The sequence below is a fragment of the Streptomyces sp. NPDC093225 genome (assembly GCF_044753805.1).
In the GTDB taxonomy this organism is placed as follows: Bacteria; Actinomycetota; Actinomycetes; order Streptomycetales; family Streptomycetaceae; genus Streptomyces.
In genome coordinates, this window is sequence record NZ_JBIVNX010000061.1 from 1 (window position 1) to 40,430 (window position 40,430).

At 75.3% G+C, this 40,430-nt stretch carries 32 protein-coding genes and 1 pseudogene; 26 read left to right on the top strand and 7 right to left on the bottom strand.

Annotated features, from left to right (window positions below):
• The first annotated feature begins 113 nt into the window (after positions 1-113).
• Genes mtnA through ACIQCH_RS33895 form a run of 7 tightly spaced genes read left to right on the top strand, consistent with a single transcriptional unit; the run spans position 114 to position 7,897 of the window.
• Positions 114-1,853 (top strand): S-methyl-5-thioribose-1-phosphate isomerase, encoded by a 1,740-nt coding sequence (mtnA, locus tag ACIQCH_RS33865; RefSeq protein WP_402587371.1) that lies wholly within the window; start codon positions 114-116, stop codon positions 1,851-1,853.
• A complete protein-coding gene (locus tag ACIQCH_RS33870) occupies positions 1,850-2,428 on the top strand; it encodes a 1,2-dihydroxy-3-keto-5-methylthiopentene dioxygenase (protein WP_402587373.1) in 579 nt (192 codons plus the stop codon). The genes mtnA and ACIQCH_RS33870 overlap by 4 nt, the downstream gene beginning before the upstream one ends.
• A complete protein-coding gene (gene mtnC / locus ACIQCH_RS33875; RefSeq protein ID WP_402587375.1) occupies positions 2,425-3,153 on the top strand; it encodes an acireductone synthase in 729 nt (242 codons plus the stop codon). The genes ACIQCH_RS33870 and mtnC overlap by 4 nt, the downstream gene beginning before the upstream one ends.
• Positions 3,150-3,974, top strand: coding sequence for an S-methyl-5'-thioadenosine phosphorylase (locus ACIQCH_RS33880; protein ID WP_402587377.1), 825 nt, complete (start codon positions 3,150-3,152; stop codon positions 3,972-3,974). The genes mtnC and ACIQCH_RS33880 overlap by 4 nt, the downstream gene beginning before the upstream one ends.
• Positions 3,971-5,569: an amino acid adenylation domain-containing protein gene (locus ACIQCH_RS33885; protein ID WP_402587379.1), complete on the top strand. Its 1,599-nt coding sequence runs from the start codon at positions 3,971-3,973 to the stop codon at positions 5,567-5,569. The genes ACIQCH_RS33880 and ACIQCH_RS33885 overlap by 4 nt, the downstream gene beginning before the upstream one ends.
• Positions 5,562-6,293, top strand: coding sequence for an alpha/beta fold hydrolase (locus ACIQCH_RS33890; RefSeq protein ID WP_402587381.1), 732 nt, complete (start codon positions 5,562-5,564; stop codon positions 6,291-6,293). The genes ACIQCH_RS33885 and ACIQCH_RS33890 overlap by 8 nt, the downstream gene beginning before the upstream one ends.
• Entirely contained in the window at positions 6,290-7,897 is a 1,608-nt protein-coding gene (locus tag ACIQCH_RS33895; protein ID WP_402587383.1) for a condensation domain-containing protein, read from the top strand. The genes ACIQCH_RS33890 and ACIQCH_RS33895 overlap by 4 nt, the downstream gene beginning before the upstream one ends.
• 25 nt (positions 7,898-7,922) lie before the next feature.
• Here ACIQCH_RS33895 and ACIQCH_RS33900 read toward each other — a convergent pair whose 3' ends face one another.
• The gene (locus ACIQCH_RS33900; protein WP_402587385.1) at positions 7,923-9,158 is read right to left on the bottom strand and encodes an ATP-grasp domain-containing protein; all 1,236 of its coding nucleotides are present in this window, start codon (positions 9,156-9,158) and stop codon (positions 7,923-7,925) included.
• A gap of 219 nt (positions 9,159-9,377) precedes the next feature.
• Between ACIQCH_RS33900 and ACIQCH_RS33905 the strand changes: the two genes are divergently transcribed.
• From ACIQCH_RS33905 to ACIQCH_RS33955, 11 genes are all read left to right on the top strand, one after another.
• Positions 9,378-10,172 (top strand): class I SAM-dependent methyltransferase, encoded by a 795-nt coding sequence (locus ACIQCH_RS33905; RefSeq protein ID WP_402587387.1) that lies wholly within the window; start codon positions 9,378-9,380, stop codon positions 10,170-10,172.
• Complete coding sequence (locus tag ACIQCH_RS33910) at positions 10,169-11,410, top strand: hypothetical protein (protein WP_402587389.1); 1,242 nt, start codon at positions 10,169-10,171, stop codon at positions 11,408-11,410. The genes ACIQCH_RS33905 and ACIQCH_RS33910 overlap by 4 nt, the downstream gene beginning before the upstream one ends.
• A 74-nt stretch (positions 11,411-11,484) precedes the next feature.
• On the top strand, positions 11,485-12,294 hold the full coding sequence (locus ACIQCH_RS33915; RefSeq protein ID WP_402587391.1) for a cupin domain-containing protein: 810 nt from the start codon (positions 11,485-11,487) through the stop codon (positions 12,292-12,294).
• Between the two features lie 112 nt (positions 12,295-12,406).
• Positions 12,407-12,592: a tautomerase family protein gene (locus tag ACIQCH_RS33920; protein ID WP_030192335.1), complete on the top strand. Its 186-nt coding sequence runs from the start codon at positions 12,407-12,409 to the stop codon at positions 12,590-12,592.
• Between the two features lie 49 nt (positions 12,593-12,641).
• Complete coding sequence (locus tag ACIQCH_RS33925) at positions 12,642-13,433, top strand: cupin domain-containing protein (protein WP_402587393.1); 792 nt, start codon at positions 12,642-12,644, stop codon at positions 13,431-13,433.
• Between the two features lie 7 nt (positions 13,434-13,440).
• Complete coding sequence (gene asnB / locus ACIQCH_RS33930) at positions 13,441-15,267, top strand: asparagine synthase (glutamine-hydrolyzing) (protein ID WP_402587395.1); 1,827 nt, start codon at positions 13,441-13,443, stop codon at positions 15,265-15,267.
• The gene (locus ACIQCH_RS33935) at positions 15,264-16,313 is read left to right on the top strand and encodes a PrpF domain-containing protein (RefSeq protein ID WP_402587397.1); all 1,050 of its coding nucleotides are present in this window, start codon (positions 15,264-15,266) and stop codon (positions 16,311-16,313) included. The genes asnB and ACIQCH_RS33935 overlap by 4 nt, the downstream gene beginning before the upstream one ends.
• Before the next feature lie 59 nt (positions 16,314-16,372).
• Positions 16,373-17,524 carry an acyl-CoA dehydrogenase family protein gene (locus tag ACIQCH_RS33940; protein ID WP_402587399.1) on the top strand — a complete coding sequence of 384 codons (1,152 nt, stop codon included), beginning with the start codon at positions 16,373-16,375 and terminating at the stop codon, positions 17,522-17,524.
• Entirely contained in the window at positions 17,512-18,942 is a 1,431-nt protein-coding gene (locus ACIQCH_RS33945; protein ID WP_402587401.1) for a dihydroorotase family protein, read from the top strand. The genes ACIQCH_RS33940 and ACIQCH_RS33945 overlap by 13 nt, the downstream gene beginning before the upstream one ends.
• Positions 18,939-19,463, top strand: coding sequence for a flavin reductase family protein (locus ACIQCH_RS33950; RefSeq protein ID WP_402587403.1), 525 nt, complete (start codon positions 18,939-18,941; stop codon positions 19,461-19,463). Before ACIQCH_RS33945 ends, ACIQCH_RS33950 begins: the two co-directional genes overlap by 4 nt.
• 76 nt (positions 19,464-19,539) lie before the next feature.
• On the top strand, positions 19,540-20,814 hold the full coding sequence (locus tag ACIQCH_RS33955; RefSeq protein ID WP_402587405.1) for an NAD(P)/FAD-dependent oxidoreductase: 1,275 nt from the start codon (positions 19,540-19,542) through the stop codon (positions 20,812-20,814).
• 145 nt (positions 20,815-20,959) lie between these two features.
• Here ACIQCH_RS33955 and ACIQCH_RS33960 read toward each other — a convergent pair whose 3' ends face one another.
• Entirely contained in the window at positions 20,960-21,334 is a 375-nt protein-coding gene (locus ACIQCH_RS33960; RefSeq protein WP_402587407.1) for a hypothetical protein, read from the bottom strand.
• A 206-nt stretch (positions 21,335-21,540) separates the two neighbouring features.
• On the opposite strand from ACIQCH_RS33960, the gene ACIQCH_RS33965 reads away from it, so the two are divergent.
• The gene (locus ACIQCH_RS33965) at positions 21,541-22,284 is read left to right on the top strand and encodes a PaaI family thioesterase (protein WP_402587408.1); all 744 of its coding nucleotides are present in this window, start codon (positions 21,541-21,543) and stop codon (positions 22,282-22,284) included.
• A gap of 59 nt (positions 22,285-22,343) precedes the next feature.
• Here the strand turns inward: ACIQCH_RS33965 and ACIQCH_RS33970 are convergent, their stop codons facing one another.
• Both ACIQCH_RS33970 and ACIQCH_RS33975 read right to left on the bottom strand, forming a co-directional pair.
• Positions 22,344-22,787 (bottom strand): peptidase inhibitor family I36 protein, encoded by a 444-nt coding sequence (locus ACIQCH_RS33970; RefSeq protein WP_402587410.1) that lies wholly within the window; start codon positions 22,785-22,787, stop codon positions 22,344-22,346.
• 115 nt (positions 22,788-22,902) lie between these two features.
• The gene (locus tag ACIQCH_RS33975) at positions 22,903-24,177 is read right to left on the bottom strand and encodes a PucR family transcriptional regulator (RefSeq protein WP_402587412.1); all 1,275 of its coding nucleotides are present in this window, start codon (positions 24,175-24,177) and stop codon (positions 22,903-22,905) included.
• Positions 24,178-24,578: 401 nt separating this feature from the next.
• Between ACIQCH_RS33975 and ACIQCH_RS33980 the strand changes: the two genes are divergently transcribed.
• The 7 genes from ACIQCH_RS33980 to ACIQCH_RS34010 all read left to right on the top strand — a co-directional run bounded on the left by ACIQCH_RS33980 (position 24,579) and on the right by ACIQCH_RS34010 (position 36,708).
• A complete protein-coding gene (locus tag ACIQCH_RS33980; RefSeq protein ID WP_402587414.1) occupies positions 24,579-25,925 on the top strand; it encodes a lipase family protein in 1,347 nt (448 codons plus the stop codon).
• 218 nt (positions 25,926-26,143) lie between these two features.
• The gene (locus ACIQCH_RS33985; RefSeq protein ID WP_402587416.1) at positions 26,144-26,683 is read left to right on the top strand and encodes an EF-hand domain-containing protein; all 540 of its coding nucleotides are present in this window, start codon (positions 26,144-26,146) and stop codon (positions 26,681-26,683) included.
• A gap of 162 nt (positions 26,684-26,845) precedes the next feature.
• Positions 26,846-28,525, top strand: a complete 1,680-nt coding sequence (locus ACIQCH_RS33990) for an NAD(P)/FAD-dependent oxidoreductase (RefSeq protein ID WP_402587418.1) — start codon at positions 26,846-26,848, stop codon at positions 28,523-28,525.
• Between the two features lie 252 nt (positions 28,526-28,777).
• The gene (locus tag ACIQCH_RS33995; RefSeq protein WP_402587420.1) at positions 28,778-32,836 is read left to right on the top strand and encodes a Pls/PosA family non-ribosomal peptide synthetase; all 4,059 of its coding nucleotides are present in this window, start codon (positions 28,778-28,780) and stop codon (positions 32,834-32,836) included.
• 38 nt (positions 32,837-32,874) lie between these two features.
• Positions 32,875-34,305: a M1 family metallopeptidase gene (locus ACIQCH_RS34000; protein WP_402587422.1), complete on the top strand. Its 1,431-nt coding sequence runs from the start codon at positions 32,875-32,877 to the stop codon at positions 34,303-34,305.
• 104 nt (positions 34,306-34,409) lie between these two features.
• Complete coding sequence (locus ACIQCH_RS34005; protein ID WP_402587424.1) at positions 34,410-34,736, top strand: hypothetical protein; 327 nt, start codon at positions 34,410-34,412, stop codon at positions 34,734-34,736.
• Between the two features lie 40 nt (positions 34,737-34,776).
• On the top strand, positions 34,777-36,708 hold the full coding sequence (locus ACIQCH_RS34010) for a Dyp-type peroxidase (RefSeq protein WP_402587426.1): 1,932 nt from the start codon (positions 34,777-34,779) through the stop codon (positions 36,706-36,708).
• Positions 36,709-36,822: 114 nt separating this feature from the next.
• Here the strand turns inward: ACIQCH_RS34010 and ACIQCH_RS34015 are convergent.
• The 3 genes and pseudogenes from ACIQCH_RS34015 to ACIQCH_RS34025 form a co-directional block, all read right to left on the bottom strand.
• A pseudogene (locus ACIQCH_RS34015) lies at positions 36,823-38,083 on the bottom strand (MFS transporter).
• Positions 38,080-39,288 (bottom strand): PLP-dependent cysteine synthase family protein, encoded by a 1,209-nt coding sequence (locus ACIQCH_RS34020; protein ID WP_402587428.1) that lies wholly within the window; start codon positions 39,286-39,288, stop codon positions 38,080-38,082. The pseudogene ACIQCH_RS34015 and the gene ACIQCH_RS34020 overlap by 4 nt, the downstream one beginning before the upstream one ends.
• A gap of 163 nt (positions 39,289-39,451) precedes the next feature.
• Positions 39,452-39,964: a hypothetical protein gene (locus tag ACIQCH_RS34025; protein ID WP_402587430.1), complete on the bottom strand. Its 513-nt coding sequence runs from the start codon at positions 39,962-39,964 to the stop codon at positions 39,452-39,454.
• Positions 39,965-40,430 lie beyond the last annotated feature (466 nt).

Sequence of the window (40,430 nt, forward strand, 5' to 3'; positions counted from 1 at the left end):
GCCCAGACCGCGGCCTACGGCCACTTCGGCCGCGAGCTGCCGGACTTCACCTGGGAGCGCACCGACCGCGTCGACGCCCTGCGCGCGGCAGCCGGCGCGCGATGAAGGCGTCCGTGACGGAGGCGTCCATCCGCTGGGAGGACGGCGCGATCCTCACCACGGACCAGCGCGCCCTGCCCCACGAGCACCGGCCGCTGCGCCTGAGCACCGTGGACGAGGTGATCGAGGCCGTCCGGAGCCTGGCCGTCCGCGGCGCGCCGGCCATCGGACTGGTGGGGGCCCTGGGCGTGGCCCTGTCCGCACACGCCCACGCCCACCGGCACGGTGACGGTGGTGACGGCGTCGACGAGCCGGCCGTACGGGCCGACGCCGAACGCCTGGCGAACGCCCGGCCCACCGCGGTCAATCTCGCCTGGGCCGTACACCGGGTCCTCGGCCACCTGTCCGAGGGTCCGCGCGCCGTGCTCGACGCGGCGCTGGAGATGATCTCCGAAGACGTGGCGGTCAACCGGGCCATGGTGGCCCGGGCGGCGGAGCTCGTCGAGTCCCTGACGCCGGACCGACCCCTGCGGATCCTGACGCACTGCAACACCGGCCGGTTCGCCACGGGTGCCGTGGGCACCGCCCTCGGCACCATCGTCGAACTCGCCGCCCGGGGCCGCGTCCTCGAGGTGCTCGCCGACGAGACGCGCCCCCTGCTCCAGGGGTCCCGGCTCACGGCGTGGGAGTTGGGGGAGGCCGGTGTCCCGTACCGGCTGTGCGTGGACGCGGCGGCCGCCGCGGCGATGGCCCAGGGCCTGGTCGACTGCGTGCTGGTCGGCGCGGACCGCATCGCCGCCAACGGCGACACCGCCAACAAGATCGGTACGTACGGTCTGGCCGTGGCCGCGGCCCGCCACGGCATCCCCTTCGTCGTCGTGGCCCCCGAGGCCACGAGGGACCCCGAACTCGCCGACGGCGGCGGCATCGTGATCGAGGAGCGGCCGCCGGCGGAGGTCACGTCCCTGGCCGGCCGTGCCACGGCCCCCGCGGACGCCGGGGCCTACAACCCCGCCTTCGACGTCACGCCCGCCGAACTGATCACCGCCGTCGTCACCGAGCGCGAGGTGTTCCGGCCGGGTGCCGCCGACACCGTGCCCGGGGACGGGGCCCTGGCCCGCGAGCTGGCCTCGTTCTCCCGCGTCCTGTACGAACGGGGCTGGATGCCGGGCACCTCCGGCAACCTGTCCGTCCGCACCCCCCGGGAGCCCGGCTCCGCCCGGGACCGGGCCCTCGTCACCGCCAGCGGCCTGGACAAGGGCGGGCTGACGGAGCGGGACATGGTTCCGATCGACGCCGGGACGGGCGCCGCGCTGGTCCCCGGTCCCCTGCGCGCCTCGGCGGAGGCCGCGATCCACGCCGCCGTCTACCGCGCCACCGACGCCGGCGCCGTGATCCACGTGCACTCGCCGTACGCCACCGCGGCGGCCGTCCTCGCCGGCGTGCCGGAGCGGGGCCCGGCCGAGCACGGCCCGGACGGGCACGGCCCGGCCGAGCTCGTCCTGGAGCGGTACGAACTGCTCAAGGGCCTCGGCCTCGCCGATCCGAGCCGCACGACGCTCCCGGTCTTCGCCAACGACCCCGACGTCTCCCGCATCGCCGCCCACGTCCACGACCACCTCGTCGACCGGCCGGGCGCCGCACCGGCGCTCCTCATCACCGACCACGGCATCACGGTCTGGGGCCGCGACCTGGCCCAGGCCCGCAACCGCCTGGAGTGCGTCGAGGCGATCTGTCAGCTGCACCTGCTCGTCGGCCCCACACCCCCGGCCCGCCGCACCACCGCCACCCACCCCACTGGAGCGACCTCATGACCCTGCTCGTCGTCATGCCGGACGACGACCCGGCCGACGTAGTCCTGCGCAGCCGCGACGCCGGGCTGATCCGAACCGAACTGGCCGCCCTGGGCATCGGTTTCGACCGCTGGCCCGTGCGCGGCGCCGTCACCCCGACGAGCACCGCCGACGAGGTCCTGGCGCTCTACCGCGGCGAGGTCGACGCCCTCTCGGCGCGCTCGGGGATGAAGGTCGTGGACGTGGCGCAGCTGCTGCCCGAGCCCGGCGCCGCCTGGGCCGAGCGCGCGGCCGCCGCACGCACGACCTTCCTCGCCGAGCACCGCCACGCCGAGGACGAGGTGCGGTTCTTCGCCCACGGGCGGGGCTGCTTCTACCTCCACGTGGGGGAGCGCGTGCACGCGGTGGTGTGCGAGGCCGGTGACCTGCTGTCGGTCCCGGCCGGCACCCGCCACTGGTTCGACATGGGACGGGCACCGGAGTTCTGCGCCGTCCGCTTCTTCCAGGAGGCCGACGGCTGGGTGGGCGACTTCACCGGCGATCCCCTCGCCGCCGCCTTCCCCGACCTCGACGCGCTGCTGGCGGGGGAGCGGTGACCGCCGTCGCGGCGGTGGTGCTCGACATCGAGGGCACGGTCGGCTCCGCCTCGCACGTGCGCGACGTGCTCTTCCCGTTCGCCCGCGAGCGGTTCCACCGGTGGTTCGCCGCACACCGCGGCACCCCCGAATGGTCCGCCGTGCTCACGGCGACGGGGTTCCCGCCCGACCCGGGCGACCCCGGACCGGCCGAGTCCGCGGCGGTCGCCCGCCTCGAATCCTGGACGGACGCCGACGTGAAGGCGCCGGCGCTCAAGACGCTCCAGGGGCTGATCTGGGCCGAGGGGTACGCCACCGGCGCGCTGACCGGGCACGTGTACCCCGAGGTGCCCGGGGCCCTGCGGCGCTGGCACGCGGCGGGCCTGCCCGTGCACATCTACTCGTCCGGATCGGTCGCGGCACAGCGCGACTGGTTCGCGCACACCGCCCACGGCGATCTGACCGGGCTGCTGTCCGGCCACTTCGACCTCGACACCGCCGGCGGCAAACGGGACCCCGACTCCTACCGGGCCATCGCCCGCGCGCTCGGCATCCCACCGGAGTCGCTCCTCTTCCTCAGCGACACGGAGGAGGAGCTCGGGGCCGCCGCGGCCGCGCGCTGGCGCACGGTCGGGGTCCGGCGCCCCGGCGATCCCGCGGGGCCGGAGGTCCCGGGGCACACCACGATCGACTCGCTGACCCACCCGGCACTCGGCGAGACCTGGCAGAAGGCAGGGACGGCATGAACGCGCAACAACCGCCGGTGGCGGAGATCGGGATCATCGGCGGCAGCGGCTTCTACCACCTGCTGGACGACGCCGAACAGCAGCACGTGCCGACGCCGTACGGCGACCCCTCCGACGCCGTCTCGGTGGGAACCGTCGCCGGACGCCGCGTGGCGTTCCTCCCGCGGCACGGCAGCGGGCACGCCCTGCCGCCGCACCGCATCAACTACCGGGCGAACCTGTGGGCCCTGCGGGCGCTCGGCGTGCGCCAGGTGCTCGCCCCCTGCGCCGTCGGGTCACTCAAGCGGGACCTCGGCCCGGGCAGCATCGTCCTGCCGGACCAGCTGGTCGACCGGACGAGCGGCCGGATCCAGACGTACTACGACCAGGGCGCCGTGCACGTCTCGTTCGCCGACCCCTACTGCGGGGACGGCCGTTCCGCCGTCCTGAAGGCCGCCGCCGACACCGGCGACGCGGTGCACGACGGCGGGACCATGGTGGTGATCGAGGGGCCCCGCTTCTCGACCCGGGCGGAGTCGCAGTGGTACGCCTCGGCCGGCTGGTCGCTGGTCAACATGACGGGTCATTCCGAGGCCGTGCTCGCCCGCGAACTGGCGCTCTGCTACACCTCCGTGGCACTGGTGACCGACCTCGACGCGGGGATCGACGCCTCCGAGAGCGTGGCGCAGGAGGCGGTCTTCGACGTGTTCGCGCGCAACTCCGAACGGCTGCGCCACCTGATGCTCCGCACCGTGGCCCACCTGCCCGAGCAGCGCTCCTGCCCGTGCGCCCGCACGCTCGACGGCATGCACCTGCCCGTCTCCGCCGCGGACCGGGGGTGACCGTGGAAACCGCCACCACCGACATCGACACCGCCACTGCCGCCACGCCCGGCGCCGGCGCGCCCCGCTCCCTCGTCGACGTGTTCACCGCCAGCGCCACCGCCGCCCCCGACCGGCTCGCCGTGTCGGACGAGACGGGCCGCGCCGACTACCGGACCCTCGACGGGTGGAGCCGGCGCATCGCCCACGCGCTGCACGCCGCCGGAGTGCGCCCCGGAGACGCGGTCGCCCTGCGCATGGAGGCGGGCCGCGCCGTCGTGGCGTCCCTCCTCGGCATCCTGCGCGCGGGAGCCGCGTACGTCCCCCTCGACCTGCGCAACCCGGCCGAGCGCAACGCCTTCATCGTCGCCGACAGCGGGGTCCGCCACCTCGTCGGCGAGCGCGACCCGGACTGGGGCGCGGACCTGACGTGCATCACGGCGGCGACCGTCGACGCCCTGGCCGACGGCCCGGCGCCGACCGGGCCCGAGTCCCTTCCCGCACCGTCGGGCGAGGACCTGGCCTACGTCATCTACACCTCCGGCACCACGGGGCGGCCGAAGGGGGTTCCGGTGCGCCACGGCAGCGTCGTCGCGCTGCTGGCCGCCACCGGGGACCTCTTCGCGTTCGAACGGGACGACCGCTGGCTGCTGTTCCACTCCCTCGCCTTCGACTTCTCCGTGTGGGAGGTCTGGGGCCCGCTGTCCACGGGCGCGGCACTGGTGGTGCCGCCGCAGTGGGTCACCCGGGCACCGGAGGACCTCATCGGTCTGCTCGCGGACGAGCGGATCTCGGTGCTCAACCAGACCCCGACCGCCTTCACCATGCTGGCGCGGGCCCGGGAGAACGCCGACCGCCCGCTGCCCGACCTGCGCTACATCGTCTTCGGCGGCGAGAAGCTCGCTCCGCCGGTGCTGCGCGCCTGGGCGGGATCGGTGGGGCTCGACCGCCCCCGACTGGTGAACATGTACGGCATCACCGAGGTGACGGTCCACGCGACGTTCCACCAGGTCACCCAGCGCGATCTCGACGGCACGCAGTCGGTCGTCGGCGTCCCCCTCGACGGCTTCGCGGTCCGGATCGCCGGCCCCGACGGCACCGAGGTGACCGAGCCCGGCGTACCGGGCGAACTCTGGCTGTCCGGGCCCCAGGTGACGGCCGGCTACCTCAACCGCCCCGAACTGAACGAGGACCGCTTCCCCGTCCTCCCCGCGGGTCCCGACGGGGTCCGCCACTATCGCTCCGGAGACCTCGTCAGCCGCGACGACGAGGGCGCGCTCGTCTACCACGGGCGGGCGGACCTCCAGGTCAAGTTGCGCGGCCACCGCGTGGAACTCGGCGACATCGAGGCGGCGGTGCGCTCCCACGAGTCCGTGCTCGACGCCGTCGCCTGGCCGCGCGATTCGGCGGACGGCGGGCAGCGGCTGTTCTGCGTGGTCCTGGGCAAGGAGGGAGCCGAACCCGACGTCCGCGCGCTGCGCCGGCACGTCGCGGCGAAGCTGCCCTCCTACATGCACCCGGCCCGCTACCAGGTGGTCCACGAGCTGCCCCGCACGGTCAACGGGAAGACCGACCGCGCCGCCCTGATGAAGACCTGGAGCGAGAACCGTGACTGAGCCGGCACCGGCCCCCGTCGGGCCCTACCTGCGGGACGTCGAGCACGTCGCCCTGCTGGACCACGACCTCGTCCCCGGACGGCCCGGCGTCCGGGGAGCGGGCGCGCCCCTCCTGCTGCTGCACGGGCTGGAGGACGACCGGACCCAGCTGCGCTTCCTGAGCGACGCGCTGTGCCCCGAGGGCGAGTTCGCCCTGCTGCCCACCTTGCGCGACCACCCGCCGAGCCCCGCGCCGGCCTGGGGCTACTCCCCGCTCGACTACGCAGCCGACGTGCACCGCATCACCGACCGGCTCACCGCGCCGGCCCACGTCATCGGCTATTCGTACGGGGCCCTGGTCGCCCTCGTGCACGCCGTCGCGCTGGGACCCACCCGGGTCCGCAGCGTGGTCCTGCTCGACCAGTCCCTGGAGCGGCGGCCGGCCCGGATCGAGGGCGGCGAATGGGCCGAGTCGAGCTTCCTGAAGTGGGAGTACGACTACACGCACCTCATCGGGATGCTCACGGCGGCCGGCATCCCCGTGCTCCTGGTGATCCCCGGCGAGAGCCACGTGATCCCGCCGGCCGAGCGGGCCGCCCTGCTCGCACGCCGGGACCCGGGCTTCTCCTGCGTCGTCATGCCCGGTGTGCACGCCGACGTGGTGCGCCCGGACGGCCCGGTCACCTCGATCATCGAAGAGTTCTACGCCCGGTACTGCCCCGTCCCGCCGAAGGAGAACGCATGACCCGCGATGCCGGTGACGACCAGACGATCCGCGTCAGGGTCCTGGACATCCACCGCTCCGTCCTGGAGGACGAGTCGGTCCTCGCGGAGGACAACTTCTACGACATGGGCGGGGACAGCCTGCTGTCCCTGCAGGTGCTGGGCCGGATCGAGCGGGAACTGGGAGTGAAGGTCCCCCCGCGCACGTTCTTCACGGCCGAGTCCATCGCCGACGTGGCCGACCTGGTGGCGGCCGCGGCCGAGAACGCCGCGGGCGACGACGCACCCCGGCCCGCGGGCGACCACGCCGGCCGGGCCTCCATGGCCCAGGAGTGGGCCCTGCTGTCGTCGCTGCGCGACCCGCAGGCGCCGATCCTCCAGTTCCACGCCGTCTTCCGGGTCTCGGGCCCGTTCGACACGCAGCGGCTGGAGGCGGCCCTGAACCGCGTCGCCGAGCGCCACGGGTCCCTGCGCACCTCCTTCACGGCGGCCGACGGCGTCGCCCGGCAGGCCGTCGACCCGGGGGCCCGTGCGGACCTGGCGGTCATGGACTACCGCGGCGTGCCGGACGCCGAGGTGGACGAGTTCCTGCGCGGGTTCGTACGGGAGCCCTTCGACCGCTCCCGCGCCCCGCTGTGGCGGACCCTCGTGGTGCGCCGCGACGAGGCGGAGGCCCTGCTGGTGTTCGTCTTCGACCACATGATCGCGGACGGGTGGTCGCTCGACACCTTCGTCGAGGACCTCTCGGCGGCCTACCGGGGCGCCGAACTCCCGGACCGTGCGGGGCAGTCCGGCGCGTACGCGGACTGGGCCGCCGGACAGTGGGAGAGCTGGCAGGACGGCAGGGCCGAGGAACTGGCGGACTACTGGCGGAGCCAGCTGTCCGCGGATCCCGCCGAGTTCGCCCTGCGGCTGCCCGGCTACCGGGGCACCGAGGGGCTGTCGAAGCCCGCGTCGCTGGTGTGGGACCTGGACCCGGCGACGGCCCGCGGGCTGCGCACGGCCTGCCAGGACCTGCGGGCCACGCCGTACTGCGTCTCGATGTCCGTGGTGAAGGCACTCGTCGCGCTGGCGACCGGGCAGGGGCGCGTGACGCTGCTGACCACGAACGCCAACCGGCTGGACGGCGCGTACCAGAGCACGGTCGGCTGGTTCGCCAACGGCGTCTTCCCGACCACCGACGTGGAACTCTCCGGTACGTTCCGGGACCTCGTCTCCGCCGTGCGCGCCAGCATCCTGGGCGCCACCGCGCACGGCGACATGCCCGCCATGTTCGTCCGCCGCCGGATCTGGCCGGAGCTGCCCGCGGGCTTCCGCAAGGACCCCGGCGTGTACTTCATGTACAACGACGTGTGGGGCGGCGGCCTGGGCTTCGGCGAGGGCGTCACGGTCTCGACGCACCACCTCACCGAGGACGCGGACTCGCCGGGCCTGCACATGTGGCTGCTGCGCGAGGGCGAGGGCCTGCGCCTGCAGGCCCTGCACTACGAGTCGGAGTACGCCCCCGAGTACGTCAAGGGGTTCGCCGGCTGCCTGGTGAAGGCGCTGGACCTGCTCACCGGGCAGCCGGACCGGCCGATGTCCGAGCTGCTGGACCCCGCGGAGTTCGCCGCCGTACGCGGCTGACCCCGCGGCGGTCACCCCGTGACGGTCACCCCGCGGCGGGCGGCTCCAGCTCGACCCGGCCGGCGAACCAGGCGGCCAGGTCCCGCATCCGAGCCGCCACCTCGCGGTCGTCCGCACCCCGGACGACCGCGAGACCGGCCCGCAGGTGCGAGGCGTCCGTGACGTCCGGCATGACCTGGCCCGGCGCGATGTCGAAGGTCGCCCGGACGACGCCCGGCCGCGCGAGCACCTCGTCGAGCGTCGGCATGGCGCGCACCCGGCCCGCCGGGCCCGGCAGGTTCATCCCGCCGAAGACCGCGTCGCCGTGGTGCTCGGGCAGGTCGCCGATCGCGGTGGGCCGGTCGAGCACGGCGCGCGCCCACTCGTCGCGCAGGTTGACGCCGAACGCCAGCTCCACGACGTCGTCGGTGCGGCCCCCGCCCACGCGGGCCGCGCACTCGCCGAACAGGATCCGCCCGCCCGGCTCCTGGAACACCTCCAGGTGGAAGGGGCCGTCGACGTATCCGAGGGACGCGAACGAGTCCTCGGCGAGGGAGTGGATTCCTGCGTACAGCTCCGGATATTCGGCGGGCGGCAATGCGATGTGGGCGACCAGTCCGCCCTCGTGCACCTCGATCAGATTCTGCAGGTAGCGGGAAACTGAAAGGACCTTTATCTTACCGTCGCGGACGATTCCGTCGACCTGGAACTCAATACCGTCGATGAACTCCTCGAGGAGCCACGGACCCTTTCCGCCGGTGGCCGCCCGGTCCACGTATTCCCGGGCGGAATTCCCGTCGCGGAGCACGTAGGTGTGCCGCGCGCCGCCGCCGTCGAGGGGCTTCAGCACGCTCGGGAACGCCACGTCCCGCACGTCCAGGGCGCCGAGGTCCGCGACCACGGTGCACGCGGCGGTCGGCACCCCGGCCTCCCGGACCAGGTGCTTCTGCAGGTACTTGTCGCGCATCGCCAGGGTGTCCCGGGCCGTGGCCCGCGGCCGGCCCGCGAGCTCGGCCAGCACGGCCGCCGGGACCAGGCAGAACTCCAGGACGCTGCAGATCACGTCGTAGTCCTCGAGGGCGCGGGCGGACCGGGCCAGGCCCGCGAGGACCCCCTCGACGTTCGACGGCTGGGGCACCACGACGGCGGCCGCGCCGGCGGCGCGGGCCGCCTCCGCGTCCGCCGGGGCCACCACGCAGGTCACCCGGGCTCCGGCCCGGCCCAGCGCGGCGACCGCGCGGGGCATCCAACCGATGTGGAGCACGGCAGGTCCGGTCTGCATACAGTTCTCCCGTAAATATGTCTCTGGTTATTCGCGCAAAATCACAAAAGGGCGCGGGATGATCCGCCGCGAACCTAATCGCGCATACCCCGAGGCGTCCACGTGACGTAGATCACCGAAATACCCTGGTGCACCTCGACGGCTTCCGGGTACGGTCTGGACCGGTGATCATTCCCTGATTTCCAGCACCTGGGCTCGACCTTGCAAACGGAGGACCGCGTGTCCAATGAATTCAACCCGGACTTCGGACTGACCGCCGAGGACTACGGTCGGCACCGCGCCGGTTTCCCTCCGGAGGTCATCCGCCGGCTGGCGGGGAGCGGCGTCGAGGCGAACGGACGCGACGTCCTGGACCTGGGCACCGGCACCGGGAGCCTCGCCCGGCTCTTCGCCCAGGCGGGCGCTCGGGTCACCGGCATCGACCCGGCCGCGGCCCTGCTCGACCAGGCCCGGGCCCTCGACACGGCGGCCGGCGTCGAGATCGCCTACCACGTGGCCACCGCCGAGGCGACGGGACTCCCCGACGCGTCGTTCGACGTCGTGGCGGCCGGGCAGTGCTGGCACTGGTTCGACGCCCCGAAGGCGGCGGCCGAGGTCCGGCGCCTGCTCCGGCCGGGCGGCCACGTCGTCATCACCCACTTCGACTGGCTCCCGCTGCCCGGCAACATGGTCGCGGCGACCGAGGACCTCATCGTGAAGTACAACCCGGCCTGGTCCATGGGCGGCGGCACGGGCCTCTACCCGCGCTGGCTGACCGACCTGGCAGCGGCGGGCTTCCGGGCCATCGAGACCTTCTCCTTCGACCTGGACGTGCCCTACACGCCGGAGGCCTGGACCGGGCGGATCCGGGCCAGCGCGGGCGTCGGCGCGAGCCTCCCCCCGGAGGAGGTCGCCGCGTTCTCCGCCGAGCTCACCGGCATCCTGCGCGACCGCTTCCCCGGCGACGTCCTGCAGGTCCCGCACCGTGCCTGGTCGGCCGTCGCCGTCGCGCCCGCGCCGGACGGGCCCCGATGACCACCACCGTCGAGCGGCGGCCGCCGTCGGAGCCGGCCGCCGTAGGCCCGACCCTCGGTGAGCTGATCGGTGCGTTCCGGCCGGCGGGGCCGCCCGACGCGGAGACCCGGGAGCGCCGTCAGCGGCTCGCGGACTTCGTCCGCGAGATCGAGCCCCGTGTCCACCGCGCGCCGGCCGGCGACCGCGAGGCCGTCCGCGCCCTGCTCGGCTGGGACGACGCCGCCCTGCACCGCTTCGTCGACTCGCCCATGGTGGTGCACAGTTCGACGCACGTGAGCATGAACGCCTTCGCCCCCATGGTGGCGTTCCCCTGGTTCTGCCTGCGCCTGCTGACCCGCGCCACCGGCGACGCGAACGGCGGCGGGGGGACCCACCTGCGCACCCAGCTCACGCACAACAACCTGAGCGACAACCGCTGGAAGCCGCACGTGTGGTGGCGCCTGGACCGCCGCGGCCGCCTGGTGCGCACCCCCCTCTTCAGCGGCCAGCCGAAGTACCGCCACCAGGTGCTGATGGCCCTCGACGTCCCGGACGTGCCGGACGAGGACCTCGCCCCGACCGACGCGCACGCCCTGCGCCTGGCCCGGCACGCCACCACCTTCGCGTACTTCGCGATGATGTACCGGATGGGCCTGGAGCGGGCGGCCGGCCTGCACGTCGCGGACGGCACCGTCGAGATCCCCGTCGACGTCATGAACGCATTCTCGCTGCGCGAGGACGCGTTCCCCCGCTGGCACCGCGCCCTCTACGGGCAGGGGTTCCACCTCCGCCGCATCGGCGCGGACCGCCGGCTGCACCCGCTGTCCGCCGAGGAAGCGGCGGCGCTGGGCCCCGGCGACCCGCTGCGGCCCCTGACCACACTCATCTGCCCCAACCACGTCAACGTGGGCCACGCCCACCGCATGGGGATCTCCGCGGCCATCGGCGCCGACCGGATGGCCTCGTACGAGGAGGAGATGACGGGGGTGCTCGGCCGCTTCCTCGCCGAACTCGGCGAGTCGCACACCCCCCCGCAGTTCCTCGGCGTGGCCGGCCTCGACCTCGGCCGGCTCCTGCCGCTCCCGGAGCAGCTCGAGGCCGAACTCGCCGCCGAGGGCGGCAGGCCGTCCCTCCCCCTGTACGCGGCCGTCCACGGCGAGCGGCTCGTCCCCTCGCTCGACGTCGCGCTCGACCACCCCACCGGCGGGCTCGCGTCGATCGTCACCCGACACGTACCGGCGCCCGCGGCCCGGCCGTGAGCCGCCCCGGGCGGACACCGCCCGGCCGCCCGCGCCCCCGCCCCGTCCCGCCCCGACCTCTGGAGAGGAACCTGATGTCACAGCACACCGATTTCGGCGTGGTCATCCGACGCAAGGAGCTCGAGTTCACCGCCGAGGAGGGCTGCCTGGTCAGCCGGCCCGTGGGCCCGCACGTGGGTGCCGAGTTCGTCTCGGTCGACATCGTCCGCATCCCGCGGGGCGCGAGCTGGAAGCCCGCCCCGTACGCCGTCCAGGAAGTCACGGCCATCGTCTTCGACGGCCACGGCACCGCGCAGATCGACGGGGAGAGCGCCGAGGTCCGCAAGGGCTCCACCGCGTACGCGCCGGCCGGCCGCTCCGTCGCCTTCACCGCCGCCGCCGACGGGGACGCCGACGAGATGACCGTGTACTTCTGGCGGGCCCCGCTGCCGGAGGGCACCCCCCGGGGCTCCGCGCCCCTGCTCTTCAACACGGTGTACGACGAGTCCGCCGCCATCCGCAAGTTCGCCGGCACCGGTGAGATCGCCCCGGTGGACCAGGAGCGCCGGGCGTTCATGAACTTCCCGCACTGGCCCGGCAACGGCTGCGCCCACCTGTGCATCAACAGCGGCATGGCGGCCCCGGGCAACACCTTCAACATCCACGGCCACCCGGGTGCCGAGGACGCGCTCTTCGCCCTCGACGGCAGGGGCCAGTTCTTCCTGGGCGACACCTGGCTCGACATGGAGCCCGGCGACGGCGTCTACGCCCGCTCCGGGGTGCTGCACGGGACGCGCAACCCCGCCGGCCCGGACGCGGCCGACCTGTTCGTCTCCGTGGGCGGTCCCGTCCCGTACGACCCCGCCCTCTACCGGGCCGCCGGGCTGTCGCCCGAGGTCGTCTGACGCTCCGGCGGCCCCCGCCCCTCCCGCCCCTCCCGCGCCGCGCCCGGCGCCACCGCGCCCGTCCGCTCCGGCGGGGTCCCGCACATGCCAACGTCACAAGGAAGGCTCCGTCATGCCCGTCATCACCGTCGACTGGTGGAGTGGGAACGACCACGAGCGGCGCAGCGCCCTCATCGGTGAGATCACGGCGACGGTCTCCCGCATCGCCCACTGCCCGGCCGAAGCCGTCACCGTGATCGTCCGCGACGTGGAGCGGACCCACTGGGGCAAGGGCGGCCGGCCCGCCTCCGACGGCTGACCCGACCGCCGCCCACGTCCCCCGCACAACCCCGGAAAGGTGTGACCCCATGACTGTCGCAGCAGTGCCCGGAGCCATCGTCCGAGCGGACGAGCTGCGGTTCCGCGTCCAGGACGGGTGCGAGGTGGCCACCGCGGTGGGCCCCGCGCTCGGCGCGCACCTCGTCCGCCTCGACGTCGTCCGCGTCCCCGCCGGTACGACCTGGCGCCCCGCGGACTCGCCGGAGGAGGAGAACGTGGTCGTCGTCTTCGACGGCCGGGGCACCGCCACCTCCGGTGCCGAACGGGCCCCGGTGGAGCGGGCCGGCACCGTGTACGCGCCCACCGGCGACGCCTACGCGCTGTCCGCGGGAGACGGCGGACTCGTCGCCTACGTGTGGCGCAGCCGCCTGCTGGACGGGCGTCGCCCGGGGTCCGCCCCGCGCCGGTTCAGCTCGCTGTGGAACCAGGAGACCCAGCTGCGCGGCTTCTCCGGCACCGGCGAAGTCGCCGCCTCCGACCGGACCGCGACGATGAACTTCCTCTTCTGGCCCGGCACCGGCACCCCCCAGCTGTGCCTGCACTGCGGGGTGATGAACCCGGGCGAGTACTTCAACGTGCACGTCCACCCCGAGAGCGAGGAGGCCTTCATCGTCATCGAGGGCACCGGCCAGCTGTACCTGGCGGACCGCTGGTACGACGCCGCGCCCGGCGACGTGCTGTACGCCGCGCCCGGTGTGCCGCACGGCACCCGGCACGACGGGCAGGACCCGGACGGGCCCCGGTTCGCCACCTGCGGGGGTCCGACCCCCTTCGACCCCGTGCTCTACCAGCGGGCCGGTGTCTCGACCGAGGTGAAGTGAGGCCCGCATGTGCAGAATCTTCGGGCACTTCGACGCCCAGATCACCCCGCACGAGTTGCGGACGGTGGCCGCCGTGCAGCGGCACGGCGGACCGGACGCGCAGACGTTCGCCGCCGGCCCGGGCTGGGCCCTGGGCAACAACCGCCTGGCCGTGATGGACCCGTCCGGCGGCTCGCAGCCGTACCGGCTGGGCGAGCACGTCACCATCGTGTTCAACGGCGAGATCTACAACCACGCCGAACTGCGCACCCGCCTCACCGCGCTCGGCCACCGGTTCACCGACACCTGCGACGGATCCGTGCTGCCCGCGCTGTACGCGGAGTTCGGTCGCGACTTCACCGAGCACCTGGACGGCATGTACTCCGTCGCCGTGGTGGACCTGCGTGCCGAGCCCACCCTGCTGCTCGCCGGCGACGAGTCGGGCATGAAGCCCCTCTACTACCACTGGGACGAGCGGACCCGCCAGTTGCGCTTCGCCTCCGAGCTGCCCGCCCTGCTGGCCTTCCCCGGGGTGCCGGCCGCGGTCTGGGAGCCGGGCCTGGACGAGTACCTGTCCACGAAGACGCCGTTCGGCGAGCAGACGATGTTCGAGGGCATCCGGGTCCTGCCGCCCGCCACCACCCTGACCGTCAACCGCTCCCAAGGGCTGCGGTCGGTCCGCCGCCGCCCGCCCGCCGGGGCCGAGTGTCCCTCCGGGCCCGCGGAGGCCGCGGACCGCGTGCGCGAGCTGCTGCGCACCGAGACGGCCCGGCTGGTCCGGGCCGATGTACCGGTGTCGGTGATCACCAGTGGTGGCCTCGACTCCAGCCTGGTGTCGGCCCTGGCCGCCCGGGCCGTCCCGGACCTGCACAGCTTCAACATCGCCTACACGGGGGAGTGGCCCCACGACGAGCGCCACTTCGCCCGGGAGGCGGCCCTGCGCAACGGCACCCGCCACCACCAGGTGGAGATCGACCCGGCCGACTTCCCGGACCTGCTCCCGCAGGTCGTGTGGCACCTCGGTCAGCCGAACGCCGACCCGATCACGCTCTCCACGTACGCGCTGTTCGGCGCGGTGCGGGACGCCGGCTTCCGCGTGGCGCTCACCGGTGACGCCGCCGACGAGCTCTTCGGCGGCTACGACCGGATCCGCACGGCCGTGGAGGCACCCGCGGGCAGCGACTGGGTGTCCGCCTACGTCGATTCGCTGGCGGCCGTGCCGCGCGCGCTGCGCCGGAGCCTGTACGCCCCCGCGTACCGCGACCTCGTGCGGGCCCGGGGATCCGCGGCGGACCGCATCGCCCGCGACCTCGCCGCGTCGCGGACGCCCCGGCTGGAGACGATCACGGAGTTCGAGACCGGCTCCCGCATGCCCGCGTACCACCTGCGACGCGTCGACCACCTCAGCATGGCCGCCTCGGTGGAGGTCCGGCTGCCCTTCTGCCAGCCCTCCCTCGTGCGGTACGCCAAGGCCCTGCCCGACGAGCTGAAGGTGTCCGGCGGCCGCGGGAAGCGGACGCTGTACGGGGCGGCGTCGGGCCTGCTGCCCGACTCGGTGCTCTCGCGCCCGAAGCAGCCCTTCACCCTGCCGGTCGCCGCGATGCTGGTCCCCGGAACCGCGCTGTACGGCTACGCCCGGGACCTCCTGGCCCCGGCGCGGCTGCGACGGCGGGGGATGCTCGACCCGGTGGCGGTGGACGGGCTGTTCGCCGAGCAGGCGACCCGGCCCTCGGAGCGGGCCGCGCTCGCGCTGTGGTCCCTGCTCGTCCACGAGCTGTGGCTGGAGCAGTTCATGCCTGCGCTCGGGTCGGCGGCCGGCCCGGCGGCCCTCGCGGACCGGGAGCGCGCGGCGTGAACGGGTACGTCGCGGAGGTGACCGGTGCGCCGTGTCCGACGCTGGTCCTCGAGGTCGACGGGATCGCGGACGCGGAGCACGTGCTGCGCCCGCTCCTGACCGAGGTCCGCCGCCGGCTCGTCCGGCAGGGACACGCGGACGTCCTCAAGATCGCGCTCGTCTCGGCGTCGCAGCACCCCCTGTTCGACCTGGACTACCGGTTCGTGCAGTGCCTGCCGGAGGCCCTCGACGCCTTCGACTTCCGGGGCAGCTGCGGCCATTCGATCCTCGCCACGGTGCTGGTCGCCGGCGAGCTGCGGCTGGTGCCGCGGCTCGCCCCGGGCGACCGGGTGCGGCTGCGCGTCCTCAACAACGGGGACCACATCGTGTGCGAGGTCGACGGGTCCCGGCGCCTCAGCGGCGACTTCACCCTGCACTTCGTCCAGCCGCAGGGCACCCGCCTGAGCCGGCTGCTGATGACGGGCCGGCCCGTGGACGTGGTGTCCACGCCCGCCGGGACGTACGAGGTGTCGCTGGCCTCCCTGGGGAACCCGTACGTCTTCGTCGACGCGCGGGACCTGGGGATCGGGTCGCAGGCCGCGCTGTTCGGGGCCGGCGCCGCGGTCTTCGACGAGATGCAGCAGATCCGGCGGGCCGCCGCGACGCTCCTGGGGATGCCGGCCGACAGCGTGTTCCCGAAGGTCGCCGCGGTCGCCTCCTACCAGGGCGACCGGCTTAGCGTCCGTTCCATCTCGGTTCCCACCTGGCACCCGACACTGGCACTGACGGGCACCATCTGCCTGGCGGCGGCCGCGAGCCGGCCGGGCACGGTCCCGGCCCGCTTCCTCGACGGCCGGGCGGGCGGGACCACGCGCGTCGAGATCGACACGGCGGGCGGGTCCACGGCCGCACTCGTCAAGGTCGAGCGGGAACCGGCCGACGCGCTCCTGCAATGGGTGAGCGTCAGCAGGAAGCAGGCCCGGCTGCTGTCGGGCCCCCTCGACCTCGACACCGTCCGGCCCTACGCGGCCCGCGCGGGCGCCGAGCCCCTCCCCCTGACGGCGTGACCGGCCCGTCGGCCGCCGCTGCGGCGCCCCACCCGATCCACCCCGAACGAGGACAACAGATGACCGCTCCCGCCCCGTCGAACCCCGCCACCCGGGCACCGCTGCCGGAGTTCCTGGACGCCGCCACCCGCTCCCGGCTCGCCGCCTCCGCGGCGGCCGCCGACCGCAGCGGCCGGCCCGACCTGGACGCCGTGGCACTGCTGCGCCGCACCGGCCTGCTCGGCCTCGCCGTCCCGTACGCGTACGGCGGCGCCGGCGCCGACCCCGTGGAGCTCAACCACCACGTGGCAGAGGTCGCCGCCGTCAACGGGTCCGCCGCGATCATGCTCTTCCAGCACTACGCGGTGAGCAGCCGCATCGTGGAACAGGGCACTCCGGCCCAGCTCGCGGAACTGCTCCCCAAGCTGGCCTCCGGCGAGTGGCTGGCGGCCTCCGCGTGGAGCGAGACGGGTGCCGGCGCCGACAAGCGGAACCTTTCCACGACGGGCCGCCGGACCGAGGGCGGCGGCTGGGTGCTCGACGGCGCCAAGTCGTTCACCACCAGCGCGGGCCTGGCCGACGTCTACCTCGTGCTCGTCCGGACCGGGCAGGCGCCGGACGCCGGGGCGGCCGGGACCGGCTACGGGGCCGCGGGGCAGACCTTCTTCCTCGTCCGCGGCGACAACCCGGGCCTGGTCCCGGACACGTCCCTGCCGCTCGCCGGCATGCGCGGGTCCGCGACGGGCTTCGTCTCGCTGCGGGACTGCCGGGTGGCCGACACCGACCGGCTCGGCCCGGCCGGCGAGGCCGCCTCGATCATCGCCCGGGTCAGGGAGAGCGGCGCGACTCTGGGCGCCGTGGCCCTCGGCCTGGCCCGGGCCGCCCTGGACTGCGCGCACGACCACGCCGTCGCCCGCGGCCTGCTGGCGCACCAGGCGGTCCGGCACCGGCTGGTGGACCTCGCCACCGAGGTCGAGGCGGCGCGCGCCGTCGTCGAGCGGGCCGGGCGGCGGGACTCCGCCGACCCGGGGACCACCACCCTCCACTCCAAACTCTGCGCCACGGCAGCGGCCGACCGGGTCATGACCGGGGTCGAGCAGATCCTCTCCTCCGCCGGCTACGCCGAGGCACACCCCCTCAACCGCTACCGGCGGGACGCGCGCGCCGTCGCGCTGATGGGTCCGACCAACGATCTCTGCAGGGAGCTGGTGAGCACGTCATGGACGCGTTGAACACCGCGCACGCCGCCGCCGCACGTACCGCGGACCTGGTCGTCGAGGGCGGCCGGCTGGTCACCCCCGAGGGGGTCCGCGAGGGCACCGTCGTCATCAGGGAGGGCCGGGTCGACGCCCTCCTCGCGGCGGGGGAGCCGGCCCCGGCCGGACCCCGGCTCGACGCAGCGGGCCGCTACGTCCTGCCCGGGCTGATCGACTCGCACGTGCACTTCCGCACCCCGGGCCTGGAGTACAAGGAGGACTGGGAGCACGGCAGCCGGGCCGCGATCGCGGGCGGCGTGACCACCGTACTCGACATGCCCAACACCCGCCCGGCGGCGCTCGACGAGGCAGCGGTGCGCGACAAGGCCCGCATCGTCGAAGGCCGTTCGTGGGTGGACCACCGGTTCCACATCGGCGCCGACCCGGACCGCCCCGAACTGCTCGCCTCGCTCGACCCGGACGTGGCCACCTCCGCCAAGGTGTTCATGGCGGGCCACCACACGGCCCCGGTCGTCTTCCGCGAGGACCGGCAGCTGGCGGCGGCCTTCGAGGCGGCCGCCCTGGGCGACGTCCAGCTCGTCCTGCACGCCGAGGCGCAGCACGTCTTCGACCTGCTCGACGGCTGGCGCGGCGAACCCCGCTCGTACGCCGGCTACGAGCCGCACCGCCCGCGCACGGGCGCCATCGTCGCGGTCGCCCGCGTCATCGACCTGGTGCGCACCCACGGCACCCGCGCCCACGTCCTGCACGCCTCCACCGCGGAGGAGGTGGACATGCTCACCGCGGCGGCGGCCGAGGGGCTGCCCGTCACCTTCGAAGTCACCGGCCACCACCTGTCGTTCACCGACGCCGACACCTGCCGCCGCGGACCGCGTACCCGGCTGTCGCCGGCGATCCGGGCCCAGCGGGACCAGGACCGGCTGTGGGAGGCGGTGCTCGCCGGCCAGGCCGCCACGGCGGGCAGCGACCACGCCCCGCACACCGTGGCGGAGAAGAACCGCCCGCCGGCCGAGGCGCCGCCGGGGCTCCCCGGCGTCCAGGAACTCGCCGGCGCCCTCTGGACGGGCCTGATGGCCCGCGGCGCCGAGGTCGACGCCGACGGCGCGGCCCGGCACCTCGCGCGACTCATGGGGTCGGGCCCGGCCGACCTGTTCCGGCTGCCGGGGAAGGGACGGCTGGCCGTGGGCGCCGACGCCGACCTGGCCCTGCTGGACCCCGACCACCGCTGGCAGTTGGCCGCGGACACGATCGAGGCGAAGTGCGGCTGGTCCGCCTACGAGGGCTGGGTGTTCACCGGCCGCGTCACGACGACCGTCAAGGCCGGCCGCCCGGTGTGGGACGCGGGCAGCGGGTTCGCCGGCACCCCGACGGGACGCCTGCTGCCGCCCGCCCCGGCCGCCGCCGGGCGGTCCCTGTCCGCGGCGGGCCGGTGACCTCCCCCGCCCTGCTCGGGCCGTCGGCCGTCGGCGCCGAGGAGTTCCGCGCCGCCATGGCCGCCCTCGCGGCCCCGGTCTGCGTGATCACCTGCTACGACCGCGACGGCGGGACCCGCGGACTGACGGCCTCCGCCGTCTGCGCGCTCTCCCTCGACCCGCCGCTGCTCCTCGTCGCCGTCGACCGGCGTTCGAGCACGCACGACGCCCTGGTCGCGGCCCCGGCCTTCGCCGTCAACCTGCTCGGCCCGGGGGACGAGGAGCTGGCGCGGCGCTGCGCGGGCCCCGCCGCCACCCGGTTCGCGGGGGTGCCCACGGTCCCGGGTCCGGCCCCCGGCCTGGCGGTCGCGGCGCTACGCCTCACGTGCCGCAACCACGGCCTGCGGGACGGCGGCGACCACACCATCCTGATGGGAGAGGTCGTCGCGGCCGACGGCGACCCGGGACGCGCGGGCGGACTGGTCTGGCACCAACGGGGCTTCGCCCACGCCCGGCCCGCCGACCGGGGCCCGCACACTTGACAGTCGGTCATGTTCCTGACACTTGTGGGCGCTGCAGCAACCCTCACGGCAGCACCCCGAAGGGAGCGACCAGCGCATGATCAGGTCTCGGAGCGCAGGACACGGCGCGGGAGACGACTACGACGTCGTCATCAGCGGAGCCAGCCTCGCGGGCAGCGCGGCGGCGGTCCTGCTCGCGCGCCGCGGCGTCCGCGTCGCACTGCTGGAGCGCCGCTCGGACCCCGAGGCGTACAAGGTGCTGTGCACCCACTCCCTCACCGCCAACGCCTACCCGGTGCTGGCGGAACTCGGCCTCGTGCCCGCCCTTGAGAAGGCCGGTGCCGTCCGCAACGACGCCCGCTGGTACACCCGTTGGGGATGGATCGAGCCGCGGGCCGCACCGGGCGGCCCCGACCTGCCGTACGCCTACAACGTGCGGCGCAGCACCCTCGACCCGATGATCCGGGACCGGGCCGCGCAGACCCCCGGCGTCGACCTGCTCCTCGGGCACAAGGTGACCGGGCTGATCCAGGAGGCCGGGCGGACCGTGGGCGTGCGCGCGTCGACACCGCAGGGCGAGCGGGAGCTCCGGGCCCGCCTGGTGGTGGGCGCCGACGGCAAGGACTCGGCCGTGGCCGGGTTCGCCGGGCTGCCGGCCCGGCGGTACGAGAACGCGCGGTTCGGCTACCTCGCGCACTTCCGCGACCTGCCGCTGCACGGCGGGATCGGCCAGACCTGGTTCCTCGAGCCCGACATGGCGTACGCCTTCCCCAACGACGACGGGGTGACGGTCCTCGCGGTGCTCCCGTCCAAGGAGCGGCTGCCGGAGTTCAAGGAGGACCTGGAGGGCAGCTTCCGCGCGTTCGTCCGCGCCCTGCCCGAGGCGCCGCCCATCGACTCCGCCGAGCGCGTCTCGAAGATCATCGGGGCGGTCGACTACCCGCTGCTCAGCCGTCGGCCGACCGCACCGGGCGTCGCGCTCATCGGTGACGCCGCCCTGACCGGCGACCCCCTGTGGGGGGTGGGGTGCGGGTGGGCCCTGCAGTCCGCGCAGTGGCTGGCGGAGGCGGTCGCTGCCGCCGCGGCCGGGCGGGCCGACCTCGACCGGTCGCTCGCGGTGTACGCCCGTACGCACCGGCGCCGGCTGCGCGGCCACCAGTACCTGGCCGCCGACTACGCCACCGCCCGTCCGTTCAACCCCATGGAGCGGCTGGTGTTCTCGGCCGCGGCGCGGGACGCCTCGGTGGCGCGGCACATGCACCTCTTCGCCTCCCGCCTCATCGGACCGCTGCGCTTCCTGAACCCCCTGGCGCTGGCCAAGGCCGCGGCCGTCAACATCAGGCACCGGGGCCCGGCCGCACCCGGGGCCTGAGCCCGCCGGCGCCGGGGCGGCGCGGCCGACGCGGCCCGCGCCCCGGCCGGACGCCCGGTCCGGAACACCGGTTCCGGGGACCGGGGACCGGGGACAGGGGGCCGGGGGCGAAGGGCCGGGACCAGGGGCCGGGCCGGCGGCCGGGTCAGAGCGGGACGAGGACGTCCTCGTGCGCGCCGTCGAGGACGAAGCCGTTGTCGAAGCGGACGCGGGCGGTGACGCGGGCGCCACGCGCCCGGAACGCCCTCCACTCCGGTTCCAGTGCCCCGATCTCCTCTTCGAGTCGCGTCCTGCTCGCTTCGGGCATGGTGTGGCCGAAGGCCTCGAGGAGCGAGGTGAGCCGCTGGTACTCCCCGACCCCATGGCTCTCGGGCAGCCGGCCGTCGACCCGCTCGACGGTCCCCTCGGTGCCGGCCGCCAGGGACAGGAACCCGACGACGGCCCCCGAGCCGCCCGCGACGGCGTCGGCCAGGCCGATGTCCTCCGCCAGCTTCACGCGCTGGCCCTGCGTCAAACCCATCGGTCCTTCGTCGTCCCTCGCTCGCCACGGCCCCGGCCCGTGCGGCCGCGGTGGCCCCATTATTCCGCCGCGCCGCACACCGGACGGCCGCGGGCCGGCGACCGCCCGACCCCGCGCGGCACGCCCCCCGGCCGACAGCCCGCGCCGCGTCCGGTCCGGCAGGCCTCCCCGCACGGCGCGGGCGGCCGTGTGATGGGGTGGCGGGCATGACCGACTTCGAGACCATCACGATCCCCGAGCACCTGCACGGCTACACCGGAGTGGCGTTCGGCGGCTACGTGGCGGGCGTACTGGCCGGGCGGGCGACCGCACGGGACGTACGGGTGGACTTCCGGCGGCCCGTACCGACCGGGCTGCCCGTGCGACTCGCCCCGACCCCCGAGGGCGGGTGCGCCCTGACCGACGGCGACCTCCTGCTGGCCGCCGCCGTCCCCACCGGATCCGCCGGGCCGGCCGGGTCCGCCCCCGAGGTGCCGGAGGCGCCGTCCTGGGCCGAGGCCGAGGCGGCCGCCGAGGCCTACCGGGCGGCCCCGCCGGACGGCCAGACCGACTGCTTCGGCTGCGGCCTGGACCGCACCCCGGCGACCGGGCTGCGCCAGCACTGCGGTGCGGTGCCGGGACGGGACCTGGTCGCCACCGCCTGGACCCCGGGAGCCGCCCTCGCCGACCCGGACGGGCTGCTGCCGCCCGAGCTGGTGTGGGGCGCGCTGGACTGCCCCGGCAACGCCGCCGGGCGCCTGCTCGACGGCCGCCCGGCCGGTGCGGTCACGGCCGCGCTCGGCGCGCGGCTGCTGCGGCCGGTCCGGGCCGGTGAGCGGCTGGTCTCCTACGCGTGGCTGCTGTCCTCGGCGGAACGCAAGTACGGCGTGGGCACGGCCGTCGCCACCGCCGAGGGCGAACTCTGCGCCACCGCCGAGGCGCTGTGGGTGGTCCCGCGCGCGGCGGTCTAGGGGCCTGTCCTTCGGATCACGCCGGGCTCGCGGGGCCTGAGCGCCGGCGCGCGGTGCGGTCAGCCCACTCGGCAGGTCGTGAACCGGTTCGACCGGACGTGCCCGAAGGACGCCGGGAGCCTCTCGACGCCACGACCCGGCCGGACGGTCAGCGCCCGCCCCTTGTAGTGCGGCTGGTCGAAGACCACCACGCAGCGGCCCCACCGCCCGTCGGAGGTCCGCCACGTGCCGGAGCCGTTCCACACCGACAGCCCGTCGTTGAACCCGACGTACGCCGTCGTCTCCGGGTACGCCGGCATGTCCACGTTGACCAGGCTCACCACTCCGGTGTAGCCGGGCGAGGTCCATCCGCACACCCAGCCGGGGGAGCAGCGCTCCGCGACCGGGGGCGCCGGGGGAGACCCCGCCGGAGCCGCCGGAGCGAACGCGAGGACCGCCGCCGCGACCAGCACGCCGGCCAGGCCCCCGCGCAGGCCGGCCCGTCCGACACCTGCGTACCGCATGACCCCATCGAACCGCCGATCGGCGGAGATCGCACGGTCGCACGGCACGGCACGGCACGGCCCGGCCGGCGGGGGAGGCGTGCCCGCGTCCGCCGCGCGGTGTGCCGCGCAGGCGTCAGCCGGTCTCGGGTTCGGCCCGCCGTACGGCGTCGTGGGCGGCCAGCGCGGCGTGCAGCGTCAGCAGGTCGGCGCCCCGGGCCGCGTCCAGCCCCGTGAGCTCGGTGGCCTTGCGCAGGCGGTAGTCCACCGTGTTGGGGTGGACCTGGAGCCGGGCGGCGGCCCGCCGCCGGTCGAGGCCGCACGCGAGGAAGGTGCGCAGCGTGTCGAGCAGCTCCGGGCGCCCGGTCAGCGGGCCGAGCAGCGCGGCGAGCCCGTCCCGGGCCGGGCTCGGGCGGCTCAGCTGGTACTCCAGCAGCACGTCGTCGAGCAGGTACAGCCCGGGCCCCCGGCCGGACGCCTCCGCCACCCGCCGCACCTCGCCGACCAGCCGGGCGGCCTCCGCGACGCCCTCCGGCGCGGCCGTGGCCGCCGCCACCTGCAGCTCGGCGCCGCAGATCAGACCGAGCTGCTCCACGACCCGGGTGAGCCGCTCCCGGTCCGCCGCACCGAAGTCGCCGGCCGGCGTCCCGTACGGGATCAGGACCAGCCCGCCGTCGCCGGACAGCACGGACAGCGGCACCCCCGGCGTCTGGCGCTGCAGTTCGTTGCGCAGCCGTCGGATCTTGCGGCGGGCGGCGACGGAGTGGTTCACGCCGGGCAGCAGCTCGTCCGGGTGCGGCCCCACGGCCATGCTCAGGACGACGTACGAGGCGGGCAGCCGGATGCCGGCGCGGTCGGCCGCGGCCTGCGGGTTGCCGCCCTCCAGCAGCCGGGACAGCAGGGCCTGCCGGGCGACCTGCTCGTCGCCGAGGGCCGTCTGCCGCTCCTGGACGTATCCCGCCGCGACCGCGCAGCTGACCAGCCGGAGGTAGCCGAGCAGCCGGTGCTGCACCAGCAACACGTCCGGCAGGTCGCCCGGTTCGGCGGTCGCGAGGACCCGGGCCGCGCACTCCTCCGCCCCGTAGTGGTAGGCGCCGACCACGGCCTCCAGCGGTACGCCTTCGTCGGCGCGCCGGGCCGACGACTCGCTGATGCGCGCCAGTTCGGCCTCCTCGGGCAGCTCGCCGTGGCGCAGCACCCTGATGAACGCCCTGATGCCGCGGTCCACTTCCTTGGTGACCTCGCCGCGCAGCTGCTCCGAGGGGAGCGCGCCGTAGGCGGGCAGCATCTCGACGAGCCGGGCCGTCACCGCGGGCGCCAGCGCCGGCGCGGCGGCGAGGAGCCGCTTGTGGACCGGGATGCCGCCGAACTGCGGTCCCGCGTCGGGCTCCGCCGCTTTGGGTGCGGTCACAATCCACCTCGCGAATCTCTGTGGTGCGCCCCGGAGACACGGCCACGTGCCGGCCGCATCCTGGTTTCCAGCACGTTACCTACCAGTTGGTAACACGTTCGCCTGGTGGATCACCAGATGCGTACGGATCCCGACCGCCCCTCCACCGGACCTCACCCACCCCCACCCCCACCACGCGCCCCCCACCCACCCCCCGCCCCCCGCCCCTCGCCTCGATCCCCCTACGACCGCGCCGCACCGCCACCGGATGCCGTGCGCGCATCCCACCGACCCGGCGCGGCACGGGCGACCCACCCGTGCCCCCCCGACCGGTCGTCCCGTCCCACCCCGCTCCGCACGGCGCCGCCGCCCGGCGCCGGCTCCCGCACGTCCCGCCATCCCACCCACGATTCGGGGGAGTCATGCCCAGAAACGCCGCTCGTCTCCTGGTCACCGCCGTCGTCGTCGCGATGGCCGCCACCGCCGCCCCGGCGGCCACGGCCGCCCCCTCGACCGCCACGGCAACGGACACCGCCACGGCGAGCGACCCGTTCTACGCCTACACCGGCAGCGAGCCGCTCTCGTCGTTCGCCCCGGGCACCGTGCTGAAGACGCGGACGCTGAAGTACCACCTCGTGGGTCTGCCCACGCCGCTCAAGGCGATCCAGCTGCTCTACCGCACGACCGACGCCCAGGGCCGTCCGTCCGCCAACGTGACCACGGTGGTGCCGAGTCCGACCGGCGGTCACGACAAGGCGGTGTCGTACCAGTCGTTCTACGATTCGCTCGACCCCGAGGACGGCCCGTCCCGCGCCATCGCCGGCAACGTCTCCCTGGGCGGCGCCATCGCGAACGCCGAGTCCGTGTTCGTGGTGCCGTTGCTGCTGGCGGGCTACGACCTCGTCATCCCGGACACCGAGGGCCAGTCGGCCGACTTCGCGGCCGGCCCCGAGTACGGGACCAACACGCTGGACTCGATCCGCGCCGCGACCGCGTCCGCCGAGACCGGCCTGGACTCCGACACCCGGTTCGGCCTGCTGGGGTACTCCGGCGGCGCCATCGCCACCAACTGGGCCGCCGCGCTCGCCCCGGACTACGCGCCCGAGGTCAACCGCAAGCTGGTGGGCTTCGCCGAGGGCGGCCTCCTCGTGGACCCGGCGCACAACCTCAGGTACGTGGACGGCTCCGTCGTGTGGACGGGCGTCATCCCGATGGCGCTCATCGGCGTCTCCCGCTCCTTCGGCATCGACCTCAAGCCGTACCTGAACTCCTACGGCGCGGAGGTGTACCAGAAGCTGGAGAAGGGGTCGATCGTCGACGCGTTGGGCCGCTACCCCGGGCTGACGTGGAAGAAGATGGCGAAGCCCCAGTACGCCGACCCGAACTCGGTGCCCGCCTTCGTCGAGGCGGTCAACAAGGTCAACCTCGGCTCGGCGCCCACCCCCACCGTGCCCGGATTCATCGCGCAGGGCAACGGCGGCGTGTGGGAGGGGACCTTCAGCAACCGCCCCGGCATCGGCACCGGTGACGGGGTCATGGTCGCCGGGGACGTGCGGGCCCTCGCCCGGCAGTACTGCTCGACCGGCAACGGGTCCATCGCGTACCGGCAGTTCGACCTGCTCAGCCACGTCGGGGTGCCCGTCGTCTGGGCGCCCGCCGCGGTGGGCTGGCTGGGCGACCGCTTCGCGGGCCGCACGGCCCCCTCCGACTGCGGCCGCATTCCTGCGGGCAACTCCCTGGCCCCGGAGGTCCCGGCGCCGACGTCCTGACGCCCCCTCGCCCCCCCACCCCCTCGCCCCCTCGCCCCCTCGTCCCTTCGCCCCGCCCGTCCGGGGTCCCGCCGCGCCCCTTCCGCGGCGGGACCCCGGACCGCGCGCACTCGGCGTCGCCCGTGCGGGGGATCTTGGAACGGGGCGGGGGCGATCTATGATTCCTCGCGCAAGCGCACGGTAGTCGTGCGGGTACGCAGGGTGAAGGGTGGCTTGGCGTGAGCCTGCTGGACATGAAGCTGGACCGGTCGTTCGACGTCTTCGACTCGGACCGTGACGGGCGGGTGGAGCGGTCGGACGTGCTGGCCGTCTCGGACCAGCTCGCGGAATCGCTGGGCCTGGCGGCGGACGCGGTGGCCGACCTCAGGGGCTCGCTGGCCGAGCTCTGGGACACGGTCTTCCAGAAGATGGACCGCGACGACGACGGGGCCGTGGACCGGCAGGAGTTCCGGGCGGCGTTCCGGGCCCGGATCGTCACCGACCAGAACCGGATCTGGGACCGGATCAGGAACCTGAGCAACGCCTGGACCGAGATCGGCGACCGCGACGGCGACGGGATGCTGAGCCGCGACGAGTACACGTCCCTGCTGCACGGCATGTTCCGGCTGCCCCGCCAGGCCTTCGACGACTCGTTCACCGCGCTGGACCGCGACGGCGACGGCCGGCTGAGCCGTGACGAGATCAGCTCCGCGATGAAGGAGTACTACACCAGCCAGGACCACGCGGCCCGCGGCAACCAGTTCTTCGGGCGGCTCTGACGGACGCGACGGCTCCGGCGGATTCCGGCGGCGCGGCGGCCGGCCGCCCCGCGGACCGCCGGGGCCGTCGGCGCCGTCGAACTTCGACAGCCACGGAATGATCTCCGAGTCGTTGACCGGTGGGGGACAGTCACCGATCAACACACCCTGGAGGGACCTCTCATGGCCGAGACCGCGCTGCCGGTGATCCTTCTCGCGGATCCCGATCCGCTCCGCCGACACGAGACAGCCGAGCTGGTGCAGCACTGGTACCGGGCGTCCTTCCGCGTCCTGCAGGTCGGCGGGGCGGCCGAGACGGACCGGGTGCTGCGGTCGATGGCGGAGGCGGACGTGCCCGTCGCCGCGGTGGTCGCGGACCACGACCCCGGACCGTACGCCGCCGGCCACCCGGCCACGCGCTGGCTGCCCCTCGCCGGGGACCCCGCCGCCCCGTCGCCCCGCGCCGCGGCCCCGGACGGCGACCGCGCCCCGGAGGGCGACCGCGCTCCGGACGGCGGCCGCGCACAGCACGGCGACACCGCCCCGGACGCGGGCGGGACCGGTGCGGGCCCGGCCGAGCGCCTCCGGGTCGCCCTGGACGACGCCCTGTGCACCTGGAACGCCGACCGCGGGGGTGGCCTGCCCACCGCCGAGGTCTGCGGCTCCCGCTTCTCGCCGGCCGCCTACGCGGTCCGCGACTTCCTCGGCCGCAGCGGCGTCCTCTTCCGCTGGGTGCCCGAGGAGGCCGGGCAGGACGCGCCGGTGACCGTCCGGCTCGGCGACGGCACCGAACTGGTCGACCCCTCGATCAGTGAACTGGCCGACGGGCTCGGCCTCATCCGGCCGGCCGAGCACGAGCGCTACGACGTCGCGGTGATCGGCGGCGGCCCCGGCGGCCTGGCCACCGCCGTGTACGCCGCCGCGGAGGGCATGAGCGTGGTCGTCATCGAGGACGACGCGCCCGGCGGCCAGGCGGGTTCGACCTCCAGGATCGAGAACTACCTCGGCTTCCCCGTCGGACTCAGCGGCGGCGACCTGGCCCAGCGCGCGCTCCAGCAGGCCCGCCGGGCCCGCGTCGAGTGGCAGCCCACCCGGGTGGCCACCCGGCTGCTCCCGACGGACACCGGCGACCACGCGGTCGAGTTCGTCAAGGCCGGCACGGACGAGACGGCCTCGGTCTCGGCGGCAGCCGTGGTGGTGGCCACCGGCGTGGAATGGAACCGCCTCGCGAGCCCGGGCGTCGACCGGCTGCTCAACTCCGGCGTGTACTACGGCGCGTGCCTGGCCGACGCGCCCTCGGCGGCCGGCGAGGACGTCTACATGGTGGGCGCCGGCAACTCCGCCGGGCAGGCCGCCCTCTACTTCGCCCGCTACGCCCGCTCCGTCACCCTGCTGGTCCGGGGTACCGACCTCGGCGCCTCCATGTCGAGCTACCTGGTCCGGCGCATCGAGCGGACCCCCGGCCTGCGCGTCCTGCTCGGCACCGAGGTGGCCGAGTGCCTGGGCGGAACCACGCTCACCGGGCTCCGGCTGCGCGACCGCGCCGGGGACGAGCGCACCGTCCCGGCGCAGTGCCTGTACGTCTTGATCGGCGGGCGCCCCTCGACCGACTGGCTCGGCGGTGTCCTCGAGCTCGACGACCGCGGCTACGTGCTGACCGGCAGCGGCGGCACCGGCCCCGACGCCCGGCCGATGGAGACGAGCCTGCCGGGCGTCTTCGCCGTCGGGGACGTGCGGTCGGGATCGGTCAAGCGGGTCGGCGCCGCGGTGGGCGAGGGCGCCGCCGTGGCCCACAGCCTGGTCGAATACCGCCGGCAGCACCCCGGGCGCTTCCGGGACACCGGAGCCGTCGGGGCGTTCTGAGCGACGGCGGCGCACGGCGGACCCGGACCCCTCCCCACCCGTCCGCCGTGCGTCCCGGCCCGTGCGGACGGGGTGAGGTGGTGTGAGCAGGCTCTTTACCGTCTCTTCCCGGCCAAGCGCAAGAGTTTCGGCGAGGGAATCTGCGCCCTTGGCGTAGGCTGGCCGGTTGTTCTCCGTCGAGTCGGAACAAACCGGGCATACCCGGTCTCCGTCGGCGGACCGGATCCGTCCGGGAACGAGACGCGAGGGGCAATGGCAGCCACACCTGAGCGCACCGAGCCGACCTGGCCCGACCACGGCGTCCCGCAGGGCGAAAGCCCTGGTGGGACGCCCGACGAGCCGTCCAAGGCGGCCCGGTTCACCGCCGGTCCGCCCGCCCCGCCGCGCACCCTCCTCGACGTCCTCGACGACTCCGTCCGGGCCCACCCCGACGAGCTCGCCCTCGACGACGGCACCTACCGGCTGACCTACCGGGCACTGGCCGCCGAGATCGAGCGCCGGCGCCGGGCGCTGGCCGCCGCGGGCGTGCGGCCCGGCGACCGGGTCGGCGTCCGCGTGCCGTCCGGCACCAACGAGCTGTACGCGTCGATCCTGGCCGTCCTCGCCGCCGGCGCGGCCTACGTGCCCGTGGACGCGGAGGACCCGGACGAGCGGGCCGAGCTGGTCTTCGGCGAGGCCGGCGTGCGGGCGGTCCTGGGCGCCGACCGCCGGATCGAGGTCCTCGCCGCCGAGACCGGGACACCGTCCGCGCAGCCACGTGCCGGGGCGCGACCCGCCGGGACACCGGCCGCCGGGGCGCCCGTGCACCGGGCCCGGGCCGCCGGACCGGGGCAGCCGGACCCGGCGGCCACCCGCCCCGGCCCCGACCACGACGCGTGGATCATCTTCACCTCCGGGTCCACCGGCAAGCCCAAGGGCGTCGCCGTCACCCACCGCAGCGCCGCCGCGTTCGTGGACGCCGAAGCGGCGCTCTTCCTCGCCGACGACCCGATCGGCCCCGGCGACCGGGTGATGGCCGGGCTGTCCGTCGCGTTCGACGCCTCCTGCGAGGAGATGTGGCTGGCCTGGCGGCACGGCGCGTGCCTGGTGCCCGTACCCCGCTCCCAGGTGCGCAGCGGCGTCGACCTCGGACCGTGGCTGGTCGAGCAGGAGATCACCGTGGTCTCCACCGTGCCCACCCTCGCCGCCCTCTGGGAGCCGGAGGCCCTCGACGACGTCCGGCTGCTGATCTTCGGCGGCGAGGCCTGCCCGCCCGAGCTGGCGGCCCGGCTCGTCACCGAGGGGCGCGAGGTCTGGAACACGTACGGCCCGACGGAGGCGACGGTCGTCGCCTGCGCCGCCCTGATGACCGGCGAGGAGCCGATCCGCATCGGGCTGCCGCTGAACGGCTGGGAGCTGGCCGTGGTCGACGAGTCCGGCGAACCGGTCCCGATGGGCGGCAGCGGCCAGCTGGTGATCGGCGGCGTCGGCCTGGCCCGCTACCTCGACCCGGCGAAGGACGCCGAGAAGTACGCCCCGTTGGAGTCCCTCGGCTGGGCGCGCGCCTACCGCAGCGGCGACCTGGTCCGCGCCGAGCCCGAAGGGCTGGTCTTCCTCGGCCGCGGCGACGAGCAGGTCAAGCTCGGCGGGCGGCGCATCGAACTGGGCGAGGTGGACGCCGCGCTCCAGGCCCTGCCCGGCGTCGCCGGCGCGGCCGCCGCCGTCCGCACCGCCCGCAGCGGCAACCAGCTGCTCGTCGGCTACCTCGTCACCCAGGACGGCTGGGACCGCGCCGCGGCCGTGGCACGGCTGCGCGCCGAGCTGCCCGCGGCCCTGGTCCCGCTGCTCGCCGCGGTCGACACCCTGCCGACCCGCACCTCCGGCAAGGTGGACCGGGACGCGCTGCCCTGGCCGCTGCCCGACCTGGAGGCCGCCGGCCCCGCCGAGCAGCTGTCCGGCACCGAGGCCTGGCTCGCCGAGCAGTGGCGCGAGACCCTCGGCGTGGCCGTCACCGGCGCCGGCGACGACTTCTTCGCCATCGGCGGCAACAGCCTCGCCGCCGCCCGGCTCACCACCCGCCTGCGCACCCGCTACCCGAGCGCGGCCGTGCTCGACGTCTACCAGCAGCCCACCCTGCGCAAGCTGGCCCGGAGGCTGGAGAAGTCCGCCCACGGCGGCGAGGCGGCCCGGACCGTGCCGCCGGTGCCGGCCCGCGCCTGGATCGTGCAGGCGCTGCTGCTGCCGCCGCTGTTCACCCTGATGGGCCTGCGCTGGAGCGTGGCGCTGCTGGCCCTGGGCAACGTACTGCACCAGGTCGGGTCGTACCCGTGGGCGCCGACCGCCCCCTGGTGGCTGGTGGCCGCCGGGGCCCTGCTGTTCTTCAGCCCGCCCGGACGCCTCGCCCTGGCCGCCGGCGGCGCCCGGCTGCTGATGCGCGGCGTGGCCGCCGGCCGCTACCCGCGCGGCGGCGCCGTCCACCTGCGCCTGTGGACCGCCGAGCGGCTGGCCGAGTGCGCGGGCGCCACCTCGCTCACCGGCGCCTGGCTGGAACGCTACGCCCGCGCCCTCGGCGCCAAGATCGGCCGCGACGTCGACCTGCACGCCCTGCCCCCGGTCACCGGCCTGCTCAAACTCGGCCGCGGCTGCGCCGTGGAGTCCGAGGTCGACCTCAGCGGCCACTGGCTCGACGGGGACCGGCTGGAGATCGGCCCGGTCAAGGTGGGCGCCGGCGCCGTCGTCGGCACCCGCAGCGTCCTGTTCCCCGGTGCCCGCGTCGGCAAGCGGGCCGAGGTGGCCCCCGGATCGGCCGTGGTCGGCCAGATCCCGACCGGCCAGCGCTGGGCCGGGGCGCCCGCCGCGAAGCTCGGCAAGGCCAAGCACAACTGGCCGCGCGAGCGCCCGCCGCGCGCCGTGCACTGGCGCGCCATGTACGGCGTGACCGGCTTCGGCCTGACCGTCCTGCCCCTGCTCGCGGCGGTACCGGCGCTGCTGGTGGCGGGCCTGTTCGTACCCCCGGGGGCCGGGCTCGGCACGGCGCTGCGCGGGGCGCTGCTCGCGGTGGTGCCCGCCGCGCTCGCCTTCGGGTTCGCGTACGCGCTGCTGGTGCTCGTGGCCGTCCGGCTGCTCAGCATCGGCCTGCACACCGGAAGCCACCCCACCCACGGCCGGGTCGGCTGGCAGGCCTGGACGGTCACCCAGCTGATGGACCTGGCCCGGGGCACCCTCTTCCCGCTGTACGCCGGGCTGATCACACCGGTGTGGCTGCGACTGCTCGGCATGCGGATCGGTCCCGGCGCGGAGGTCTCCACCGTGCTCGCGCTGCCGAGCCTCACCACCGTCGGCGAGGGCGCCTTCCTCGCCGACGACACCCTCACCGCGCCCTACGAGCTCGGCGGCGGCTGGATGCGGATCGGCCGTTCCGAGATCGGCCGCCGCGCCTTCCTCGGCAACTCCGGGATGACCGCCCCGGGCCGCAGCGTGCCCGACGACGGCCTGGTCGGCGTCCTGTCGGCCACGCCGAAGAAGGCCAAGAAGGGCAGCTCGTACCTGGGCCTGCCACCGGTCCGGCTGCCCCGCTCCGCCGCGGCCTCGGACAGCACCCGCACCTACCACCCACCGGCCCGGCTGCTGTGGGCCCGCGGCCTCGTGGAGCTGTGCCGGCTGGTGCCGGTGTTCTGCTCGGTGGCCCTGGCCGCGCTGGCCGCGGCGGCGCTCTGCGCGCTGATGACGGCCGGTGGCAGCACCGGCGGACCCGACGCAGCGGGCGGGCCGGGCGTCGTGGGCGGCGCGCTGCTGTCGGGCCTGGTCCTGCTCGGCTCCGGCGTGGCCGCCTGCCTGGTCGCGGTGGCCGCGAAATGGCTCCTGGTCGGCCGGCACCGGACCGGCGAGCACCCCCTGTGGAGCGGTTTCGTGTGGCGCAACGAGCTGGCCGACACCTTCGTCGAGGTACTGGCCGTGCCGTGGCTGATCGGGGCGGTCCCTGGCACCCTGGTGATGTCCCTGTGGCTGCGCGGGCTCGGCGCCCGGGTCGGCCGGGGCGTGTGGTGCGAGAGCTACTGGCTGCCGGAGACGGACCTGGTGGCGCTGGGCGACGGGGCCAGCGTGAACCGCGGCTGCGTCGTACAGACCCACCTCTTCCACGATCGGATCTTGCGGACGGATACTGTGACCCTCGGTGCGGGCGCCACGCTGGGACCCGGCGGGATCGTGCTGCCCGGGAGCACGGTGGGGGCGCGGAGCACCCTCGGCCCCGCCTCCCTCGTGATGGCCGGGGAATCCGTCCCGGCCGACACCCGCTGGCTGGGCAACCCGATCGAGGTCTGGCGGCCTTGACGGACAGCACGGGCACGGCGCAGGGAGGGACGGCGGCAATGGGCGGCCAGAGCAAGACCGGCGGCCAGAGCAAGGCCGGCAGCCAGCGCGCGGCGGTGGCGGCGGACCCCTACTTCCCGGACAACGGCGACGCCCGCTACCGGGTGAACCGCTACGAGCTGGCCCTGGAGTACCGTCCCGGTCCCAACCGCCTGGCGGGCACCGCCCGGCTCAGCGCCATAGCGGGCCGGGCCCCGCTCCCCGAGTTCTTCCTCAACCTCGCCGAGTTCAAGGTCGGCCGGGTCCTCGTCGACGGCCGGGCCCCGCACTACGTGCACCGCGGCGGCCGGCTGCGGATCCGCCCCGCCAAGCCGCTGCCCGCCGGCGCCGCGTTCACGGTGGAGGTGCACTGGTCGGGCAACCCCAGGCCGGTGCGCAGCCCGTGGGGCGGCCTGGGCTGGGAGGAGCTGACCGACGGCGCGCTGGTGGCCAGCCAGCCCGTCGGCGCCCCCTCCTGGTACCCGTGCAACGACCGGCCCGCGGACAAGGCCTCGTACCAGATCTCGGTCAACACCCCCTCGCCGTACACCGTGGTGGCCGGCGGCCGGCTGCTGACCCGGACCACCAGGGCGAGCACCACGACCTGGGTGTACGAGCAGCCCGCGCCCACCTCCAGCTACCTCGTCGGGCTGTCCGTGGGCATGTACCAGACCGTGCTGCTCGGCGACCCCGGTCTCGGCGGCGTCCCGCAGAGCGCGTACGTCCCGACCCACCTGCTGCCCAGGTTCTCCCGGGACTTCGCACGGCAGCCGGCCATGATGCAGCTGTTCGAGCGGCTGTTCGGCCCCTACCCCTTCGGCGAGTACGCGGTGGTCGTCGCAGACGAGGAACTCGACGTGCCGGTGGAGGCCCAGGGCATGTCCCAGTTCGGGACCAACCACGTCGACGGGGTACGGGGCTCGGAGCGCCTGATCGCCCACGAGCTGGCCCACCAGTGGTTCGGCAACAGCGTCACGATCGCCGACTGGCGCCACATCTGGCTGAACGAGGGCTTCGCGAAGTACGCCGAATGGCTCTGGTCGGAGGCCACCGGCGGCCGCACCGCGCACGCGCACGCCGCCGCGGCGCACCGCCTGCTGTCCGCCCTGCCGCAGGACCTGCGGCTGGCGGACCCGGGCCGCAAGCTGATGTTCGACGACCGCCTCTACCAGCGCGGCGGCCTGTCCGTGCACGCGGTCCGGTGCGCCCTGGGCGACGACGCGTTCTTCCCGATGCTGCGCGACTGGGCCACCGTCAACCGCCACGGCGTGGTCACCACCGCGGCCTTCGCGGCGCACGTGGCCCGTTACGCGACCGCCCCGGTCGACGACCTGCTGGAAGCCTGGCTCCAGTTCCCGGCACTGCCGCCGCTGCCCGCCCCACCGGTCCCGGCCCGGCCGCTGCAGCCGCCCGCCGGCGGCCCGACGGGCTGGGGCCGGCTCCCCGTATAGGACCTGTTGCGAAAGCGGATCACCTGTCCGTCGCGGACGGCCAGAGCCCGGCATCGGCCCTGGCGGTCGTCAACGACCACGTCGTCGCGATGACCAACGGCGGCATGCCGACGCCCGCCCCCCTGAACCTCGTGGTGGTGTCCCGCCACGACTCCGCACGGGTCGCGAACCTGCGGCCCTTCGCGGACGGCGCAGCCGCGTACAGCTTCATGCCGTCCATGGTGTCGGTCGATCCGCCCAACGACCGGGTGTACGGCATGGACGCGGGCCCGGGATCGGCCTGCGGGTCGTTCCCGCCCGCGGCGGCCGACCCGGTGCCGCCCGGTCCGCGGACGTACGCCTTCCGCCGGATCCGGGCTCGCGTGTGGGTGATCGTGGGGCGACCGACCGGTGCGGCGTCGCACGCGGACCGGGGCGGTGATCGAGTGTGAGGGCCACTGACTCCCCGCGCCGCCCCGTCTCGGAGGACCCATGCCGTTCACCCGCCGGACCGTCGTACGAGCCGGAGGCGGCGCCGCGGCCGCGCTGGCGGTCGGCAACGCCGCCCCGGCCGAAGCGGCCCCCGCGGTGGCCGCCCCCACCACCCCCACCGCCCCGGGCCCGAAGGCCGCCGGCCAGGAACTGCCGCTGCGCACGGACACCACCACGCAGGGCGACATCCTCGCGGGCTTCCGCAAGGACCAGGCCTGCCTGTTCCTCATCCGGTTCGGCGAAGTCGACGCGGCCCGCGGCTGGCTCCGCGCACTCCTGCCCGAGCTGTCCAGCACCGAGCAGGTGGCGCAGTTCAACACGCGGTTCAGCCGGGCGCGCCGGCTGCGCAGCGGCGCGGACCCCACCACGATGTCCGCGCTCTGGACCGGCCTCAGCCTCACCCACGCCGGACTGGGCCACCTCGCACAGGCCGACCCCTTCCCGGCCGTCGCGCGGGGAGGGACCGCGGAGGCCTTCCGGGACGGCCCCGCAGCACGGGCCGAACGGCTCGGCGACACCGGCACCAGCGCCCCCGAGTCCTGGCTGTTCGGGGCGGCCGCGGACGGCGTCCACGCCGTGCTCACCCTCGCCTCCGACACGCCCGACGTGCTCTCCCAGGTCGCCGCCCGCCACCGGGACGCGCTGCAGGGCGCGGGTGCCGAGGTGGTGTTCCGGCAGGACGCGGCGACCCTGCCGGGGGCGCTGCGCGGGCACGAGCACTTCGGGTTCCTCGACGCCATCAGCCAGCCCGGCGTACGCGGCTTCCACCCCGCGGACGCGGCCGGGACGGGCGTGGAGGGCAAACCGGGCACCCGGCTCCTGCCCGCCGGGGAGTTCATCGTCGGGCAGGAGCGGGTGGGGCAGCGCCCCGCCGGGCTGCCCGCCTGGGCCACCGGCGGGTCGTTCCAGGTCGTGCGCCGGCTGGCGCAGGACGTCCCCGGCTGGTGGTCGCAGGCCCGCGTGCTCCTGAAGCAGCTGCAGAAGTCGGGGGCGGCGCCCGCCGACGCCGACGTCCGCTGGCTCGCCGCCCGGTTCGTCGGGCGCTGGCCCGGTGGGGCCCCCGTCGCCACCTGCCCGATGGCGGAGAAGCCCGTGCCGCCAGGTGCCGACGCCGGGAACGACTTCGACTTCCACGACGACCCCGACGGCCTGACCACACCCCTCTTCGCACACATCCGCAAGACCAGCCCGCGCGGCGGACTCGTCACGAGGCCCGGACGCCCGCCCCTGGCCGCCTCCGCGCTGGACTCCCGCCGCATCATCCGGCGGGGCATCCCCTACGGCCCCCCGCACCGCGACGACTCCTCGCCCACCCCCCGCGGACTGGTCTTCGTCAGCTACCAGGCCGACCTCGTCGAGCAGTTCGAGTTCATCGCCCGGCAGTGGGGCAACAACGAGGGCTTCCCGCCCGGACGGCAGCCGCAGCCGGGCGCCGACACCGTCATCGGGACCTCCTCCCCGGTGGCCTTCGAATCCGCCTCGCCCAGCGGCGGCCGGGCCACCACCCTCGACTTCCAGCGCTTCGTGCGCACCGAGGGCGCCGTGTACGCCTTCACCCCGTCCATCCCCACCCTCCGCGCCCTGGCCGGCGGTTCGCTCGACACCGCCATCGAGGTCCATCCGGGTACGGTGCTGCGCCCCGGGGACACCCTGGACGCGGGCGCCGTCCGGCTGCGCCTCGAGAACGACGGCGACCTGACGCTCCGGGCGGAGGACGGGCGCACCCTGTGGAGCGCCGGGACGGCCGGCTCCGGCGTCGACGCGCTGTTCGCCGCCGACGGCGAACTCTCCGTGCGCGACGCGGCCGGCAAGCCCCTCTGGTCCTCCCGCACCGCGGGCGCACCCGGCGCCCGACTCCTCGTCCGCCCGTCGGGGGACGCCGTCGTCCTCAGGGACGGCCGCGCGGTCTGGAGCGCCCCGACACCGTCGTGAGCGGGCACGGGGCGGCCCGACGGGGCGGGACCGCCCGACCACTTGGGACGGCCCGACCGGACGGGACGGCCTGACCGCACGGGGTGGCCCGACCGAGGGGTCGGGCCACCCCGCCTACGGCAGCTGGACCGCGACGGGTCGAGGCGGTGCCGGCGCGAGCCGGCCGGTCCGGGCGAGGGCCCCGACCGCCGCCGCGCACCCCGCGCCGGTCGCGGTCAGGGCGGCCCAGGTCAACCAGCCGGCGTCGTGCCGCTGCGCGTGGTCCCACAAGGCCCCCGTACCGAGGTTGCCCAACGTGATGCCCAGCCCCGAGACGGTGTTGTAGAGGCCGTAGTGGGTGGCGGACCAGACGGTTCCCGGCGAGCGCGACGACGGTGTCCATCTCGAAGGGGTGGACGACCGCCGACCCGGCCGCCAGCAGGACGACCGCCGCGACCAGCGCGACGAGCACCGCCGCCGACGAGCCCCGCGGGCTGAGCGCCAGGGGTACGAACGCCAGCCCCATCGCCGCCAGCCCGCGGACCAGCGCCCCACCGGGCGACCAGCGGGCCTTCGCCCAGGCGGTGAGCCGCAGCTGCCCCGCGACGGCGACCGCCGCCGAGACGACGAACAGGCCGCTGGTGACCGCGGTCCCCCCGGCGCCGAGGGCCTCGGAGGCAGCGAGGGGCAGCGCCAGGTAGACCTGGAACGTCAGGGCGTACGAGCCGATCATCGCGGCGGAGAAGAGCAGGAACGGACGGTTGGCCACCACACCGCGCCACTGGGCCAGGACGCCGCCCCGGGAGGCGTCCTCGCCCGGCCCCCGACGGGTGGGCAGCGCCCGCCACTGGAGCAGCGTGAGGGCGGCGAAGACGGCCGCGGCGACCGTGCACACCAGCCGGAAGTCCGCCGCCAGCAGGGCGAGTCCGACGAGCGGGCCGAGGAACATGCCGGCCTGGTAGTAGACGTTGAAGGTGGCGAAGGCGTCCACCGGCCGCTCGCCGGCCTCGGCCGACAGGTAGGCCCGGACGGCCGGATTGAACAGCGCGCCGGCGAACCCGGTCAGGGCGGAGGCCACGACGAGGGCGGGCAGGTCGCCGACCCAGCCGAGCAGCCCGAAGCCCAGGGTCCGCAGCAGGCACCCCGCCATGATGGGGGTCTTGTAGCCGAGCCGGTCGGCCAGGGTGCCGCCGATGAGGAACATGCCCTGCTGGGAGAAGGTGCGCACGCCCAGCACGAGCCCGACGGCCCAGGCGGACAGGCCGAGCCCGGCCGAGAGGTGGGCGGCCAGGTACGGCATGAGCATGTAGAAGGCCAGGTTGATGGCGAACTGGTTGGCCATCAGCAGCCGCGCGCCGGGCGGGAAGGAACGGGTCTGCCGCCACAGGTGCCTCATCGGGGGACCCCCGCGAGGTGGTGCCGTGCCGGACGGGCGAGGGGATCGGTGACGCGGGTGCACCGGGTCCACCGGGTGACGGCGCGCTCCCCGCTGTCGGCGATCTCGTCGGGGGCGTCGGCCGGGAGGTGGCCGAGGAGACCGTGGCCTCGGCAGTAGCCGTCGTCGAAGACCGTACCGACGTAGCGCTGCGGCCCGTCGGGGAAGACCGCGACGATCCGGTCCTCCGGGGGCAGCGTCCGGGCCAGCCAGCGGGCGACCAGGGCGACGGCGCCGACGCTCCAGCCGCCGGTGGCGTAGTGGTGGCGGGCCAGGCGGCGGGCGGCCCACACCGCTTCCGGGGCGGCGACCCAGTGGACCTCGTCGAACAGGTCGTACGCGACGTTGCGGGGATGGATGCTGGAGCCCAGTCCGCGCATGAGGCGGTCGGCGGCGGGCTGGCCGAAGATCGTCGAACCGGTGGTGTCGACGCCGACGATCCGCAGGCCGGGGAAGTAGCCCCGGAGGACGGCCCCGACGCCCGCCGAGTGGCCGCCCGTACCGACGGACGCGACCAGGGTGTCGACGCGGCCCAGCTGGGCCACGAGTTCGCGGGCGAGCGGGGCGTACGCGGCGACGTTGTCCGGGTTGTCGTACTGCTGGGGGCACCAGGCGTCCGGACGGGCGGCGAGCAGCTCTCCGACGCGCCGCCGGCGCGCCTCCTGCCAGCCGCCCTCGGGGTGCGGGGCGGTGACCAGGTCGACCTCGGCGCCGTAGGCGGTGAGCAGCCCGGTCATCAGCGGTTCCATGCCGGGGTCGGTGACGACGGTGACCGGATGGCCGTAGGTGGCGCCGGCCAGGGCCAGCCCGAGGCCCAGGGTGCCCGAGGTCGACTCGACGATGCGGCCACCGGGCAGCAGCCGACCCCGCTCGCGGGCGGCGCGCACCATGTGCAGGGCGGCGCGGTCCTTGATGCCGCCGGGATTGTGGCCCTCGAGCTTGGCCCAGAACCCACGACCGGCGGAGGTGAAGGGTTCCCCGATCCACAGGACGGGGGTGCCGCCGACGAGTCCGGCGGGGGTGTGCAGCGGATGCTTGGCGTCGGCGAGCAGTTGGGCCGGCGGGGCGGTGGGGGCGGTGGGGGTGGAGGTGGTGGGTGTGGATGGAGAGACGGGGGAGGTGAGCGAGACCTGTGTGGAGGGAGAGGTGGATGCGAGGTGGTTCATGGCGTACTTCTCCTGCGGTCGCCGCCGTGACGGGCGGCCGACCGGTGGGTGGGAGGGGGCCGGGGGACCGGTCGCCGAGCTGCCCGTCCCTCCATCCGTCCATCCGTCCATCCGTCCGTTCGTTCGTCCGGCTGGGAGGAGGGAGGGGGCGCGGCGGGGCCGATCAGGTCCGCCAGACTCCCAGGCGCGCCCGCTCCAGTCCGGCGGCCGACGCGGCGGCCCGCGGAAGGTCCGGTCGGGGCGCCACCGCAGGCACGTCGGGGTGAAGGCCGCGCGTCCCGGCGGGCAGCGCCGCGAGGAGGGGCGGTCCGGTCAGGTCCTCGGTACGCGGCGGTTGGACGGTCGGCTGGTCCAACCCCCGGCAGTGGGCGGCCCCGTCGGGGACGGGGGCGCTCCGGCCGACCGTGGCCCCGGGGAGCACCACGGCCACGGGGAGGGCCACGGTCTGCGGGGGCTGGTCGGCGGTGGGGGCCGGTGCCTGCCGGGGCGCATCGGGGGAGAACACCGCGCAGCCGACGGACACCGCGCGCAGCAGGGCGTCGGGTCGGTGGTCTGGAGGCGCCGTAGGGCCGTGCGCGCACCCGAGGACGTGCAGGAGGGCGGCCAGCAACAGCGCGACCGCCGCTGCGGCCCGGGCGGCCGAGCGGCCGCCCCGTCTGCGCAAGCCGGCCCGCATGGACACGAAGCGTAATCGGACGGGTACGTGAAGTCCCGGCCGGACGGCTCGGATGCGCGGGCCCGCGTGTCGCGGACGGTAGGCGTGGCACGGAGCGTGGGCCCGTTCGGCGCGGACCGCGGACCGCGGGCCTGCGAGCCGCGCACAGTGGGCGTGGTGCGGAGGGTGGGGCCGAGTGTGCAGGCGGCGGGCGGACGTGGTGCGGTTGATGAGCCGCCGTGTGATGGTTCCGGTCCCCGCGAGGGCCTGGTGAGGCCGAGTCAGGCCGGTCCGCCCGTGTTCCATGACGTCTCGAAGGGTCCCCGACGCGACACGGTTCCGGACCCGCAGCCCGACCCCGTCCGCCGCCTCCTTGGCGGTGCCTGGTGGGTCCCGTGGTGTGTGGGGGAGGCGCTTGACAGGGGTGGCAGGCTGGACCGGAGGCAGGCCCGGGCCGGAGGTGGCCGCAGGCCAGGGCGAAGCCCCA

Coding starts and splice junctions, on each gene's coding strand:
- ACIQCH_RS33870 (WP_402587373.1), top strand. CDS start 1,850: ATGACCCTGCTCGTCGTCATGCCGGACGACGACCCGGCCGACGTAGTC.
- ACIQCH_RS33880 (WP_402587377.1), top strand. CDS start 3,150: ATGAACGCGCAACAACCGCCGGTGGCGGAGATCGGGATCATCGGCGGC.
- ACIQCH_RS33895 (WP_402587383.1), top strand. CDS start 6,290: ATGACCCGCGATGCCGGTGACGACCAGACGATCCGCGTCAGGGTCCTG.
- ACIQCH_RS33900 (WP_402587385.1), bottom strand. CDS start 9,158: ATGCAGACCGGACCTGCCGTGCTCCACATCGGTTGGATGCCCCGCGCG.
- ACIQCH_RS33910 (WP_402587389.1), top strand. CDS start 10,169: ATGACCACCACCGTCGAGCGGCGGCCGCCGTCGGAGCCGGCCGCCGTA.
- ACIQCH_RS33915 (WP_402587391.1), top strand. CDS start 11,485: ATGTCACAGCACACCGATTTCGGCGTGGTCATCCGACGCAAGGAGCTC.
- ACIQCH_RS33920 (WP_030192335.1), top strand. CDS start 12,407: ATGCCCGTCATCACCGTCGACTGGTGGAGTGGGAACGACCACGAGCGG.
- ACIQCH_RS33925 (WP_402587393.1), top strand. CDS start 12,642: ATGACTGTCGCAGCAGTGCCCGGAGCCATCGTCCGAGCGGACGAGCTG.
- asnB (WP_402587395.1), top strand. CDS start 13,441: ATGTGCAGAATCTTCGGGCACTTCGACGCCCAGATCACCCCGCACGAG.
- ACIQCH_RS33940 (WP_402587399.1), top strand. CDS start 16,373: ATGACCGCTCCCGCCCCGTCGAACCCCGCCACCCGGGCACCGCTGCCG.
- ACIQCH_RS33945 (WP_402587401.1), top strand. CDS start 17,512: ATGGACGCGTTGAACACCGCGCACGCCGCCGCCGCACGTACCGCGGAC.
- ACIQCH_RS33955 (WP_402587405.1), top strand. CDS start 19,540: ATGATCAGGTCTCGGAGCGCAGGACACGGCGCGGGAGACGACTACGAC.
- ACIQCH_RS33960 (WP_402587407.1), bottom strand. CDS start 21,334: ATGGGTTTGACGCAGGGCCAGCGCGTGAAGCTGGCGGAGGACATCGGC.
- ACIQCH_RS33965 (WP_402587408.1), top strand. CDS start 21,541: ATGACCGACTTCGAGACCATCACGATCCCCGAGCACCTGCACGGCTAC.
- ACIQCH_RS33970 (WP_402587410.1), bottom strand. CDS start 22,787: ATGCGGTACGCAGGTGTCGGACGGGCCGGCCTGCGCGGGGGCCTGGCC.
- ACIQCH_RS33980 (WP_402587414.1), top strand. CDS start 24,579: ATGCCCAGAAACGCCGCTCGTCTCCTGGTCACCGCCGTCGTCGTCGCG.
- ACIQCH_RS33990 (WP_402587418.1), top strand. CDS start 26,846: ATGGCCGAGACCGCGCTGCCGGTGATCCTTCTCGCGGATCCCGATCCG.
- ACIQCH_RS33995 (WP_402587420.1), top strand. CDS start 28,778: ATGGCAGCCACACCTGAGCGCACCGAGCCGACCTGGCCCGACCACGGC.
- ACIQCH_RS34000 (WP_402587422.1), top strand. CDS start 32,875: ATGGGCGGCCAGAGCAAGACCGGCGGCCAGAGCAAGGCCGGCAGCCAG.
- ACIQCH_RS34005 (WP_402587424.1), top strand. CDS start 34,410: ATGCCGACGCCCGCCCCCCTGAACCTCGTGGTGGTGTCCCGCCACGAC.
- ACIQCH_RS34010 (WP_402587426.1), top strand. CDS start 34,777: ATGCCGTTCACCCGCCGGACCGTCGTACGAGCCGGAGGCGGCGCCGCG.
- ACIQCH_RS34020 (WP_402587428.1), bottom strand. CDS start 39,288: ATGAACCACCTCGCATCCACCTCTCCCTCCACACAGGTCTCGCTCACC.
- ACIQCH_RS34025 (WP_402587430.1), bottom strand. CDS start 39,964: ATGCGGGCCGGCTTGCGCAGACGGGGCGGCCGCTCGGCCGCCCGGGCC.